Raw genomic sequence first — 57671 nt, 5'->3', positions numbered from 1 at the left:
GCGGCGGTGGCCATTGCCATCATCATCAATCTCTATCGCAGCCACCATTCCATTGATGTGGAAGATGCAACCGAAATGAAATATTAACCCTATAACCAGCCTTATGCTTCTATTAGCCCTCATCCCACTGCTGCCACTGGCCTGTTTTGTGGTACTGGGACTCTTCGGAAAAAAATATTTCAGCCAAAGCGCGGGCTGGCTGGGCACCCTTGTGCTGGCCACTTCCGCCATCCTGTCCCTTTATACCGCATTCAATTATTTCAGCGACAGCGGAAAAGATAACGGTGTGTACCAGGCCATCGTACCGGTGCAACTCAACTGGCTTCCCTTTACCTCCGACCTCTCCATCAACCTGGGCATACTGCTCGACCCCATCTCGGTAATGATGCTGGTGGTGGTGACAGTTGTATCGCTGATGGTGCATATTTTCAGCCTGGGTTATATGAAAGGAGAAGAACGGTTCGCCACTTACTATGCCTTTCTCTCCCTGTTTACTTTCTCCATGCTGGGACTGGTACTTTCTTCCAACATCTTCCAGATATATATCTTCTGGGAACTGGTGGGTGTTTCCTCCTTCCTGCTGATCGGATTTTATTTCAACAAAGCCACCGCGGTGGCAGCTTCCAAAAAAGCGTTTATAGTTACCCGTTTCGCCGATTTCGGATTCCTGATCGGCATACTGGTGCTGTCCTATTACAGCAATACACTGGATTTTAAAACCCTTATTGAAAGACTGTCCGACCCTGCTTCCGCACAGTCGCAGGCCATCGGTGCCGCTTCCTTCCTCGGCGCTTCCGCGCTTACCTGGGCACTGGCCCTGGTTTTTATGGGGGGTGCCGGCAAATCAGCCATGTTCCCATTGCATATCTGGCTGCCCGATGCCATGGAAGGTCCCACCCCCGTATCCGCCCTCATCCATGCAGCTACCATGGTGGTGGCCGGCGTGTACCTGGTGGCCCGGTTATTCCCTGTTTTTTCCACCAATGAATCTGCGTTGATGCTTATCCGTTATATAGGCATCTTCTCCGCGTTTTTCGCCGCCATCATTGCCTGTACCCAAACAGATATCAAACGCGTACTGGCCTATTCCACCATGAGCCAAATCGGTTACATGATGTTCGCCCTGGGACTCATTCCCGCCACCGATGGCCATGCTGCCGGTTTTACTGCCTCCATGTTCCATCTCTTTACCCACGCATTCTTCAAGTCACTGCTCTTCCTGGGTGCAGGCGCCATCATACACTATATTCATTCCAATGAAATGCGCGATATGGGCGGACTGAGAAAACTGATGCCCGTAACGCATATCAGCTTTCTGATCGCCTGCCTGGCTATTGCGGGAATCTGGCCTTTTGCCGGTTTCTTCAGCAAGGAAGAAATCCTGCACGCCGCCTACCAGTCGGACAAACCCATATATTTTATCGCATTAATCACCGGCGGCATCACCGCCTTCTACATGTTCAGGCTCTATTTCAATATTTTCTGGGGTCATGAGCAGAAACATAGCCACGCTCACGGGGAAGGGCCACTGTCCATGAAACTGCCCTTGATACTGCTCGCCATACTGTCATTGGTGGCAGGGTTTATTCCCTTCTCACACTATGTGACCGCTGATGGCAGGCCGGTTGAAAGCCACCTGGACCTTTTGTTTTCTATTGCGCCTTTATTGATTGCGGTGACCGGTATCCTCCTGGCGGGATGGCTCTACAAAAAAGCGAACGACAAGCCGGCAAGGCTGGCAGCCACTCTGGGCGGACTCTACCAGTCAGCATATAAAAAGTTTTATATCGATGAGATCTATCTCTTCCTCACCAAAAATATCCTGTTCAACCTGGTTGGCCGCCCTGCTGCCTGGTTCGATCGCCATATAGTGGATGGCACCATGAACTGGCTGGCATCCACTACGGGTAAGCTTTCTGTGAGAATAAAAGGATTGCAGTCCGGACAGGTGCAGAGTTACGCGCTCTACTTTTTTGGCGGGATCGCCGCACTGGGAGTGATATTCATTTACCTGTGGAAATAAACTGATTAACATGAACCTTCACCTGCTTATATTATTACCGCTCCTCACAGCCACCGCCATCCTGTTCACCAGGAACCTGAAACAGGCGAGGACCATTTCACTGGCGGGCTCCATCCTGCAACTGGTGCTTGCTTTTGTTTTACTGGCAGCCTACTGGCAGGAGAGGGCCACGGGTAATACAGCGCCTATGCTGTTCGAATCCAGTTACGCCTGGTTCCCTGCGCTGCATATCAATTACCATATAGGGGTGGATGGCATCTCCATCGCCATGATCCTGCTCACCGCTTTTGTGGTGGTAGCGGGGGTGCTGGTATCCTGGAACGTGGAAAAGATGAGCCGCGAATTCTTTTTTCTCCTGGCCTTCCTCGCACTGGGCGCATATGGTTTCTTTTTATCCCTCGATATCTTCACCATGTTCTTCTTCCTTGAAATATCGGTGATACCGAAATTCCTGCTGATCGGCATCTGGGGCAGCGGCAAGAAGGAATACAGCGCCATGAAACTGGCACTGATGCTCATGGGCGGTTCGGCCCTGGTTTTTGTCGGACTTGCGGGGCTCTATTTCAATACTTCGGTTAATGGCGGCAGTTATACTTTCGACCTGATGCAGATCGCGCAACTGAACATTCCCGTCGAAGTGCAGAAATTATTCTTCCCATTTGCCTTCCTCGGTTTCGGCATCTTTACCGCTCTCTTTCCCTTCCATACCTGGGTGCCCGACGGACACGCTTCCGCGCCTACGGCCGCTTCCATGTTCCTGGCAGGTATCTCCATGAAACTTGGCGGATACGGCGCACTTCGCGTAGCAACCTTCCTGATGCCCGATGGCGCAGCCGCCTGGTCATGGGTCATCATCCTGCTGGCAACCATCGCCATCATCTACGGAGCCTTCGCCACCATGATGCAAACCGATCTTAAATACATCAACGCCTATTCTTCGGTTAGCCATGTGGGTTTTGTTCTGCTGGGCATCGGCATGCTTACCCACACCGCCATCGTTGGTGCTGTTTTGCAGATGGTGTCACACGGACTGATGACGGCCCTTTTCTTTGCCGCCATCGGCATGATCTACGGAAGGACCCATACCCGGGAAGTGGCACAACTGGGCGGCTTGCTCAAAGTCATGCCTTTTATCTCCACGGTATTTGTGATTGCCGGTCTGAGCTCACTCGGACTTCCGGGTTTCAGCGGATTCGTAGCCGAGATGACCGTATTCATGGGATCCTGGCAGAACCCCGATCCATGGTACCGGCTTGCTACCATTCTGGCCATCGCTTCCATCGTGGTGACAGCAGTATATATTTTGCGGGCAACAGGTAAAGCCATTATGGGGCCAGCCATGCATTCCGACCACCAGCTGGGTGACGCCGCCTGGAACGAGAAACTGGCTGCCGCCCTGCTGATCATCGGAATCCTGGCCATCGGTATCGCACCCTTCTGGCTGAACGATCTGGTGCAACCGGGGGTAACATTGATCATGTCAAAATTCCAACCCTAAACCGACTAAGATGAACGATCTATTTATCATATTGAAACAAGAGCTGGTCTTAACGGTCATCATCTTCCTGTTGCTAACCCTGAAGATCGGGAAGGAGCGCAGCAATATGGCATGGCTAAACCTGGTGAATGTCCTGCTGGCCATCAATTTCCTGGGTGGATTTTTCTTCCCGCAAACAGGGGTGCTGTTCAGCGGCATGTACCATACCAGCGATCTTATCATCCTGGAAAAAAACATCCTCAACCTCGGTACACTGATCATTTCAATGCAGTCATACAACTGGTTGAAAGACCATAAACATGTAGTGGAATTTTATATACTCCTGCTCTCAACCCTGTTGGGAATGTTCTTTATGATTTCGGCAGGTAACCTACTCATGCTCTACCTGGGACTGGAGCTTTCTACCATTCCACTGGCGGCCATCGCCAATTTTGACCTCGAAAAAAGAAAGTCATCCGAAGCTGCCATGAAGCTGATCATCTCGTCTGCCTTTTCTTCCGGCATGTTGCTGTTTGGTATTTCCCTGGTTTACGGCACCACAGGCGCCATCAGTTTTGAAGGGATTGCCGCCGCTGTGAACGGACAACCACTGCAGATATTTGCGTTCATCCTGTTGCTGGCGGGATTTGGCTTCAAGATTTCCGCCGTGCCCTTTCACCTCTGGACAGCCGATGTGTACGAAGGCGCGCCAGTGGCTGTTACTTCCTATCTCTCCGTAATTTCCAAAGGGGCCATATTGTTTGTACTGGTACCGGTTCTTTATACCGTTTTCAAGCCGCTGGCCGGCAACTGGTACAATATGCTTTTCCTTTTGTCAGTTGTGACCATTATAATCGGTAACCTCTTCGCCATAAGGCAGGATAATTTCAAACGATTCCTGGCCTTCTCTTCCATTGCGCAGGTTGGCTTTATTCTGGTAGGCATCACCGGTAGTTCCCAGGCGGGTAGCAGTTCCGTGGTGTATTTCGTGCTGATCTATATATTCAGCAACCTGGCCGCATTTGGCGTTGTCTCTTTTGTGAGCGCCACAACGGGTCGCGAAAGGATCAGTGATTACAGGGGCTTTCACAAGACCAACCCGGTGCTGGCCTGGGTGCTGGCCATTGGTTTGTTTTCACTTGCAGGCGTTCCGCCTACAGCAGGGTTCTTTGGTAAATTCTTCCTGCTGCTGGCAGGTGCCGGAAAGGGTAATTATGTGCTGGTTACCATCGCTGCCCTGAATATGATCATCTCCCTGTATTATTACCTGCGGATCGTGAAAGCCATTTTCATGGATGCCAATGAACAGCCTATCGAACCTTTAACTGTACCTGCATTCCCGAAACTGGCCCTGTATATCTGTATAGCGGGAATTGTCTTCACCGGTTTCGTTACCTATGTGCATGAATATATTCAGTCACTGGGCACGGCCTTCTAAAAACCATCAAAATGGCGATCAATAAAAATCACGAGTTTGAAGATCTGGATGGTATAAAATGTGCCATTGTAGAGCGCAATGCTTCCAAAGAAAGACTTGATTTCCTGAAGCCGCTGCTGGAATTCAATAAGTATACCGTGGTGGCTGTGCCAACTCCTGTAAAAGCTGCGCCGGCTGCGGCTCAGCCGGCACCAGCTACTGCTGCGGTCCAGCCAGCCCCGGCCGCACCAGCCGCACCAGCTGCTACGGCGGGTACTGCACCTGAGGCTGCAGCAATTGCTGAAACCGGTACTGCCCCGGCATCTGTCCCGCAGGAAACCACAGCTCCCCCGCCACCACCACCGCCTGCCACTTTTACCATCGGCGTTACTAACGTAATGTTCAATCCCACCAATGCCATCTTTGGCCGCTTACTGAAAACGCCCGATGGCCATGTGGTGACACTTTCTTACTGGCAACAGAAGGAGACAATCTCTGATGATGAGATTCCCTATTTCGCTAAAACACCTTGCATAGATTAAGGCTGCAGGAGCCGGACTAACTGAACCGCGATTAACCCCTCTCTATAAAAAAGCGGCTGCCTTGTGAAGGTAGCCGCTTTGCATTTGAACAAGTGCTTTGCGTATGACCCACTCCGTTAGAGCGCAGTCAGGGTATGCAACCTGTCCCACTTTTCTTTCTTGGCCTCTTCTGCCTGGACCAGGAAGGCTTCCGCTACAACAGGATCCTTCGCGCGGATCACCTGGAAGCGGTTCTCGTGGTACATGAATTCAGACAGCGGCAGGGAAGGATCTTTTGAATCCAGCACAAACCTTTGTCCCCTTGGCTTGGAAGGATTGTAGTGGAAGAGAGGCCAGTAGCCAGACTTCACTGCAAATTCCTGTTCGTCTGCTCCGTGTCCCATGTCGATGCCATGTGCAATACAATGCGCATAGGCAATGATCAGTGACGGGCCGGGGAAGGCTTCCGCTTCAAGAATGGTTCGGATGGTATGCGTATCGTTGGCGCCCATGGCTATTTGTGCCACATAGGCTGTACCGTGTGCTATGGCCTGAAGGGCAAGGTCTTTCTTGCCGGTCATTTTACCGTTCACCGCAAATTTTGCGCTGGCGCCAATAGGGGTTGACTTCGATTTCTGTCCGCCGGTATTAGAATACACTTCCGTATCCATCACGAGGATGTTTACGTTTTCGCCGGTTGACAGCACATGGTCCAGTCCACCATAACCGATATCATAAGCCCAACCATCGCCACCAATGATCCACATGGATTTCTGGGAAAGAAAATCGGCCAGGTGGTAAAGGTTTTTGGAAGCGAAGCTGTTCTTGTTGTTGAGGATATCTTTCAGGTCTTTGATCATCTGCAATTTCTCCTTGATCTCGGCTTCTGTTACCTCCGGCGCGTTGACCAGTCCCTCCACCAGGTCATCACCCAGTTCGGCCCTCATCTGGTGCAGCAGTGATACCGCGTTGTCGCGTTTGCGGTCGTTGGCCAGTTTGATACCGAGTCCGAATTCAGCGTTGTCTTCGAACAGTGAGTTGGCCCATGCAGGTCCGCGTCCTTCTTTTGTTTTTGTCCAGGGTGTGGTAGGCAGGTTGCCGCCAAAAATGGAAGAACATCCTGTTGCGTTGGCAACGATCATCCTTTCGCCGAACAACTGGGTCAACAATTTCAGGTAGGGTGTTTCACCGCAACCTGCACAGGCACCGGAAAACTCAAACAATGGCTGGAAGAACTGGGATCCCTTTACCGTATTCCGGTTCACCCTTTCGCGGGGCAGTTCTGGAATACTGAGGAAATATTCCCAGTTTTCTTTTTCCGCTTCCTGGATATTATGCTTGTCGTAGAGGTTTACCGCCTTATGTTCCGGGTCGGTCTTGCTGCTAACCGGACAAACAGATACACAAAGATTACAACCGGTACAGTCTTCCGTAGAAACCTGCAGGGTATAGGCTTCGGTAGCTTTGTCCCATTCCTTTCCGATGGGGTCCATGTGCTTGAAAGCGGATGGTGCTGATTGCAGCAGATCCTTGTCGTAAATTTTGGCGCGGATGGCAGCGTGCGGACAGATCATCACACACTTGTTGCACTGTGTACATAGGGAAGTGTCCCAGACAGGAACGGCTTCGGCAATATTCCGTTTTTCCCACTGGGTGGTGCCGGATGGGAAAGTGCCATCCACAGGGAAGGCGCTGACCGGCAGTTCATCACCATTGCCGGCAATGATCTTTCCCAGTACATCCTTCACGAAATCAGGCGCCTGGTCGGGCAGCAGGCCCTCCAGCGGTACGTTCCCGAGAGCGAAATGCGAATAGTCAATTTCATACAGGTTCTGCAGGGTCATATCCACCGCGTCGTAATTCTTTTGCACCACTGCTTCGCCCTTTTTCCAGTAGGTTTCATAAATGGCTTCCTTGATCTTGGCGATGGCTTCTTCACGTGGCAGTATGTTGCTGATGGCAAAGAAACAGGTTTGCAGCACCGTGTTGATGCGGGAACCCATTCCGGCTTCCTTCGCCACCGCGTGTGCGTTGATGGCGTATAATTTCAGTTCCTTGTGAACGATTTCTTCCTGGATCTTGCGGGGTAGTTTCTCCCAGAGTTCATCCTTTGAATAGGGCGCGTTCAGAAGGAAAGTAGCTCCTTTCTCGGCATCTTTCAGCACGTCGTAGCGGGTCAGGTAATTGAAATGGTGACAGGCAATGAAGTTGGCTGAATTGATCAGGTAGGTTGATTGTATCGGGTTCTTGCCAAAGCGCAGGTGCGATACCGTTAGTGAGCCAGATTTCTTGGAGTCATACACGAAATAGCCCTGTATATAGTTGTCTGTTTTTGTACCGATGATCTTGATGGAGTTCTTGTTGGCACTCACGGTACCGTCGGCACCCAGTCCGAAAAACAGTCCGCGGAACAGGTGTTGGCTGTCCAGCGAAAAATGCGGATCGTAGTCGAGGCTCAGGTGGGTGACATCGTCTTCAATACCCACGGTGAAATGCTTCTTGGGTTCGGTTTTTTCCAGCTCTTTAAAAATGGACAGCACCATGGCGGGAGTGAACTCCTTGGAGGACAGTCCGTAACGGCCGCCAATCACCCGGGGATGGAATGCTGATTCGGTTGCGTTCAGTGCGTTCACCACATCCATGTACAGCGGTTCTCCGATACCGTTAGGTTCCTTGCTGCGGTCCAGCACGGCGATTTGTTTTACGCTGCGCGGGATGGCATCCATAAAGTCGGCAATGGAGAAGGGCCTGAACAGTCTTATAACCAGTACACCGGTTTTTTCTCCCTGCTTATTCAGGTAGTCAACCGTTTCCTTAACGGTGCCGGCACCGGATCCCATGATGATGATCAGTTTCTCGGCGGCTTCATGTCCATAGTATTCAAAGAGGTGATAACGGCGACCCGTAAGCGCGAACAGGAGGTCCATCTTTTCTTTCACGATGGCCGGAACCTGGTCGTGATAGGTATTCGCAGCCTCGCGGTTCTGGAAATAGACATCGGGGTTCTGGGCGGTGCCGCGGATGAACGGGTTATCGGGAGAGAGGGCACGCTGGCGGTGGGCATTCACTGCATCGATATCGATCATGGCCTGGATGCTGTCGTCGGGAATGATCTCCAGTTCGCCCAGTTCATGGGAGGTGCGGAAACCATCAAAAATATTCATGAAGGGCACCCGGGCGTTCAGGGTGGCTGATTGTGCCAGCAGGGCCATGTCCATCACTTCCTGCGGGGTATTGCCAAACAGCATGGCAAAGCCAACGGATCGAACGGCCATCACATCACTGTGGTCACCAAATATGGACAGGGCGTGGGTGGCCACCGTACGGGCGGCAATATGGAATACGGCAGGGGTCAGTTCTCCCGCGATCTTGTACATATTCGGGATCATGAGCAATAAACCCTGGGAGGCGGTGAAAGTGGTGGCGAGGGTTCCGCCCTGCAAAGCTCCGTGAACGGCACCCGCGGCGCCGGCTTCACTCTGCATTTCCACAACTTTGGGCACCTGGCCGTAAATGTTTTTCATGTCCTTTGCGCTCCATTCGTCGGCCCACTCACCCATGGTGGAAGAGGGCGTGATGGGGTAAATGGCACAGACCTCATTGGTCTTGTAGGCAATATAAGCGGCGGCCTCATTGCCATCCATGATGGCGAGTCCCTTTTTCTTATTAAGCTGTTCCGTAACCGGAAGGGGTGCAGCAGTTGATTGCATAGCTTTCTGATTTGAAGGTGAAAGCTAGATAGAATCGGAAGCCTATTCCATGACTTCCATCAACCGGTGGGCAGATTTTAAACGGGTAAAATACGGGGTAAAGTCAGGTTGATTTTCCGGCCTGTTTTCACCGCCTCGTAAATGGCATCGATGAGCACCATGTCCTTCAGCCCCTCTTCCCCATCTACCGGTACCACAGGCTTCCTCCCTTCCAGGATGATGCCGGCCATTTCATCCATCTGGGTGGTCTGGTGGGTGATATGCGGGTGGGATAGTTCTCCCCGGTGGGTGCGGCCTTTGATGGGGCCATAACCCGTGGAGGGCATCATCTCCGCAAAGCCCTTGTCGCCGTTGAGGAAAAACCGGTCGAGGTAATTCATGGCATAGGTCGAGAGGCAGGAGGCTACGGCGCCACTGGGAAATCCAAACTGGAACTGGATGGTCTCGTCAATACCCGGTTTAAACTTTTGGGGATCGGTTTTGGTTTCCTGGGCTGTGACCCAGAGGGGTTCTTCGCCCAGCATATAGCGGGCTCCATTCACCGAATATATGCCGATGTCCATCATGGCGCCGCCCCCGGAGAGGGCCGGATTCATGCGCCACTGGTTGGGGTTGCCGATGATAAAGCCTGATAGTCCCTGGAAAAACAGGGGTTTGCCGAATGCGCCTTCCTTTCTCATCCGGATGATATCGAGGGTGTTCGCTTCAAAGTGCATGCGATAGCCGACCAGCAGTTTAACGCCCGCCTTTTTGCAGGCATCCACCATTTCCAGGGCCTCTTTTGCGTTGATGGCCATCGGCTTTTCACAGATCACATGTTTGCCGGCTGCCGCCACCCGCAGGGTTTGGGGATGGTGCAGGGCATTGGGGGTAATAATATAGACCGCATCGATATCGGGGTTGTTTTTAATGGCGTCGAAATTCTCATAGTTGTAGCAGTTCCTGTCGGGCACATTGTATTTGGCCTGCCAGGTTTTGAGTTTGGAGGGGGTGCCGCTGATGAGCCCGGTGATCTTTGCCTTTTTGCAGGACTGCATGGCTTCGGCCACCCGGCTGGCATAACTGCCGAGTCCCATGATGGCCACCCGCAAATAGGTGTCTGACATCTTCCCGGTGGAGAATTCGGACAATGGCTGCAACTCCCTGGCAGGGATGTCAGACATCTTAGGGGTCAACTCAGAAAGCATGGGCATGGCCAGGAAGGGGGCAGATAATTTTGTCAGGAAATCACGGCGGGATGACATAAGAGCTGATTTTGGCTTGAAAAGATTGATTCTGATCCTTAAGTTAATACTTTGTCCGCTATCAGTCATCTGTCCGGTATCTGTCCGGTAACGGATAGCCGTAGTAAGTCAATTGTCCGTTTTTTGTCCCCCTTCCTAATTTGCAACAAGGGCAGGCGCTATCTATCTTTCCGCTTCCGGCGGGTTGGAAAAAAACTGCTCACCGGAAATATATTACTGGTACGTCTGACGCCCTCCTGTTCCCAGGAGGGCTTTTTGTATCCGGGTTCCGTTCAAGCCTCATTTCCGGCTGTTGAACGGTGTTGCGCTGATTTTCCGGATCTCAGCCAGCGTCCTCTCCAGGTCAGGAGCTTTCCATGCCTTTGTCTTTTCTTCAAATGCTGCCCCTGCGGCGATCAGGGCCGGTTCGGAAAACCTTGTGCCCACCAGGATGATGGCCTGGGGTTCACCCCGCTCACTGTAGCCTGCGGGAATGGTCAGGGCCGGATAGCCTGCCGGTGCATAGGTCTGGTTTACATCTGATACCAATACATCTATATTATAGCGGCTCAGGAGGGAGTCGATTCCGTTGCGTCCTTTTTCTATATTCCTTTTCTTCATCTCTTCGAAAGCCTCTTTGGTGAGCTTCGTATGCTGGGATCCTTCCAGCAACCCCTGGCCAAACGGCGCTCTGTTTTTCAGGTCCTCCTTATTATGTGCGATGATGGCTTCCAGGGATGGGAAGGGGGCTCTTGTGCCCAGGCTGCTTAGGAATTGGTTCAGGTCCTGTTTAAAGCCGAATTGTAAGGCCTGGCCGATATCGGTGAGGCGGGCGGGTATCTCTTTATTGGGAACCATCACCACTTCCATGCCGGCCGCACGGAAAGCCTCTATGGCTTTTAACTGGATTTTCCGGTTGGTCTCCAGGTTATTTTGAAAACCGGCTTTGTTTGGAGTGGATCCCTGGTAATTGGCCAGCAGTGCGGCTATATCTGCTTCTTCCAGTAACGGAACACCGATGCGGATATTTTTCCAGGCTGCAGAATCCAGGTATTTCGTATAGTCAAGCGCGTGAGCGGATTTCCCGGCAGCAGTGGCGGTGTCCCTGGGATCTGTACCTGTCATACCGCTGAGCAAAGCCGCTACATCGGCTACGGTTTTCCCAAATGGCCCGGGTACGTCCTGGTATTCCAGCAGGGGGATGATGCCACTCCTGCTGAGCAGTCCCATACTGGGTTTCAGTCCCACCACCGAGTTGATCCTGGCCGGCATGATAATAGATCCCTGGGTTTCTGATCCCACACTGATGGTGACCAGGTCGGCAGCCACGGCAACCGCCGAGCCGCTGCTGGAGCCCCAGGTGTCAAAGGGGCCGTAGGGATTGCGGGTTTGCCCTCCCCTTACGCTGAATCCGCTGGGCATACAGGGGTCCATGTAATTGGCCCATTCTGACATATTGGCCTTGCCCATGATGATGGCTCCGGACTTCCTTAGTTGTGCTACCAGGAAGGCGTCCTCCGATGGTTTCCAGCTTTGCAGGGCCCAGGTGCCCGCGGAGCTGTGCAGCTTATCTGCCGTGGCAATATTATCTTTCAGCAGAACCGGTATACCGTGAAGCGGTCCGGCTGACTTCTTCCTGCGTCTTTGCTTATCCTTTGCCCTGGCGATTTTCAGGAGGTCGGGGTTTATTTCCAGCACACTGTTCAGCAACCCGATATCATAGCGCCTGATCCTGTCAAGGTAATACAACACCAGTTCAACAGAACTGAGCTTACCATCCTGCAGTGCTGATTGTATTGCAGTTACAGATTTTCCTTTTACCAGTCCTTCCAGTTCCTGCAGGCGGGGCTGGATCTTTGCCAGGGCGGAAGTGAAGGCTGCCAGGTCGCGCCGGTCCTTATTGTTGTAATCGGGTTCCTGCCGGGGATAGGGAAGTTGGCGACCCGGACAGGTAATGGCCGGTTTGGCGATGGTATCAGTTTGTGCAAAGCTTTGGCTGAGGGCAAAAAGAAGGGCAGTGGTAAAAGCTAGGGTAAATCTGGAGGTTCTCATATCCTGTGAATTTAAAGGATATGGGTTAAAATATCCACATGGTTTGCCAGCAAATCTGTGGTAATAGCTACAGAAGGGAGTTCTTACCAGGTGAACCCTGCGTGGCTCGAACCAGCAACCCTCTGGTTATACGCCCATGCCAGCCCTTATCTGGAAAAACTAAGCTGGTTTTGATATTCTCAGGTCTCAAATCCTGATTGGAAGCTCATACACCCTCTTCCCCGTCGCCGCATAAATTGCATTCGCCAAAGCCGGAGTAAACGGTGGAACAGGAGGCTCTCCCACACCGGTTGGTTTATCATTTCTTTCCATGATATGCACATAAATCTCTTTCGGGGATTCTGGCATTCGGATCAACTGATACCCATCAAAATTGGTTTGCTCAACAATGCCATTTTTTACTGTGATGGCACTCTTCAAAGCAAGGCTCGCCGAGAACTGCGCACCGCCTTCAAACTGGGATTTAACCCGATCGGTATTTACAGCCAAACCGCAATCTACTGCGTAATGTACCTTGTTGATGGTGATTTTCCTGGCGGCATCCACCTGCACTTCCACCACACAGGCTACATATGTAAGAAAACTTTTGTGTGCTGCAAAGCCCATTCCTTGTCCTTTCGGCAACTTTTTTCCCCAGCCGGATTCTTTTCGTACTCTTTCAATCACTGCTTTCATCCGTCCTGTATTCCAGGGGTAATTTGTGATGTCCTCTCCATAGTTGGGATAGCTGCCTCCATTCACCATCTCTTCTGCGAACGTTATATTGCGATCATCTCCCAATAATTCGAGCGCCTGTTCAATCGGATCTTTTCCTCTTGCTTCAGCTACTTCATCCATCATGGTGCAAATCGCGAATGCCTGTGGAATATTGCGAACCGAACGCAGCCAGCCAATCCGCAGATGTGCCTTGGCATCATGTGTTTCAATTTTTATCGCAGGTACATTGTAGGGATAATCACTTGCGCCCAGCATCAGTTCTCCATCATCGGGTTGCAATGCGGCAGCATTTTCTGTTGCGCCAATAGAGGGGTTGGCAATATGATGATTCCATCCGCTTAACTGGTTGTTGGCATCAATGGTAGCCACCAGGTGCTGCACACTCATCGCGTGATAATAATCGTGCTGGATATCATCTTCCCTGGTCCACTGCACTTTGACAGGATAGCCCGATTCCTTCGCCAGCCAGGCTGCTTCAAGAATAAAATCCGGTTTGGACTTGCGACCGAATGCACCACCCAACAAGGTGATATTGACTTTCACTTTATCTGCACCTAATCCGATATAATTTGCCACGGCATCTCTTGCTCCCTGTGGGTTTTGGGTGGGTGCCCAGATTTCACAGGTGCCATCCTTCACTACTGCCAATGCACAGGGTGGTTCCAGGGTCGCATGGGCAAGGTAAGGTGCTACATAAGTATGTTCAATTACTTTTTTGGCGCCTGCCCTGGCGGCATTGAAATCGCCCCGGTTTCTGCGCAGGGTTCCTTCTTTGGTTATTTCCTTTTTTAACGCCTCAATCTGTTCATCAGAATTATAGGTGGCATTAGGACCGAGATCCCATTCCACTTCCAGTGCATCTCTTCCTTTGATCGCAGCCCAGGTATTCTCTGCAATAACTGCCACGCCACTAATGGGCTTGGATAGTGTAGCAGGCAGACCGGCTCCTTTGATCGTGATTACTTGTAGCACACCGGGAATCGCTTTTGCTTTGGTGTCGTTGACGGATTTCACAGTGCCCCCTGTAACAGGACAATGTTTGATCACCGCGATCTTCATGCCTTCCAGTCGGGCATCACTGCCGAAACCAGCTTTACCGGTTACGATATCATGCAGGTCAATGATGGGCGTGCCCTTTCCAATTAAGGTGAATTGATTGTCTTCTTTGAGTTTAACGGTTTCTGCTTTGGGTATAGTCAGGCTTGCAGCAGCTCCGGCAAATTCTCCAAATCCGGCTTTCTTATCGGAGCCTTTGTGGATGACCTGTCCATTTTCGGTATCAAGTTCTTCAATTGGTAGTCCCCATGCTTTGGCCGCTGCCTGTAACAACATCGCCTTTGCAATAGCGCCGGCTTCCCGCATGGGTTTATAAAACATCCGGATGGAAAAGGAGCCATCGGTATTCTGATTGCCGTATTTTTTTTCATCCCCTTCTGCCTGGATGATTTTCACTTTGCTCCAGTCGGCTCCCAGTTCATCGGCCACCACCAGTGGGAGAGAAGTTCGAATTCCCTGTCCCATTTCAGAGCGATGCGCCACAATCGTTACTTCACCGGTATCACTGATGCTTAGGTAGGCAGTGGTAGAGAGGGTACCTGTTTTCTTTCCGCTTGAATCGCAGGACCAGAAACTGACCCCAAGTATTAATCCACCGGAAAGAATACTTCCCAGTTTTAAAAAATCCCTGCGGGAGGCGTTGAAGATGGCTGATTCTACCTGCTCAATATTATTTGTATAGAAAGGAGCGGTCTTTTTCATGATCGGGAGATTTGAATTAAGGAAGAACTGGTTTTCCGGAGGCAGCCAACTGGATGGCAGCTTTGATGCGGTTGTAGGTTCCACATCTGCAAAGGTTTCCCTGCATGGCCTGATCAATCTCCTGATCGGTTGGATTGGGCTTTTGTTTCAGCAGCGCAACAGCGGTCATGATTTGCCCGGTTTGACAATAACCGCATTGCGGCACTACCAGTTTTTCCCAGGCCTGCTGAACAGGATGATTGCCTTCTTCCGACAATCCTTCTATGGTGGTAACTGATCCGGTTCCAACTGCTGATATTGGATAACTACAGGAGCGAACCGGGTTTCCATTTACATGAACAGTGCAGGCGCCGCAGAGGGCTTTGCCGCAGCCGAATTTGGTACCGGGAAGGTTCAGGAGATCTCTTAGTACCCAAAGCAACGGCATGTCTTCCATTGCCTCTACAGAGTGGGTTTTTCCATTTACCTGGATGGTATAGGTTGCCATGATAATAGTTTTTTAGGCGGCCAGAAGCTACGATAAATTTAGGTAAAATTCAAAGTCCTGTTTTTTCACACAACCTTGGGTTTATACTAAGTATATTAAATTGAGGTATATTGAAATGATCTGAATTCTGGTGCAAATGAAAAAGCCACTCACAGCAAAATAACTGTAAGTGGCTGATTTTCAAGTGGGCCCTGCCGGGCTCGAACCAGCGACCCTCTGATTATGAGTCAGATGCTCTAACCGACTGAGCTAAGGGCCCTCCCACATTCGGGGAAACCGGCCTGGAGGCCGGGGGATCGCAAAAATATAAAAAGCAACGCTAACCTGCGCATCCTTAAAAAAATAATCACACTAAAGTCCATTATCGTACTTTTAGCTTCAATTGTTGTTTGAACCCGGATCTCAGCGCACATGATTGCTCCAGCCAGAATACAATTCCTGAAAGAACGTATAGCACGTTACGATGACCAGACGGCCTACAGGGAATTGTATGTAGCGTTTTATCCCTCCCTCTTCCAGTTTGCCAACGGATTCATCAAATCAAGACAATCGGCCGAAGAGATCGTATCCGATGTGTTTATTACCATCTGGGAAAAGCGCAACCGCCTGGAACATGTCAGCAACCTTAAATTATACCTCTTCACCTCCACCCGCAACGCGTCCCTCAATTACCTGGACCGTAACAATAAGGTTTTGACGACCGACCTCAGCGAATTGCCTGTGGAAATGGGAAGCCTGAACTACGACCCCGAAAAAATGATGATTACGGCCGAAATGAAAAGGATGATCCACGATGCCGTACAAAAACTGCCTTCCCGCTGTAAACTGATTTTTAAACTGGTAAAGGAAGACGAACTCAAGTACCGCGAAGTGGCAGAACTGCTCAAACTCTCAGTAAAAACAGTGGAAGCCCAGATGACCATCGCGCTGAAAAGAATCGGGGAAGTGGTCCGTTTCGACATCAATAAGACTGTTTCCGCCTCCGGAAGCAGCAAAAAATAATTTTTTTTAAACTTCTTTAGGGGTGTGTTAACATTTTATGTGTCTTATGGAGTCTATACCTTTTTTATATGACTCAAGACAGGCTGTGGGAATTATTGGCGAAGAAGTTGGCGGGCGAGGCCTCTGTGCATGAGTTGGAGGAATTGCAGGATCTGTTGCGCAAAGAGCCGGACATGCATTATCCGATGCAAACCATCACCGACCTGTGGTTTCATCAATCCAATCAAACCGAAGACGCCCTGGGGGCTTTCGACAGGCACCTGGCCCGCATGAAAGACAGGGGCATCCAGATAGAATCAACCGCATCGCAGACCGAAACCGGCCATTCTGACACCGGAACCCGCAGGAAAGGCCGGATAGCATTAGTAACCCTGCTGCTGACCGCAGTAATCGGCGGTGCCACTTTTTTCTTTGTGAAAAAGGATGCAATCGTTCCGCCACCAACCCAAACCATGGCATCCGTCAACAGCGAAGTGTCCACCCGCAACGGATCCCGGTCGAAACTGATGCTGCCCGATGGTACCCAGGTTTGGCTGAACGCAGGCAGCAAGATTACTTATGGTAAAGATTTTGGTAACGCCCTCCGGGAAGTGACCCTTGTGGGTGAAGCTTATTTTGACGTGGTGAAAAATGTAGAAAAACCTTTCCTGATCCATGCAAGAAACGTAGACATCAAAGTGCTGGGAACAGCTTTCAACGTAAAATCCTACCCCACCGATAAAACCACAGAGACCAGCCTCATCAGGGGCAGCGTGGAAGTAAGTATTAAAAACCGCCCCAACGAAAAGATTATCCTGAAACCCAAGGAAAAACTGGTGGTGGCCGTAGAAGAGGCAGGGATCGGGGCCCGGATCAAAAAAGCGGTAATGGCCCAGCGGCCCGTGCCGAAAGTAGTGCTGGACCGGATCAGCTACGAGCCGGTGGACAGTACGGTGATCGAAACTTCCTGGGTGGAAAACAAACTGATTTTCAGGGATGAGTCCTTTGGAGAACTCGCCCGGAAAATGGAAAGATGGTATGGTGTACAGTTCAGGTTTGAAGAGAATGCAACGGAAATAGAACAGATGAGGCTGACAGGCACTTTTGACGGAGAAACCCTGCAGCAGGCCCTGAGAGCCCTGAGGATCACCGGTTATTTCAATTACCGGATCGACAAAAACGAAGTAATCATTTCAAAATAAACTAAAACCAACAACGACTGCTTATGACCCTCGACAGCACCTAATGAAAACGGGAAATGCGCTAACATTTCCCGCCGGATTAATCAGGTAGTTATCAACCCGTGCAAAAGTTGATGAACAGTTTCTTAACCCTAATTGCTCAAAATATGAAAAAAACTTCACATGGAGGTGCTATGTTGCGCCGTCCATTCCTGCTAAAGTTTGCCAGAATCATGAAATTGACTGCCCTCTTTATGCTGGTCTGTGGTCTGCAGGTGTCTGCAGGTGTCTTTTCCCAAACCAAGGTCAGCCTAAGACTGGAAGGAGTAAACATTAAAAAAGCTCTTTCCACAATTGAGAAGAAGTCCAGTTACCGTTTTTTATACAACCAGGCCCTGTTCTCCGAAAACGCAAAAGTTGAAGTGAACGTAAAAGAGGAGGAAGTATTGACCGTACTGGACAGGTTATTAGAAAACTCGGCACTGACCTATGAAGTGCTGGACAACTATCTCGTGGTGATCAAATTCCGCGGGGTGGACTTCCAGCAGCAGCAGGTAACAGGCCGTATTACCAATGCCGCAGGAGAACCCCTGCCCGGTGCTTCCGTTAAGATAAAGGGAGCTTCCGGCGGAACTTCTGCCGATGCCGATGGTAAATTCGCCATCACCGTTCCGGAAAATGCCACCCTGGTAATTTCCAGCATCGGTTACGAAGACCAGGAAGTATCTGTTGCCGGTAAAACCATCCTGAGTGTGGTGCTGAAAGAATCAACCAAAGTGCAGGATGAAGTGGTGGTGATCGGTTATGGTGTGGCTGCCAAGCGCGACCTGACTGGTACTATTACAAAAATTGCCGGTAAGGAAATTTCCGACAAGCCAAACTCAAACCCGGTTGCTTCCCTCCAGGGAAAAGTTGCCGGTTTAAGTATTGTGAACTCCGGTACCCCGGGTGCCGAACCGGATATTCGTATTCGCGGTACCGTTAGTATCGGTGCGGTAAAACCACTTTATGTGGTAGATGGTATCTTCAATGATAACATCGATTACCTGAACCCGAATGATATCGAATCCATCGAGATCCTGAAGGACCCTTCTTCACTGGCCATCTTTGGTATCCGTGGTGCATCCGGTGTTATTGCCGTTACCACCAAGAAAGCCAAAGCCGGACAGGTGCTGATCAATTTCAACAGCAGCTTCGGTACCAAGAAGCTGGTAGATAAAATTGATATGGTGGATGCCGCAGGTTTTAAAATGCTGTTCGATGAAGAGCAGGCGAACCTGGGTATTACCGGAAGTGATCTGTTCAATTATGCCCCCTGGACCGGTAATACCGACTGGGTGGATATTATGACCCGCACGGCCACTTTCAATAACAATAACCTGAGCATTACCGGTAGTACCGACAAGAACAGGTTCTACATGGGCCTTGGTTATATCGTGGATGAAGGCGTGGTGAAGCATGAGAAGCTGGAGAAGATTCTGCTGAACATCAGTGACGAATACAAGGTTAATAAGAATATCAAGCTCGGCTTTACCTTTAACGGTATCCGCCAGAAACTGCCTTTCAGCCAGGCCAACGGTCTGTTGTTTGATGCCCGCAGGGTGCTCCCGATTACAGATCCTTTTGATGAGGCCAGTGGTTATTACTCCCAGCTGGCTATCCAGTCTGCGCAGATCTCCAATCCGCTGATGAACCTTGAGAGTAAGTGGAATAAGGAAAACCGCATCGAATACCGCTCCGTAGGTAGTGTTTATTTTGACCTGAACTTCCTGAAAAACTTCAACTGGCGTACTACCTTGTATGCTGATATATCTCACCAGGACGGAAGGACATACAATCCGATTCTCTCCATCTTTAACCCAACCCTGCCTGCCGGGGAGCAGGTTTTTGTTGATCCCAATAACCGGATCACTTCCGTTAGCCAGAACACCCAGAGCTGGAAAAAATTCCAGCAGGACCATATCCTGACCTTCAAGAAAACCTTTGGTGACCATGGTCTTACTGCCATCGGAGGTTTCACTACCTATTTCAACACCTATAACGGCCTCTTTGCTTCAGCAAGGCAGAAAGATCCGGGTAATGCTATCCCCGATGACAAGCGCTTCTGGTATATCGACAACGGATTTGTTGACCAGACCACCCGCCGTTCTTCTTCCGGCCAGTGGGAGAAAGCAACCGCCTCCATGTTGTTCCGCGCCCTCTATAATTTCCAGGGCAAGTATATGCTGAACGCTTCTTTCCGTCGCGACGGTTCCTCCCAGATTTCTCCCGATAACCGCTGGAAAAATTTCTATTCAGTAGGTGCGGCATGGGAAATGACCAAGGAGAACTTCATGATGAACCAGAACATCTTCGACTTCCTGAAGTTGAAAGCTTCCTGGGGGCTGTTGGGTGTGCAGAACACCTATGGCTATGATTATCCATTCTATCCTGGTCTGCAAACAGGAAATACTGCAGTCTTCGGAAGCAATATCATCCCAGCCTATTCACAGGCCTATGTTCCCAACAGGAACCTGACATGGGAAGTGGTGGATGCCATGGACTTCGGTTTCGAATTCTATGCATTCAAGAACAAACTTCGCGTGGAAGCGGCCTACTATTCCAAGAAAACCCGCGATGTAATGACACTGATCAAGGTTGGCGCCGGTGCAGGTGACCGCCTGGATAACGTGGGTAAGGTGCGTAACAGTGGTATTGAACTGGCTGCCGGATGGAACCAGAAGATTGCCAGGGATCTCAACATCTCCATCAACGGTAACTTCACAACCTACAGCAATAAAGTGTTGTTCCTGGGTAATGACCGCATTCCACCAAGTGAAGAGCGTCCGAATGTTACCGAAGCAGGTTTCCCCATCGGTTATTTCTATGGGTATGTAGTAGAAGGGCTTTACCAGTCTTATGCTGACAAACTGGCTTCTCCCGCTGTACAGGGTTATGAATATGGTCCTGGAGATTTCAAATACAAAGACCTGAACGGAGATGGTATAATCAATACAGAAGACCGCCAGAAGATAGGAAATCCAACCCCTGATTTCAGCTATGGTGCTACCGTATCACTGAATTATAAGGGCTTTGATTTTGGCGTGGACATCAATGGTGTGTATGGTAACGAAATCTACCGCTACTGGGGTAGTTCCGAATTGCCATTCACAAAGTTCAACTACCCGGCTTTCAAATTGAACCGCTGGCATGGTGAAGGTACTTCCAACTGGGATCCGATCCTTGGCGATAGCCATACCATCAACCGCCTGCCTTCTACTTATGGAATTGAAGACGGCAGTTATATCAGGATCAGAAACGTACAGATCGGTTATAATTTCAATAGTGACCTGATCCGTAAGGCCTACCTGAAGAACCTCAGGATCTATGCCAACGTGCAGAACCTGAAGACCTTCAAGAACAACTCCGGCTATACCCCTGAGTTTGGTGGTTCTGCTACTTCATTTGGTATCGACAATGGTAATGGTCCGCTTCCGATGGTGATCACCGGTGGCATTAACCTGACTTTTTAATTAAAAATATTTACAGCTATGAATACAATTAAGCGTGCTTTGAGGGCTGTATTGATTGGCCTGCCAGTCTTGATGATGTTCGCAGGTTGTTCCAAATTCCTCGACAGAAAACCGCTCACAGCAACTTTGGATGATTTACAACAAGGTGGTGTGGAAGGCCAGATATATGGTTTGTATGGTGCTATACGTAATGGTGATGTGGCCGGACAGGCATTTGGGGGCATTCCCTGGCTGGGCATGAACAACTTCCGTTCCGACGATTCCGAAAAGGGAAGTAGTCCTTCCGACGGCGCCGACTGGGGAGTGATCTTCGACCAGTTCCAGTATGCCAAGGACCACTGGGCACCAACTATTTACTGGGATCAGCACTATGTGTTGATCGGACAGGCAAACACTGCATTGCAACTGGCCGATTCACTGGGACTGACTGACCCCGCTTCACTGGTGAATATTGGTGAAGCCAGAATGTTCCGCGCCTTTGCCTATTTTGACCTGGTGCGTGCTTTCGGTGAAGTACCCAAGATCGATTTCCGCATCTATAATCCTTCCGATTCCAAGATTGCGAAATCCTCTGTGGCCGATATCTACACACTGATCGATTCTGACCTGGATTTTGCCAGGGCTAACCTGCCTGCAGAATGGCCGGGCCAGTATATTGGCCGTCTTACAAAGGGCGCTGCACTGGCCTTATCTGCCAAAACCCAGTTGTACCGGAAGAATTGGGCCGGAGCTTTGTCGCTGGCTGAACAGGTGATCAATTCCAAGCAGTATGATCTGCTGTCAAGCTACCAGAAACTATTCACCACAGCGGGTGAAAACAGCATTGAATCCATCTGGGAAATCCAGGCATCAATCGGTGCCAATAATACGGATAACTACTCTGCTCCATATGCCGTTCACCAGGGTGTAAGGGGAACAGCTGACTGGGATCTTGGCTGGGGATGGAATACACCCACACAGGCGCTGGTAGATGCTTATGAAGCAGGTGATCCCCGTAAAGATGCTTCCATTCTTTTTTCCGGCCAGGATGATGGTCTGTATGGCAAGAAAGTTCCTGATTACCCAACCATTCCCCGCAAATACTGGAATAAGAAAGTTTATCCGGAACCAACCGTGCAGATTTTAACGGGTAACCGCCAGGCTGGCTGGTTGAATCAACCCATTCTTCGTTATGCCGATGTATTGCTGATGGCAGCAGAAGCTGCCAATGAAATTGGCGGCGCTGAGAATATTACCAAAGCATTGACCTACCTCAACAAGGTGCGTGCCCGTGCCCGTGGTAACAATGCTTCCGTACTTCCGGATGTTGCTTATGTGAGCAAAGACCAGCTGAGGACAGCCATCCAGCATGAAAGAAGGGTGGAACTGGCGCTTGAGGGCGATCGTTTCTATGACCTGGTTCGCTGGGGTCTCGCAGAGTCAGTACTCGGATCCTCCGGTTATCAGCCCAAGCACCAGTATTATCCGATTCCGCAATCTGCCATTGACTTCGCCGGCGGTGTGCTCAAACAGAACCCCAACTATTGATTGTGAATCATAATCATCATCAAAAAAGTAAACAATGAAATTCAACATAAATGCAGGAATGGCGATTAAGGCCTTCACCGTTGCGGGTGTCGTAATGGCGATGGCATCTTGCCAGAAAATGGATACCCCCGGTTTAGGCGAATACCCGGCTGATGCCAACCCTCCCGGTGGTCCGCTGAAGTTTTACGCCGCTTTTGACGGTACTACAACCAATCCCCTGATGAATGCAGTGGATAGTATCCGCGCCAATTTTGCCTCAGATAATCCATTGACCTCCGTAGATGGGGTAAGTGGAAAAGCTGTGAAAGGTGAAAGTAAAAAATTCATCAAGTATGCCAAACCAAACGATTGGGGACGCACAGCCAAAAGCTTTACCATTGCTTTTTGGTATAAGAGGGATGGCCAGACAAAAAACAATAAAGGAGGTAACGGACCCGAATACCCGATCAGCTTTAAATCAAGCAATGGTCACTGGTCAGGTGCTAATCTGTTCGTGATCATAGAGGGCAATAATGAAGCCTGTGCGGTTAAGGTGATGATCGCTGATAAGACCAATGCGGACAACTGGTTTACCTGGGAAAACAGCAACACTATTCCCGGCATGCTGGATAACAAATGGCATCATGTGGCGCTGACCTACAGTGAAACCACCAGTGAAATGACCCTTTACCTCGATGGTGTGGCAAACACCAATGTGAGGAAATGGGGAACGCATGGTCCAATCAATATCGATGAGTCCAAGATTTCTGAAATGAGGATCGGTGCTGGTCCCGGAACCAATTACGATTCCGATGATTGGCTGTCTTCTTCATGGAAAGGCGAACTGGACCAATTCAGGATGTATGCTGTCGCTTTGCCGGTTGCCGATATTCAGGCGCTGGTGAGCGGAAAGAAATAACCTGATTAGCTGGTTTTATAATAATTACACTGCTATAGCAGAAGAAGGGCTGATCAATTTAATTGTATCAGCCCTTCTTACTTACCGGCCCCGAATATTTTGCACATGGTTATTCTCTTATTAAGACGATTGCTTAACACTGCTGCAGCCCTTGCAGCCGGCAGCCTGTTGCTGTCGTGCAATGACAACAACACATTGTTCAGCAAACTTTCCCCTTCCAAAACCAATATTGAGTTTGTAAATAAACTGGAAGACAAACCCGGACTAAGCATTCTCTATTATCTCTATTTCTATAACGGCGGCGGTGTGGCCACAGGCGATATCAACAACGATGGCCTTGCTGATATTTATTTCACCGCCAATACAAAAGGCAACAATAAACTCTACCTCAATAAGGGCGACTTTGAATTTGAAGATATAACCGAACAGGCTGGTGTAGCGGGAAACGCCGACTGGAGTTCGGGTGTTACCATGGCCGATGTGAATGGTGATGGCTTTCTGGATATTTATGTTTGTGCTGTCGCCAGATCTTTTGGCCTGAATGGAACCAACCAGCTGTTTATCAATAACGGCAACAATAGCTTTACCGAAAGCGCTGCAGCTTATGGCCTTGATTTTTCAGGCCTCTCCGCACAGGCGGCCTTTTTTGATTTTGACCGGGATGGTGATCTGGACTGCTACCTGCTCAATCAATCCAAACAACCTCATGCCAATATACAGGACACCAGCGGAAGGCGGGTGCCGGATGCCCTCACGGGTGACCGCTTTTACCGGAATGAGCTCAACACAGGCGAAAAAAAATTTACTGATATCTCCGCCGCTGCAGGTATTTACCAAAGCAAGCTGGGCTACGGACTTGGCATCGCTGTGGCTGACCTTAACAATGACGGCTGGGATGATATTTACATTGGAAATGATTTCCATGAAAATGATTACTACTATGTAAACAATGGCAACGGCAGTTTTACTGAATCCGGCGCCGCGCATTTCAGGCATTATAGCCGGTTCAGTATGGGCAATGATATAGCGGATTTCGACAACGACGGACAGCCTGATGTGGTGACCGTGGACATGCTTCCCTCTGATGAAAAAATTCTTAAAACCTACGGAAGCGATGAGAACCCCGACAGCTACAAAGTGAAGCTGGAGATGAACGGATACCAGAACCAGTATTCGCGTAACAGCCTGCATCGCAACAATGGCAATGGCAGCAGTTTCAGCGATATCGCCCTGATGGCAGGAGTGCCTGCAACCGACTGGAGTTGGAGCCCGCTGCTGGCTGATTTCGACAACGATGGCAATAAAGATCTTTTTGTTTCCAGTGGAATTGTAAAACGTCCGGTTGACCTGGATTACATACGGTTTGTTTCAGATATGGAGAGGAAAAAGAACATCAATAATACCAATGCCTATGACGAGGAGGTGATCAAAGCGATGCCCGATGGCAGCGGACATCCATATCTGTTCAGGGGCAATGGGCATATGCATTTCACGGATGTCAGCATGGAATGGGGTACCGGAGACAGAAAGGGATATTATAACGGCGCAGCTTATGCGGATTTTGACAACGACGGGGATATCGACCTGGTGGTGAATGCCATCAATGAAGAAGCCCTTTTATTAAGGAACAATACCGGGGGCAAAAACTCACTAACGGTTACCCTCAAAGGTGATAAACCCAATGCATTCGGCGTCGGAACAAAAGTATATAGCTGGCAAAAGGGGAAAATGCAGTACCAGCAGGCGATGCCTACAAGGGGCTTCCAATCGGCAAGCGATACCAGGCTTGTCTTTGGATTGGATTCGGCCTCTGCGCCAGACAGTCTCCTGGTGGTATGGCCCGACCAACGTTACCAGGTCCTGAAAAATATCCAATCCGGCAAACCGCTCCTGCTGGAACAATCCGCTGCAAAAGGAACTTTTTTGTACAAGGATTTCTTTCACCAGACCACACCTCCATTTGAGGTTGTCAACCTGTCAGCCAGCTATACACACATCGAGAACCCCTTCTTCGATAACAATGTCCAGTACCTGATTCCACATGGACAATCCACCCGCGGACCCAAACTGGCTGTGGCTGATGTGAATGGCGATGGGCTCGATGACATCTATGCCTGTGGGGCCATTGGACAAACCGGTACTTTACTGGTACAGTCAGCAAGCGGTCAATTCACCACCACGATAAGTGACGGCCTCCATACCGCCAGGGATTCTGAAGGAGTGGATGCGCTCTTTTTTGATGCCGATAAGGATGGTGACCAGGACCTGTATGTCGTGAGCGGAGGCAATGAATTTGAAAATGGAAACCCACTTCTGGCGGATCATTTTTATCGCAACAGCGGCAAAGGTGTTTTCCTTGAAGACAGTGCAGCCATTCCTTCTCTTCGCTTTAATAAATCCTGCATTACATCTGCCGATATTGATAAGGACGGCGATACCGACCTGTTCATTGGCGGATTGGCAGATGCCAGGCAGTTCGGTATGGCGCAGGCTTCCTATTTGTTGCTAAACGATGGCAAGGGCAAATTCAGCATCGCCGGAGAGGAGATCATTCAGCTCAAAAACATAGGCATGGTTACTGCTGCATCCTTTGCTGATCTGAATAAGGATGGTGAGCCAGACCTGGTGGTAAACGGCGAATGGATGCCGGTAAAAGTATTCCATAATAAAGCCGGCAAATTTACTTCACATGACCTTGATCAGTCAACAGGGCTCTGGCAGTCTGTATATGCGGCAGACCTGAATGGCGACGGATTTACGGATATCCTTGCCGGTAACTGGGGGCATAACTCCAAACTGTGGTCAGGCAAAAAGAGCCCTTTAAAGTTATATGTAAAGGACTTCGATAAAAACGGTACGGTGGAACAGGTGTTAGCTTATAATATCGACGGAAAGGAGTATCCTTTCCTGGCTAAGGATGAACTGGAAAGGGCCCTTCCGGTGTTGAAAAAAGCTTATCTCACGTATGGTGAAGTAGCAGGTAAGACGGTGGATTATATTTTCTATGACCTGTTCAGGGAATACCTGGAACTGAAAGCCGAAACACTTTCTTCCTCTGCGTTTATCAACGATGGCAAGGGAGGATTCACCCGCACCGATCTTCCGGATGCCCTGCAGACAGCACCATTGATGGCTTTCACTTCCATCCGGGATGGTAAAGGCACTGGTTTTATGGCCGGAGGAAACTTTTATAATGTAATACCTTATGAAGGGCGATACGATGCCATGGTGCCAACAACCTTCTCCTTCGCATCTGATAAGTCAACAATAGTTAGCGGGGCCGCCCTGCCTTTAGTTTCAGGGGAAATCAGGGATTTTAAATGGCTCAGGAAGGCCGGCGGTGGCGAGTTGCTGGTAATAGCCCGTAATAACGATTCACTCATTTTTTTAAAGCAAAATAATTAGACCAATATGCTCCAAAAGTTAAAGATCAGCACGGTATTGATAGGCATCAGCAGTATTTTATCCTGTCAGTCAGGTTGCTCCAAAAATTCAAGTCCGGATGCCGGCGGAACCAATCCCACAGTGCCGGCTACCGAAATTGCTTCCTGGATAACAAGGGGTGATAAAACGGCATTGTTGTATAAACAACCCAATATTTCATTTGGTACCGCTTCCGAAGGCTCCGTCATTAATGTGGACAGCGCCACCAGGTTCCAGACGGTGGATGGATTCGGTTATACACTAACTGGCGGCAGCGCCATGCTCATCAATCAGTTGCCACAGGCGGCAAAAACCGCATTGCTCCAGGAACTCTTTGGAAAGAAGGATGACGCTATCGGGATTAGCTACCTGAGGCTCAGCATTGCAGCATCTGACCTGAGCGAGGAAGTGTTCAGTTATAATGATTTACAGCCGGGACAAACAGATACTGCACTCAGTCATTTCAGCCTGTCAAAGGATACGGTGCACCTGCTTCCTGTTCTGAAAATGATTCTGGCAATCAATCCGGATATCAAATTGATGGGTTCTCCCTGGAGCCCCCCGGTGTGGATGAAAGACAATGGTAAATCTGTTGGAGGCAGCCTCTTACCCCAATACTATGCTTCCTATTCGAAGTACTTCGTAAAATATATCCAGGCAATGAAAGCACAGGGTATTACTATCGATGCGATCACTCCGCAAAACGAACCGCTTCATCCGGGAAATAATCCGAGTTTGCTGATGCTTCCTGAACAGCAGGGAGATTTTATAAAAAATCATCTCGGCCCGGCATTCAGGGCTGCAGGAATCACCACCAAAATAATTGTGTACGACCATAATTGTGACCGCCCTGATTATCCTATCACTGTGTTGAATGATGCGGGTGCAAAACAATTCATTGATGGCTCCGCATTTCATTTGTATGCGGGCGAAGTAAATGCCCTGACAACTGTTCATAATGCGCACCCCGACCGGAATATTTATTTCACCGAACAGTGGACTGGCGCCAAGGGTAGTTTTGATGGCGACCTGAAATGGCATGTAAAAAATGTGATTATCGGAACCATGCGGAACTGGAGCAGGATTGCCCTTGAGTGGAATCTTGCCAATGATGCAAACTACAATCCGCATACTCCCGGTGGTTGTACTGAATGTAAGGGCGCGCTCACTATTGTTGATGGCGGCGTCGTTAAGAACGTGGCCTATTATATTATTGCGCATGCATCCAAATTCGTAACAGCCGGATCAGTTCGCATCGGCAGCGATATTAAAGGAAACCTGCACAGCGTGGCTTTTCAGACACCAGATGGTAAAAAAGTGCTGATTGTTTTGAACGACGGTGTTGCCAATGAAAAATTTACTATCAGTTACAAGGGAAAGAATGCTGTAACAACCCTTGCTGCCGGTGCCGTAGCCACTTATACCTGGTAACGCTGACCCATACATCAAGATTTAAACTTCCAACATGAAATATATACCCATCCTGATTGCTGCCTCCCTATTCGCCGGATGCCAGCAACCCACCGATAAAAAAACAGATTCCACCGTTTCAACCGATACCCCGGCCATACCGGCTTTCAGTCCCGCGGGTAAATCGGTGTATACCTACACCACCGCTGACAAGACGGATTTTCGCTTAGCCCTTACCGATACCCTTACCTTTTCTGAAATGGGCCAGCCTAAGGAAACGCAGATCTGTGTATTCGTGGATCCGAAAAGAACCTACCAGACTTTTATGGGTATCGGTGGCGCCATCACCGACGCATCTGCTGAAACCCTTGCCAAACTTCCGGCCGATAAGCAGGAAGAATTACTGAAAGCCTATTTTGATAAGGAAAAGGGGATCGGGTATTCTTTGCTGCGTACCAATATCATGAGCTGCGATTTCAGCAGCGGCAGCTATTCCTATGTGCAGGAGGGCGATAAGGAATTGAAATCCTTCTCTGTGGAACATGATAAACAGTATCGAATCCCCATGATCAAAAGGGCGATTACCGCCGCCGGTGGAACGATTCCTTTGTACGCAAGCCCATGGAGCCCGCCGGCCTTTATGAAAGACAATAAAAATGTGCTTCAGGGTGGAAAATTGCTCCCCGAATTTTATGATGCCTGGGCTAAGTTTTATGTGAAGTTTATCCAGGCTTATGAAGCAGAGGGCATCCCGGTATGGGGTATTTCCATCCAGAACGAACCCATGGCCACCCAACGTTGGGAAAGCTGTATTTACTCTGCGGAAGAAGAAGCGAATTTCCTGAAAAAACATCTTGGTCCAACCATGCATGCATCCGGTATGAAAGATAAGAAGATCATCATGTGGGATCATAACCGCGACCTGATCTACCAGCGTGCCCAAACTTATTTCAACGATCCGGAAGTGGCGAGGTATGCCTGGGGTATTGGATTTCACTGGTATGAAAGCTGGAGCGGCGGCGACAATACCTTTGACAACGTTGCTATGGTGCACGAAGCCTTCCCCGATGAAAACATCATGTTTACTGAAGGCTGCCAGGAAAAATTTGAAGCTTCCAGGTATTACGAATGGAAATGGGCCGAACGCTATGGCCGCAATATGATCATGGACTTTAATGACGGCGCTGTAGGCTGGACCGACTGGAATATTCTGCTCGACGAAAACGGCGGTCCCAATCACGTAGAGAATTTCTGCTTTGCGCCTATGCACGGCGATACCAAAAAAGGTGAGCTGATCTATACCAATGCCTACTATTATATCGGCCACTTTTCCAAATTCATCCGCCCGGGTGCCAAAAGGATTATCAGCAGTCCCAGCCGCTCCCAGTTGCTCAGCACCTCCTTTGTAAACGAGGATGGTTCTATTGTAGTAGTGGTAATGAACCAGTCAGAACTGAATACTCCTTTTTACCTCTGGATTGATGGAAAGGCTGCCGAAACCGTTGCCCAACCACATTCCATCAATACTTATGTGATCAAGTAAACACAAGGCCATGAAACTGATTGCTTACAAGGTAGTTTGTTACAGCGCCATCGTCTTTTTTATGGCCTGCGGGAAATCGGGCTCAGATCCGGCACCAGCGCCTGTGGTGCCCAAACAGGTTAGTGTAAAAACAATCCTGCTCAACACTGATCCGATGGATGATCTTGAATATGGTGTGACTACAAAACCTTCGATCACCATCCGGTTCAGCGAGCCGGTAAAACCTGCTACTGTTGCTGCGGCAGTCACGCTGACCAGCGCTTCAGGTGGCTCTGCACCGGTGTTTACTACGAGTTTACAAAACCAGGATTCTGTTTTGGTGGTGCAAACAACCTCCGACCTGTCCGCACTCAACCAATATGTATTCAGTATTGGCAATGAACTGAAGTCAGCCTCCGGTGGCAATTTTATCTCTACCGTCAATAAACGGTTCATAACCCGGATCGATTCTTCGTCAAAGTTTCCAGCGATCAGTGACGATGAACTGCTTACCCTGGTGCAGCGTCAGACCTTTAAATATTTCTGGGATTTCGGTCACCCCGTCAGCGGTCTGGTCAGGGAACGAAATAATTCAGGCGATGTGGTAACATCCGGCGGATCAGGTTTTGGTGTAATGGCACTGGTTACTGCCGTTGAAAGAAATTTCATTACGCGTGCACAAGGTCTGGAGCGGCTGAAAACTATGGTAACATTCCTGAAGGAAAAGGCGCAAAAATTTCATGGTGCCTTCCCTCACTGGCTCAATGGGGCCACAGGAGCCGCGGTCGCTTTCAGCCAGAAAGACAACGGCGCCGACCTGGTGGAAACATCCTTCCTGGTAATGGGGCTGATTACTGCCCGCCAGTATTTTGATGATGCCGGCGCGGAGGAAACAACATTGCGAAATGATATCAATACCATTTGTAACGGGGTCGAATGGAACTGGTTCCGGAAGAACAATGAGGAAGTACTTTACTGGCACTGGAGTTCCACTTATAACTGGGATATGAACATGCCGATCCGCGGCTGGAATGAGTGCCTTATTACCTATGTACTGGCAGCTTCTTCTGCCACGAATGCTGTTCCTGCTTCTGTTTATACACAGGGATGGGCCTCTGCGGGTGGAAATGGATTTACTAACGGAAATACCTATCTGGGAGTAAAACTACCGCTGGGACCGGCTTACGGCGGACCATTATTCTTTTCACATTATTCTTTCATGGGTATCAATCCCACCGGACTCACGGATACATATACCAACTACATGACCCAGAATACGGCGCATGCGCAGATCAATTACAATTACTGCGTGGCCAATCCAAAGGGACAATATGGATACAGTGACATGATATGGGGACTAACAGCTAGCGATATCCCAGGTGGATACACTGCCAGTTCGCCCACAAATGATGTGGGGGTAATTGCACCCACCGCAGCGCTGGCATCCTTCCCCTATACCCCCGACCAGTCTATGAAAGCACTGAAATTCTTTTATTATATTCTTGGTGATAAACTTTGGAAAGACTATGGATTCGTAGATGCATTCTCCTTAAAAGAGCTCTGGTTTGCGGATTCGTACATAGCCATTGACCAGGGACCCATAATCGTGATGATTGAGAATTACCGTACAGGCTTGTTGTGGGATATGTTTACCAGTGCGCCCGAAGTAAAAGCTGGTATGAAGAAACTGGGATTCACTGCACCGTATCTATAAAAATTTAAAACATGTCAGACACCCTCGTAAACATGTCAGACACCCTGGATTATAAGCGGGGAATCAGTTCCGGTAAATTACCAAAACGGACTGCATTTACCGGTTCACCTGGTAAAACATGCTGTTTGCTCGGCCTGGCCCTGCTGGTAGGCGTCGCTTTTAACGTTGATAGCTATGCGCAGAAAAGGAAACCCGCACCTGCTGCCTCTGTGGAGTTCAACGCAGCTGCACGTCCGAAAAACCTGGATGACTCTGCTTTGCTGGACCTTGTCCAGAAACAGACATTCCGTTATTTCTGGGATTTTGCACACCCGGTATCCGGACTGTCGCGTGAGCGCAGCAACAATGCTTATAGCTATGGTCCCGAAGTGGTAACCACCGGAGGAACGGGTTTTGGTATTATGGCAGTGATTGTTGCCACCGAAAGGAAATGGATCTCCCGCGATTCCGCCGCCAGGTTTATGCTGAAGATGGTGCGCTTCCTGCATAAATCAGATTCCTATCATGGTGTATTCCCGCACTGGCTTAATGGCGCCACCGGAAAAACAATTCCCTTCAGCCGGAAAGATGATGGCGCCGACCTGGTGGAAACATCCTTTCTCTTCCAGGGGCTGCTGACCGCCAGGCAGTATTTCAATGGGGATAATGCCACCGAAAGGGATCTCCGCAATATCATTAGCTGGTTGTGGAACGATATCGAATGGGATTGGTTTACCAACAACCAGGAAGTACTTTACTGGCACTGGAGTCCCAATAACGGCTGGGCCATGAATTTCCCGGTGCGGGGATTCAATGAATGCCTGATCATGTATGTACTGGCAGCCTCCGGCGAACGGTATCCCGTTTCCGCCAATGTGTACCACCGGGGCTGGGCGCAGAGCAATTTCTTTAAAAACGGAAAGGAATTTTATGGCATTAAGTTGCCACTGGGATTTGATTATGGCGGACCACTTTTCTTCTCGCATTATTCTTTCCTGGGACTGGACCCGCGAGGCCTTGAGGACCAGTATGCCGATTATTGGGAGCAGAACAGGAACCATACCCTGATCAACCGCGAACATTGTGTAAGGAACCCGAATAATTTCAAAGGATATGGTGCATCGAACTGGGGATTAACTGCCAGTGATACCTACCATGGTTACGATGCCCACTCTCCGTCAAATGACAATGGCACCATTACGCCAACAGCAGCGCTTTCTGCTTTTCCCTACACACCTGAATATTCCATGCAGGCCCTGAAACATTTTTATAATGAGCTGGGTGATAAGATCTGGACTGAGTATGGGTTTGTGGATGCCTTTAACGAAACGCAGAACTGGTACGCAAAAAGCCACCTTGCCATTGACCAGGGCCCCATCATTGTGATGATTGAAAACTATCGTACCGGCCTGCTTTGGAAATTATTTATGTCCGCCCCCGAAGTACAGAAAGGATTAAAAAAACTTGGATTTAAAAGTCCGCATATTAGCGGGGATTGATGTGCTGAACCAGGGACGATGGCCCATTGTAAAATTTTACCCGTCGGGTGGCACCCGACGGGTAAATCAAAAAACGAATAATCATGCCAGGAGATCCGAAAAAGCAGGTTTCAACCCACAGCTACGATGCCATCGTGATTGGGAGCGGTATCAGCGGCGGCTGGGCAGCCAAGGAATTGTGTGAAAAGGGACTGAAAACCCTGGTGCTGGAACGTGGCCGAAATATTGAACACATCAAAGATTATCCGGGCTATAATAAACACCCCTGGGAACTGAAGCACGGGGGGTATATACCGCAGTCAGTATTGAAAGAAAACCCGCTTATCAGCAAAGCGGCAGGTTATGCCGAAGACACGGAACATTTTTTCATCCGCGACAAAGACCATCCCTATATCCAGGAGAAACCATTTGACTGGATCAGGGGATACCAGGTTGGTGGGAAATCACTCACCTGGGGCCGGAGCTGCCAGCGGTGGAGCGACTTCGAGTTTACTGCTCCCGGCCAGTTCGGCTTCGCCGTAGACTGGCCAATCCGCTATGCCGATATCGCCCCATGGTACAGCCATACTGAAAAATTTACCGGCATCTGCGGAAATAAAGACGGCGTTCCTTCCATGCCCGACGGAGAATTCCTGCCGGCCTATGAACTCAATTGCGTAGAGCAGCACATGAAGGATGTGTTCTGGAAGGAATACAAACGATACCTGATCTCCGGCCGTTGGGCACATCTTACCGAACCCACGGACATTCACCGCGAACAGGGCAGGGGGCAATGCCAGAACCGCAACCTCTGCATGCGCGGATGCCCGTTTGGCGGCTATTTCAGCTCGGTTACGTCCACCCTTCCCTGGGCGGCTAAAACCGGAAATCTCACCATCCGCCCCCATTCAGTTGTTCACTCTATTATATATGACGAAAAAAATCAACGTGCTGCCGGTGTGCGCGTAATCGATACCGTTAGTAAGGAAGCAACGGAGTATTTCGCCCGGATAATTTTCCTGAATGCCTCAGCCCTGAACACCAACCTTATTCTGCTGAACTCCACCAGCGATCGCTTTCCCGACGGACTTGGGAACGACAGCGGTGTGCTTGGCAAATACATCTGTTTTCACAATTACCGGGGTAGTATGAACGGAGCTATCGACGGGTTTACCGACAAATATTTCAAAGTGCGTAAACCGGCCGAATGTGTTATTCCGAATTTCCGCAACCTGGGCAAACAGGATACGGACTTCCTTGGCGGTTACACCATTTTCACCGGCGCTTACCGTGAAAGATTCAATGCCGATGGGGCTCCTGGCCTTATTGGAGCAGAACTTAAAGAATCCATGAGTGAGCCGGGCGGCTGGCGTATGTATATGTACATGCAGGGAGAAACCATCCCGAAAGAAACCAACCGCGTATACCTGAGTCCCACGGAAAAAGACCAGTGGGGTATCCCGCTGCTGGTTACCGATGTTGGCTATGACGACAATGATGACAGGATGGTAAAGGATTTCCTGGAACAGGGTAAGGCAATGATGGAAAAAGCCGGTGGAAGAGATATTATTACCAATGACACCAAACAGCCGCCGGGACTGGATATCCACGAGATGGGCGGAGTGCGTATGGGCCATGATCCCAAAACTTCCATGCTGAACAAGTGGAACCAGTTGCATGCCTGCAAAAATGTTTTTGTAACGGATGGTGCCTGTATGACCAGTACAGGAAACCAGAGTCCCTCTATTTTATACATGGCTTTCACCGCAAGGGCCGCCAATCATGCAGTGGAAGAATTGAAAAAAGGAAACCTGTAATCATGAAAAAATTCCTCTCACCCGATTGCAAAATATGGTATGAGCCGGGTATGGCTTTTGTCAGGATATTAACCGGACTTTTTATGGTTTATCATGGCTGGGAAATATTCAACGACCAGAAAATGCAGGACTATGCCAAATGGCTGACGGACCTGCATTTCCCGTATGCAGCCACTATGGCCTTTGTGGGCAAGGCAGCCGAATTACTGTCTGGTTTTTTGCTTACACTGGGCCTGTTTACCCGGCTTGCTGTCATCCCCCTCGCCTGCACCATGCTGGTAATTACATTTGGGATGGGGAAGGGAAAAATATTCTATGAAGACCAGCACCCATTTCTATTTGTGCTGATCAGCCTGGTATTCTTTTTTGCAGGACCCGGAAAATATAGCCTGGATCATATTTTATTTGGGAGAAATAAATAAAATTAGCCCATGAGCACTCAACATTTATTGAAGTATTTACATCCTGCCATCCCACTATTTCTCCGCATGATATTAATAGGCAGCGCAATGATGCTGGCTTTTTCCCTACAGTCCCAGCAAAAATCCTACTGCAATCCGATAAACCTCGATTATGGTTATACGCCGATCCCCAATTTCAGTGAGTGGGGCCGCCATCGCGCCACTGCCGATCCGGTTATCGTTACCTATAAGGGAGATTATTATCTTTTCTCTACCAATCAGTGGGGTTATTGGTGGAGCAGCGATATGCTGAACTGGAATTTTGTGTCCCGAAAATTCCTGAAACCCTGGCACAATGTATACGATGAATTATGTGCACCTGCAGCAGTTGTAATTGGTGATACCATGCTGGTCTTCGGCTCCACCTACTCGCGCAATTTCCCGTTGTGGATGAGCACCAATCCGAAAGGGAATGAATGGAAAGAAGCCCTTGACTCCCTCGACATCGGCGGCTGGGATCCTGCCTTCTTTGCCGATGACGACGGTCGTTTTTATATGTACAACGGAAGCAGCAACCGTTATCCTTTATACGGTGTGGAATTGAACCGCAAAACCTTTCAGCCTGTTGGCACACGTAAGGAAATGTATTTCCTTGAGGACTGGCGCTATGGCTGGCAGCGCTTTGGAGAATACATGGACAATACCTTTCTGGATCCCTTTATTGAAGGCGCCTGGATGACCAAATACAATGGAAAATATTATCTCCAGTATGGTGCTCCCGGAACAGAGATGAGCGGTTATGCAGATGGGGTAGTAGTGGGCGATTCTCCCCTGGGGCCTTTCACGCCGCAATCGGATCCGTTAAGTATGAAACTGGGAGGATTTGCAAGAGGTGCTGGACACGGGGCTACTTACCAGGATCCCTGGAAAAACTGGTGGCACATATCCACCATGGGCATCAGTGTAAAAAATACTTTCGAAAGGCGCAATGGCATCTGGCCGGCAGGTTTTGACAGGGATGGCATAATGTATTGTAATACTGCATTTGGCGATTATCCGCATTATCTTCCTGATGCTGAGGCCAATCATCTCGAAAGCCGCTTTACCGGCTGGATGTTGCTCAACTATAAAAAGCCCGTACAGGTTTCATCTGTTCTCGGCGCTTATTCTGCCAACCATGCGGTGGATGAATCGATCAAAACCTACTGGAGCGCCGCATCGGCCAGCAAAGGCGAATGGATCCAGACCGACCTTGGTGAATTGTCAACGGTTTATGCAGTGCAAATCAATTATGCCGACCAGGATGCCGAATTCCTGGGTAAGCAAACTGCGATTTATCACCAGTATAAACTCCACTACTCAGCTGACGGAAAAAAATGGCAGGTACTGACCGACAAAAGCACCAACAGGAAAGACGTTCCGCATGATTATGTGGAACTGGCCGCACCGGTAAAAGCCAGATTTATCAAACTCGAGAATATTCATATGCCAACCGGGAAATTTGCGGTCTCAGGCCTAAGGGTGTTCGGGAAGGGGAATGGCAATGCTCCGGAACCGGTTAAAACATTTATGGTATTGAGAACGGAGAAGGACAAACGAAGTGCTTATATCAAGTGGAAGCCGGTTGATAATGCCTATGCCTACAACATTTATTATGGAACAGCGCCGGATAAGCTTTACAATTGCATAATGGTGCATGATGCAAATGAATATTATTTCAAGGGGATGGATGCTATGAAGGTCTACTATTATACCATTGAAGCCATAAATGAAAACGGGGTGTCACCCCGGTTCAGGATCATTAAATCAGAATAATTTGGAAACGATCAAAACCGGAACCATGTCCGCCAGTAATAAAGCCAAATGGATAAAAAGATTAACCATTATTATAGTATTGTTCCTGGTACTGCTGGTCATCCTGATCGCGGGATCTGATGCAAATGCACAAACCCGGCCGCCATTTTATAACGATATACAGTCATTTAAAAAACTCGACAGTATTGCCCCCGCTCCTTCGGGAAAGATTCTCTTCATAGGCAGTTCTTCCTTTACCTACTGGAAAGATGTGGCAGATTATTTCCCGGGATATACCATCATTAACCGTGGTTTCGGCGGTTCCACACTTGAAGACCTGCTTCGATATCAGGCTGATATCATTTATCCCTATAAACCCAGACAGATCGTTATTTATTGCGGTGAAAACGACGTGGCCTCCAGTGACAGCATTCGTGTTGAAACTGTTGTGAACAGGTTCAAACAGCTATTTTCGGATATCCGCCGCCGTTTGCCAAAAACTAGGATACTGTTTGTGTCTATGAAGCCAAGCCCCAGTCGCTGGCATATGCAGGACAGGATGGTGGCTGCCAACAATGCCATCAGGCAATTCCTGTTAACAGAAAAAAGAACGGGTTACGTTGACATATATGCGCCGATGTTGAAACCCGACGGCCGCCCTTATCCGGAGCTGTTCCTTTCTGACAGCCTTCATATGACGCCAAAGGGTTACGCTGTCTGGAAGGAGAAAATCGGCCCTTACCTGATACGCCAATAAATTCAATACTAAACTGAATAAATACGCTCTATCACAAAATTAATTTCCAGATCATGATACGAATCAGCAAACTCACCAAACCATTGCTCGCAACGGCCTTCCTGTTTGCCGGAACAATTGCCTTTAATACTGTATCGGCGCAAAGCAGCAGCCAGGCGAAAATGAAAACTTTTATCGATGGGCTCATGGCAAAGATGACCCTCGAGGAGAAAATCGGACAGTTAAACCTGGTGGTAGGTGGCGAAGCTACTACCGGGTCTGTGGTCAGCACAGGTGTGGAAGACAAGATAAAGAAAGGCCAGGTGGGGGGCATTTTCAGCGTTACCTCGCCGCAGCGGATCCGAAAGGTCCAGGAACTGGCAGTGAAGAACTCCCGGTTGAAAATTCCCATCATCTTTGGACTGGATGTAATTCATGGTTACCGGACCATTTTCCCTATCCCCCTTGGACTGGCAGCATCCTGGGACATGGGCCTCATTCAACAATCTGCACGTGTTGCCGCACAGGAAGCCAGCGCAGACGGACTGAACTGGACTTTCTCCCCAATGGTTGATATCTCGCGGGATCCGCGCTGGGGGCGCATTGCTGAAAGTTCCGGGGAAGATCCCTTCCTGGGTTCGGCCATCGCCAGAGCCATGGTGAAAGGTTACCAGGGTGATAACCTGGCCGCCAACAATACGCTTATGGCCTGTGTAAAACATTTCGCCCTCTATGGTGCACCAGAGGCCGGCCGCGATTATCTCTCCGTGGATATGAGCCATATTAAAATGTACAACGACTATTTTCCTCCGTACAAGGCGGCGGTTGATGCCGGTGTAGGTTCCGTTATGAGTTCTTTCAATGATGTCGACGGCATTCCTGCTTCTGCCAACAAATGGCTGTTGACCGATGTACTTCGCAAACAGTGGGGCTTTAAGGGATTGGTGGTGTCGGATTATACTTCCGTCAACGAAATGATCGATCATGGACTGGGTGACCTGAAAGCTGTTTCGGCACTTTCCCTGAAAGCCGGTATGGATATGGATATGGTGGGTGAAGGATTCCTGACTACGCTGAAGGCATCCCTGAAGGAAGGCAAAATTACCCAGGCCGAGATCGACCGCGCCTGCCGGAACGTTTTGGAAGCCAAATACAAACTTGGACTTTTTGAAGATCCTTTCCGCTATTGCGATGACAACCGCGCGCAAACGGAAATCTTCAGTGATACCCACCGTAAAATCGCCCGCGAAACCGCCGCCCGTTCCTTCGTGCTGCTGAAAAACCAGGGTGTGCTACCGCTGCAGCGCAAGGGCACCATTGCACTGGTTGGACCACTGGCCGACGCAAAGGAAAATATGGTGGGAACCTGGGCCGTATCTGCGGATGTGTCCAAAGCAACCAGCCTGTTGGCCGGACTGAAAGCTGTTGCCGGCAGTAATGTAAACATTGTCTATGCCAAAGGCGCCAATGTTGCAGACTCCCTGCTCGAGGCCCGCACCAGTATTTTTGGGAAACCCTGGCAGCGCGATAACCGCCATCCCGACACCCTCATTGCAGAAGCGCTCCGTGCAGCAGCCAATGCCGATGTAATTGTGGCTGCCGTGGGTGAACTGGCAGAATTTACAGGTGAGGCCTCCAGCCGTACAGATATCACCCTGCCGCAAAGCCAGCGAAAACTGTTACATGCGCTGAACGCTACCGGCAAGCCGGTGGTTGCGGTGCTCTTTACCGGTCGCCCGCTGGCCATTCCGGAAGAAGACAAACATCTTCCGGCCATCCTGAATGTTTGGTTCGGTGGCTCCGAAGCAGGTTATGCCATAGGCGATGTTCTCTTCGGCGATGTAAACCCTTCCGGAAAACTGCCGGCCACCTTCCCCCGTAATGTTGGCCAGGTGCCCATTTATTACAGCTATAAGAATTCCGGCCGGCCCCAGGGAACGGATGAATTCCAGAAATTCCGCTCAGGATACCTCGATGAACGCAACTCGCCGCTCTATCCTTTTGGGTATGGACTCAGTTATACCAGTTTTGGCTACAGCGACATCACACTCAGCAGCAAAAAACTGAAAGGTGCGCAGAAATTGACCGCAACTATAACAGTGACCAATACCGGAAAATATGCCGGAGAGGAAGTGGTGCAGCTCTACCTGCGGGATCTTGTGGCCAGCAATACCAGGCCGCTGAAAGAGTTGAAGGGATTCCAGAAGATCAGTCTGAAACCCGGTGAATCAAAGCAGGTGAGCTTCACCGTTACCACCGATGACCTGAAGTTTTACGATCACAACCTGAAGCATATCTGGGAAGCCGGCGAATTCACCCTTTTTATGGGCGGTAACTCCCGTGACACAAAATCCATTAACTTTTGGTGGGATAAATAATACCCAATTGCCTTTTTCACCCGTCGGGTGCCACCCGTCGGGTGAAAACAAAAAACGATTGACATGAACCATTTCAGGCTTTTTTCGGTAGTGCCCCTGGCCCTTTTCGTTTTTATCTGCTCTTTCTCCCGGCACGGAAGTGATGATAAAAAGTGGATAGAATTGTTTAATGGCAAGAACATCAAAAACTGGATCGTCAAGATCAACCACCATGAAGTGGGTGTCAATTTTGGTAACACTTTCAGGGTGGAAGATGGTATCATCAAAGTGCGCTATGACCAGTACGGGGATTTCAACGACCAGTTCGGTCATCTTTATTTCAAACGTCCGTTTTCCTATTATCACCTGCTGGTAGAATACCGGTTCACCGGAAAGTTCCATCCTTCCGCACCAGGTTATACCCTGCGTAACAGCGGTGTGATGCTGCATTCGCAGGATCCGCGTACCATGTACAAAGACCAGGACTGGCCCATTTCAGTGGAAATGCAGTTTCTTGGCGGATTGGGTGACGGCAAGCCCCGCCCTACCGGCAATATGTGCTCCCCAGGCACCGATGTGGTATACGAAGGCAAAATCGATCCACGGCATTGCATCGACTCAAAATCAAAAACCTATGAGGGCGATCAATGGGTGACTGCCGAAGCCATCGTACTGGGCGACTCACTGATCAAACACATCATCAACGGAGATACGGTTCTCCAGTACACGAAGCCGCAGATCGGGGGTGGGGTAGTGAATAATTACGATCCCAAAATCAAAATAGATGGCAAACTCCTGAACAAGGGATTCATAGCGCTGCAATCGGAAGGACAGGAAATCGATTTCCGCCGGGTGGCCATCAGGGTTTTGAAGCGGTATTAGGTGGGGAATGGCGTTTCCGGGAATGGCGTTTCCGGGAAAGGCGTTTCCGGGAATGGCGTCTGACGTTTAGGATTAATGAATTCGACTAACTCAAACGTCAGACGCCTCCGAACCTAAACGCCTCCGAACCTAACCGTCAGACACCTAAATCCAGCACGGTTTTGCCCGGCTCAAGGTGTATGGCCTGCAGCCCCGCAGCCAGCGCACCTTCAATATTAACCAGCGTATCGTCTATGAAAAGCGTTCGGGAAGCCTCAATCCCCGCATCCTGCACCAAAGCGAGATAAGATTCCACATAAGGCTTCCGCCTGCCCAGAATATGGGAATAATAAGCGGTCTCAAAATGGGCGTCAAAAGAAATACCCGGATAATTGACCGCAAAATTTGCCTGGAATGAATCGTAGTGTATGGCGTTGGTATTGCTGTAAAGAAAAACCCGGTATTTGTCGGGCAAATTCCTTAACCATTCAACCCGTTCCGCCGGGAAATCCAGCAGCATCGCATTCCACGCCTCGAAAATAGCTTCATCAGAGGCATTCAGTCCGGTTTCCCGGCGGAAATGCGCAAGGAATTCAGCCGGACTTACTTTCCCGGTTTCGAGGTCTTCAAAAAGCGGATTGGCTTTGAACTGGGAGAAATGCAGGTGAAAATTCTCCAGCCCGAGTGCGGAAAAAGCAGCTTCTGTTTTAGGATAACTCAGGTTCAGGAGTACCCCTCCAAGGTCAAGTATGATGTTTTCGATGGGTTGCATGAAACAAAGATAAACCAGGGAAACATTGTGGATGTGAAATCCGGTTATAACATGTCAGACACCACATGTCAGACACCTGTTTGACCTATTTGACTTCCTCAAAATCCAGGTAATCACTTTTCCGGACAGGGCGTTCGGAAGGATTTCCGTTAACAGTTGCAGAGGAATTGTTAAAGCCCTGGCTGCCGGTACCGGATTGAGCGCCGGCACCTTGTTGTGCCCGCATGCGGCTTTCCATCTCTTCCTGGGCAGCCCTGAACTGGCGGCGTACCTGGCTGGTGGCCCGGCTTACAGGAATAACAAATCCGAAAATAAAACGATAAGCGATGTACGCCAATAACAGTAGTAATACAGTTTTTAACATAGCCGCACAAAGGTACATCCAATCAGGATGATCTTTTTGTTAATCTTGCCGCTACCATACATTTGGAAAGTATACTACTATTACCTTACATTTGCAGCGGAAAAAGAAGCAACAGAAGGGAACGGAAGCGTTCCCTTCTTCCATTTTGACACCGCGGCAGGCCCCGTAAAGCCTGTCCCGGGGAACAACAGACCTAAGAATATTGACAAACGAAACTCAGATAGAAGCAGTAAGCAGGTTCATGCAGGAATTGCTGGAAGGCGACAAGGATTGCTTTTTGGTTGAGGTGAAAGTGAAGCCCACCAACAATTTCAAGATTTTCCTGGATGCCGACAGCGGTATCTCGATTGCCCGTTGCGTAAGTTTCAACCGTGCCCTGTATAAGAAAATTGAAGAAGCCGGCTGGTTTCCTGAGGGCGATTTCTCGCTGGAAGTGTCCTCACCGGGACTCGACGAACCACTGAAAATGTGGCGCCAGTACAGGAAGAATATCGGAAGAAATGTAGAAGTAACCCTGCAGGATACAACGAAAATTGCCGGTAAACTGCTGGAAGTGACGGAAGATGGCATCGTGGTGGAAGAAACAAAAGGGAAGAACAAGAAAAAGGAGGTGATTGCTCACTCTCTCTTATTCGAAAATATAAAACAAACAAAAATTCAGGTAGTATTCTAAATAACACTACTATGGCAAGTATCAATTTGATTGAAGCATTCCAGGATTTTAAAGAGGCAGAGAATATTGATCGCCCTACCATGATGAAAGTGGTGGAAGATGTATTCAAGACCCTGCTGAGGAAAAAGTACGGCAGCGACGATAATTTCGACGTGATCGTGAACGCCGAGAAGGGTGACCTTGAAATCTTCCGCAGAAGGACAATCGTAGAAGACGGTGCAGTGGAAGATCCCCTGGCTGAGATCGCTTACAGCGACGCAGTTAAGATCGAACCCGACTATGAAGTAGGCGAGGAGTTGTACGAAACGGTGGAGATTCTCGACTTCGGCCGCAGGGCAATCCTGGCAGCCAAGCAGACTCTTGCCAGCCGTATCAGCGACCTGAAAAAGAATGTACTGGTTAAAAAGTACGGCGACCGTGTGGGTGATATCATCAGCGCGGAAGTTTACCAGGTATGGAAAAAGGAAATCCTGCTGCTGGATGAGGAAGGAAACGAACTGATTCTTCCCAAAAGCGAGCAGATTCCGCAGGATTATTTCAAAAAAGGTGAAACCATCCGCGCTGTGGTAAAGAAGGTCGAACTGAAAAATAATTCACCTGTTATTATTTTATCACGCACCAGTCCGTCTTTCTTAGCTAAATTGCTGGAAATTGAGGTGCCGGAAATCTTTGATGGCCTCATCGTAATCAAGAAGATCGTCCGCGAGCCAGGCGAAAGGGCCAAGGTTGCAGTGGAATCCTACGATGACCGCATCGACCCGGTAGGCGCCTGTGTGGGAATGAAAGGAAGTCGCATCCATGGCATCGTTCGCGAACTCAAGAACGAGAACATAGACGTGATCAACTACACCAATAATATCCAGCTCCTGATTCAGCGTGCCCTGACGCCCGCAAAGATCACCAGCATGGAGCTGGACAACGAAAAGCACCATGTAAACGTCTTCCTTAAACCGGACCAGGTATCCCTGGCTATCGGCCGTAAGGGCGTAAATATCAAACTGGCACAGGAACTGACAGGCCTGACCATCGATGTTTTCCGGGATAACGAAGGCGAACCGGAAGAATACGATATCGACCTCGACGAATTCAGCGACGAGATCGAAACCTGGATAATTGATGAGCTGAAACGCATTGGTTGCGACACCGCACGCAGCGTTTTGGACCTTACAGTTGACGAATTAGAGAGAAGAACTGATCTCGAACGCGAAACCATTGAAGACGTGAAGCGCATCGTTCAGGAAGAGTTCGAAAAAGAATAACCGGGTTCACACAGAAAAACAAAATAAGGTCTGCGTGGGGCAGACGCAATAAGTACGAATGGCAGAAATAACAACACCCAGATTGATGGCTGCGGCCAAGGAGTTCAATATCGGTAAGGACACCCTTGTTGAATTCCTGGCGAGCAAAGGTTTTGATCGCGAGGATCTGAAACCTACCGCCAAACTCACCGAGGAGATGTATAATGCTCTCCAGCGTGAGTTTCAGAGCGATAAGGTTGCGAAGATCAAGAGCGACCAGATTGACCTGCCCAAGGGCAGTGTGCAGGAAAAAAAGAAGAAGGAAGAGGAGGAGATGGTTTTCCGCAAGGAAGTGAAGAAAACAGAAGCCGCTAAGGAAGAAAAGCCTGCAGTGGAAGCAATTGTCCCCGAGCAACCAGCGCCAGCGCCGGCACCCGCACCTGAGCCGGCACCTGTTCCGGAACCGGTAATGCCGGTGGCAGAACTTAAGGCCGAGCCGGAAAAAGAAATGCCGACACCTGCCCCAGCCCCTGCGCCCGCACCTGAGGCCGAAAAACCGAAGGAAACCGCACCGGAAGCACCAGTAGCACCAGTAGCGCCGGAAGTTGTGAAAGCTGAGTCTGCCGGAATAGAAGGTCCCAGAATCATCGATAAAATCGATCTTTCTGCCATCGATTCTTCTACCCGTCCGAAAAAGACAGTCAAAAAAGCTGTTGAAGCACCGGCCCCCGCAGCTGCAAAGCCTGCCAGGCAGGTCGAAAAACCTGCAACCCCACCTGCCCCTGTTACTGAAAAGGAAGAACCGGCTCCCGGAAAGGAGATTGCCCCCGCTCCACAGGCAGAGGTACCATCCACCGAAGAACCGGAAGCACCTCCCATGATCGAAAATATCCAGGCACAAAGACTGACTGGACCGAAGATTCTGGGAAAAATTCAGTTGCCGGTTGACAGCGATACCCGCCCTAAACCAGGCGCGGCAGCTGGTTCCAACGACGAAAAACGCAAGCGTAAAAGAATTCCGATCGATAAAAAAGGTGAGAACATCACCCGCCAGCAGGCCAGCGGTCATGGCGCAGGCCAGGGTCAGCAGGGACAATTCCGTGGACCAGGCCAGGGCGGTCAGCAAGGCGGCAACCGCTTCCAGCGTCCCGCCGGACAACAGGGTGGCGCCGGTCGTGGCCCGCAACGTGGCGGTCATGGTACAGGCCCACGCAGCCAGCCCCGCGAAGTAAAAGAGATCGACCAGAAAGAAATACAGGAAAAAATCCGCCAGACCCAGGCCAAAATGGCCGGTGGTGGTCCGAAAGGCGGTCGCTCCATGAAAACCCGCCGTCTTCGCGAGAAGCGCCAGGGCATGACGGAGATGGAAGGCAGCGAAGCACAGGATATGACATTGCAGGTGACCGAGTTCATCAGCGTAAGCGAACTCGCCAGCCTGATGGATGTCAGCTATGCCGAAGTGATCGGAAAATGTATGGGACTGGGTATGATGGTGTCTATCAACCAACGCCTCGACGCCGAAGTGATCGAACTGGTGGCCGGCGAATTTGGTTACCATGTTGAATTCATCGGTGTAGACGATGCCGACGCAATGGAAGAGGAGGAAGAAGAAGACGCACCGGAATTCCTGAAGCCCCGTTCACCCATTGTTACCATCATGGGTCACGTGGACCACGGTAAAACATCCTTGCTCGACTATATCCGTTCTGCCAACGTGGTAGGCGGTGAGGCAGGTGGTATCACCCAGCACATTGGTGCCTATACGGTGGACCTTCCAAGCGGTAAAAAGATTGCATTCCTCGATACCCCCGGCCACGAAGCCTTTACGGCCATGCGTGCCCGCGGTGCCAAGGTTACAGATATTGCGGTGATCGTAATCGCCGCAGATGACGCTGTGATGCCGCAAACCAAGGAAGCCATCTCCCACGCACAGGCAGCCAACGTTCCGATGATCTTCGCCATCAACAAGATCGATAAGGACGGCGCCAACCCGCAAAAGATATACGAACAGCTGGCCGGCATGAACATCCTGGTGGAAGAATGGGGCGGTAAGTTCCAGAGCCAGGAACTGAGTGCCAAAAAAGGCCTTAATGTAGACCTGCTGCTCGACAAGATCCTGCTCGAAGCGGAAATGCTGGAACTGAAAGCAAACCCAGACCGCGAAGCCAACGGTACCATTATTGAAGCCACCCTCGACAAGGGTCGTGGTTATGTAGCCACCGTGCTGGTGCAGAACGGCACCCTGAAACAAGGCGATATCGTGGTATCGGGCCAGTATTATGGCAGGGTAAAAGCCATGTTCAACGAACGAAACAAAAAAATGGAAACCGCTCCGCCTTCCACGCCGGTTCTGATCCTCGGATTGAACGGTGCGCCGCAGGCGGGTGAAACCTTCAGGGTTTATGAAGATGAATCCGAAGCGAAGGAAGTAGCTTCCCGCAGGGCACAGATCCTGCGCGAACAGGGTATCCGTACGAAGAAACATATTACCCTCGATGAAATCGGTCGCCGTCTGGCACTGGGTAACTTCAAGCAGCTGAACCTTATCATCAAAGGTGATGTGGACGGTTCCGTGGAAGCCCTCAGCGATTCATTGATTAAGCAAAGTACCGAAGAGATCGCAGTCAGCGTGGTGCACAAGGCCGTAGGTGCCATCACCGAAAGTGATGTGCTGCTGGCAACCGCCTCCGATGCCATTGTCATTGGCTTTAACGTCCGGGCTTCCTCACAGGCAGCAAGGCTTGCCGACAACGAAGGTGTTCAGATCAAGACCTACTCCATCATCTATAACGCGATCGAAGAAATCAGGAGCGCGATGGAAGGTATGCTTGAACCCAAGGTGCAGGAGAAAGAAGTGGCAACCGTTGAAGTGCGTGAAGTGTACAAATTTGACAAGGCAACCGTTGCCGGATGTTTTGTTACTGAAGGAAAACTCAAGCGCGACAGCAAGATCCGCCTCTTCCGCGACGGGGTACTCATCTACCCGCGTACAGAAGGTGCATTTGCCGAACTTGGCAGCCTGAAGCGATACAAGGACGATGTGAAGGAAGTGAACAACAACTACGAGTGCGGTCTTACATTGAAAAACTTCAGCGATATCCAGGTGGGTGATACCATCGTGGCCATCGAAGAAGAAGAAGTAAAACGTACGCTCTAAGCCGGCTGGGGCTCCAGCCCCGAAGGCATATCTTTTTGTTAAATCATACACCGTTTAAAACAGGAGCCAGTCTCCTGTTTTAATTTGGCGGTAGCGAGTATTAGAATATGAAGCAAATTTTTCTCCTTTTCAGCACAGTGCTGGCAGCTTATACCCTGCAGGCCCAGACCCGCAAGGTTGTAGCCGACAAAATCATTGGTGTGGTTGGCGACAAGATTATTCTCCATTCAGACATACGTAACTCGATCATGGATGCCCAGCGCCAGGGTCAGACCATGCCGGAGAATCCTGAATGTTTCGTAATGGCACAGGCCCTGGCCCAGAAAGCCCTGGTACTGCAGGCAGAAAAAGATTCCCTCGCAGTGAGCGAGGAAGAGATCGAAGCCATGCTCGACAACCAGATCAGGCAATTCATTGGCATGTATGGTACCAAAGATGCCCTGGAGCAGATCGCGGGACGTACCGTTTACCAGATCAAGGAAGATTTCCGCCAGTCGTTCCGGGAACGTAAACAGGCAGAATTGATGCGAAATAAGATCGTATCAAATATCAAAATCACCCCTACTGAAGTAAAAGAATACTACGACAAAATACCAGTTGACAGCCTGAATTTCTGGGAAAGTGAACTGGAGGTTGGTGAAATAGTGATGTATCCCAAAGCCAGCCGCGACCTCGAACTGTATGCCATTGAAGAACTGAACGACTTCAAAAAGCAGGTGGAGAATGGCAAGCAGAAATTCGAGACCCTGGCCAGCCTGTATACCGACGATCCCGGCAGCAAAAATACCGGAGGCATGTACCAGGTTAACCGGACTGAAAGACAGATGGACCCTACTTTTATTGCCAACGCTTTCCGCCTGCGCGAAGGTCAGATATCACCCGTTTTCAAATCCCGTTTCGGGTATCATATCATCCAGATGGTGAACAGGGCGGGAGATGATGCAACTGTTCGGCATATTTTGAAAATCCCAACCATCACCGAAACTGAAATAAACGCAGTGATAGCAAAAATGGACTCGGTCCGCAGCAGGCTGGTGGCTGGTGATTTTGATTTCGGCGCGGCAGTAGCCAAATACAGCGAGGCGGAAGATTCCAAATTCACCGGCGGCATGCGCCAGTGCGGGTCTGGTACAACTTTTTGCGCCATCGATCAGTTCGATAAGGAATTGGTTCTTTCCCTGAAAGACCTGAAGGCAGGCGACTATTCAAAGCCCCTGGCTTATACCGATGAACGTGGGAAAAAGGCCGTGCGAATCATTTACCTGAAAACCCGTACTGAACCGCACCGCGAAAACCTGAAAGATGACTACAACAGGGTGGCCGAAAGGGCCATTGAAGAAAAGAAGGCTGAAGCCATTGAAAAATGGTTCCAGGCCAAGATCCCTACTTTCCACCTGGTAATCGACAAGCAATTTGCCACTTGCCCCCAACTGGGCGAATGGATGCAGAATATTACGAAGAACCAGTGAGTCAAATTCTTATGAAATCAGCAGCAGGCTTGCCTTCGGGCAGGCCTTTTTAATGTAATTTTAGGTATGATCGCCACGCGCCAGACCGCCACTATGATGAGCCAGAATATTCCTTACCGGTTTTATTCCGATGAGGCATCGATGGTTTATAATTGCTGCCAGTTGTTGCAGCAGGCTGCCGGCCGGGACCTGAAGGGAGTGAAAACAAACCTCGATGATCTTTTGCATCTTGACAACAACGCCAGCCAGTCGCTTCGCTTTGCTACCAACTCACGCCAGCCGGTTTCAATCCGTGCCTCCGTCAGGATGGGAGGGGATAACCTGCTCCCCGTTTACTGGACGGTAGTTCCGGAGCCCGGCGGGTACCAATGGTATGGCATGCCCGTTGCCAACCGTGACCGCATTGAAGGCCGCCTGAATGAACTGGAACAGATTGTGGCCTCTTTCCATGACATCGTTTTTGAACTGGATAAGGATGGTATATTCCGGAATTTCTGGGTAAAAGACCCTTCGGTTTTATTCGTTCCTCCCTCCGTTTTCCTGGGTAAGCCAATGCATGCTTTACTGGAGGAACATTATATGCCAACTGCTGCGAATTTACTGCCCGCCTATGAGGAATCTGTCCGGTACAGGAAAACGGTTGATGTAGAGTACCGGCTCCCCGGCCTGGATGGACTGTTTAATTGCCGCTACAAACCAATCCTGAACCCCGATGCTGAAATGGTTGGGATGCTGGTAATCGTTACTGATATCACCCAGCAAAGGGACCTGGAAACCAACCTGCGCCTGAGTGAGGAGAGGTATCGGGACCTGTTCGAGAATGCCAATGACATCATTTATATTATTGATGAGAACAGCAGGGTTACCTCCATGAACAGGATGGCGGAAAAACTATTGGAATACAAAGAATCGGAAATGGTGGGGCAGTCATCTCACAGGTTTTTCGCCCCTGAAAAACTTGCCATGGCTGTTCATCTCGGCGAAAAGAAAAAGGCCGGTGTGGTGTTGTCTACCGTTTATGAATCAGAATTCATTTCCTGTTCAGGCAAGCGGATTCCTGTTGAGATCAGCTCCCGCCCCATTCTTAAAGGGGGGCAGGTTACCGGAATTCATGTGACCGCCAGGGATATCGGCCAGCAGAAACAGTCCGAACAGGAGTTGGCCAAAAGCGAAGCAAAATTCCGCTTCCTGTCGGAATATGCCCGCGATATGATCTGTCTGCACCGACCTAACGGCGACTATATTTATGTTTCTCCCGCTGTGAAGCAGTTGCTGGGCTATGATCCGGAAGACCTGACGGATAAGTCCCCTTATGATTTTTTTCATCCCGATGATGCATCCACAACCATTAAGGAGGCACACGATAATAATTTAAAGGGGGAGGAAGAGCCTTCGGTCCAGTTTCGGTTCAGGCGAAAAGATGGCACTTATATCTGGCTGGAGTCCGTTTCCAAACCAATAGTGGAAGATGGTGAGGTAATCTATATCCAGACGAATACGCGGGATATCAACGACCGTAAACTGGCAGAGCAGCAACTGGTAGAAAGAGACAGGCTTTCTTCCGCCCTGGCACAGATATCCAGGATATTGCTGGTTGGTAACACTTTGGAAGAGGGCTTGCAGCAATGTCTTCCATTGCTAGGGTCTGCCTCACTTGCTGAATGTATTTTCGTCCTGAAATTCACAGGCAAGGGGCCGCAGTTGTTCCATATCTGGTGCGAATCGAACCCCTGTTCTGTAATGGAAAAAAAGCATCTTTTTTCCGGGGTGGGTCTCCTCCTGCCTGCTGCAGATCAATGCAGGTCCGGTAACACAAGCGAATACCAGCTGGCCACGGAAACCAATCCGGCCATCAGGGCCTGGATGGAGGAAATGGGCTATAAATCCTTGCTGATTTCTCCTGTAGTAACCAGTGACGGATGCTGGGGCGCGATTGGTTGCGGTCAGAAAAAATCATCACGTACATATAGCAAAACAGTAGATGAAACCCTTACCACTTTCGCTTCTTCGGTCAGCAGTGTAATTGAAAAGAATCTGCGTGTAACCCAGTTGCGTGATAGCGAAGAAAAATTCAGGGCACTTTTCCGCAATTCGCTGGATATTGTATTTGTGCTGGAGCCCGGAGGCAGGTTAACCTATGCCACTCCAAGCCTGCAGAAAATCCTGGGGTATGAGGAGGTGGAATTGATGCAGGAACCTTGCAGAAATATCGTTCATCCGGAAGAACGAAAGATATTTGACCTGGCGCTGAAAAAACTCGCATCCGATCACCAGCACGACCTGCAACTTCCATTGCGGATACTGCACCAGAATGGTAACTGGCTCTGGATGGAAATGAAAGCTCAGAGCAAACTGAGCAACCCGAATATCAATGGTATCATCCTGAGTTTAAGGGATATCAGCGAATATGTGGAGATTGAAAAGACCCTGAAGCAATATTCCGACAAGATCACCAGCATGCTTCACAGCATTACAGATGGATTTATTTCCCTTGACCGGAATTTTCAAATAACGATGTTCAATGCAGTTGCACAGAACCTGCTGGAGGATAACATGCAACTGGTGGTTGGTGGCAATGCATGGGATTTACTGCCTGATGCCAGGGATTCGGTCAGCTTTATCAGCCTGAATAAGGCGGTTAATGAAAACAGGACGATCAGGTATGAACAATATGTAAGCTCACTGAACAGGTGGTTTGATGTAAGCGCCTTCCCCTATGATGACGGACTGTTTATCTATTTCAAGGATGTATCGGCCAGAAAACAGCAGGACCGATTATTGCAGCTGGAGAAAGAAGTACTGGAAATGCACACCGGATCGGAAGCATCGCTCCGTGAAATTGCAGATCTTTTATTGGAGGGACTTGAAAAGATCAGCGGAAAGTTCAATTGCGCCGTATTCCTGGTAAAGAACAACCTGCGGGATACCGTATTACTATCTGCACCTGATTTGAGTGAGGTGTTGAATGAATTTGTGGAAACAACACCACTGGACCCCGCCATGACATCTTATGGTCGGGCAATTATGTTACGCCAGCAGGTCATTATCCCCGACATCAGCAGCAGCTACCTGAAGAATGAGGTCAGGCAGAAGGCAGCATCCATTGGAATTAATGCAGCATGGTCGATTCCTATTATCAGTTCAACCAACGAGGTGCTGGGCACTTTCAATGTATATTACAAAGCCGCACGCACACCCACTGAGGAAGAATTCAGCATGATCAGCAGGGCTACCCATATCCTGACCATGATCATCGAAAACAAACAGGCAGCGGAAAAACTCCGGATCAGCAATGAACGGTATATCCTTGCCACCAGGGCGGCCAATGAAGCCATCTGGGATTGGGATGCAGAGGAGGAAGTCTCCTTCTGGGGCGAAGGCTTCAATACATTATTCGGTTATCCATCCGGGTTATATCCTGGTACTTCCCAGAATTGGGAATCCAAGATCCATCCTGAGGACCGTGACCGCGTTCTTGGCAATATCAACAAAGTTCTTGAAGGCAGGGACAATGGCCTGTTCATGGAAGAATACCGTTTTAAAAAGGCCGACGGGACATACGCCCTGGTAATCGACAAGGCTTACTGCCTTTACAATGAACAGGGAAAAGTGATCAGGATGATTGGTTCCTGTGAAGACATTACCGAAAGAAAAATGCTGGAAGAAAAACTGATCCAGCAGGAAATCAACAAACAAAAACAGATTGCAAGGGCTGTGGTGGATGTGCAGGAAAATGAAAGGGAGGAAATCGGAAAGGAATTGCATGACAATGTTAACCAGCTGCTGTCCACCGCCAAACTGTTCCTGGAAGTAGCCCAGAATGATGCTAAAATGCGGCAGGACATGATCCGTCGCAGTTCGGATACGATTATGAATGCCATTAATGAGATCAGGAAGATCAGTCGTTCCCTGATGCCTGCCAGTGTCAGCGACCTGGGACTGATTTCCTCCGTAAAGGACCTGGTACAAAATATCACCATCGCAAAACAGCTGGTGGTGGATTTTCGTTATGATCCAAAACTGGAAAAACTTCTTGGCCCCAAGCAGAAACTGATGTTGTTCAGGATCATCCAGGAACAGGTAAATAATGTGTTGAAACATGCGCATGCGAGCAGCCTTGGGATCATCATATCACACCATCCGGATTCCACTCGGCTGGAAATTGCAGATAATGGCATTGGTTTTGACCTCAATCAGGCGAAAATGAAGGATGGCCTTGGTTTGTCGAATATTATGAGCAGAGCGGCTATCTTTAATGCCGAGGTAAAAGTGAACACCGCTCCTGGTAAAGGTTGCCAGTTGATTATTGATTTGCCGAATACCCTAAATAAAGAAGACGAGAAATGAAAAAAGTATCCATTCTCATAGTGGATGATCACAAACTGATCCGTGAAACCTGGAGTTTTATTCTGGCCAGTGATCCGCGTTTTGAAGTAATTGCCGATTGCGGAGAGCCGGAACTGGCCATTGAACTGGCGGCCATCCATAAACCCAATGTTGTATTAATGGATATCAATATGGCTCCGATGAGCGGATTTGATGCCACGGAAAGAATTCGCCAGGTGAGTCCCGATACCCGGGTAATCGGTGTGTCCATGCATTCGCAACCAGCTTATGCCCGCAAGATGCTGCAGGTTGGGGCGCATGGTTATGTAACAAAGAACAGCAGCCGGGAAGAGATGGTCAGGGCCATTATGGAAGTAGAAAAGGGGAACAAGTATATCTGTGATGAAATCCGGAATATCATCTCTGAGCAGATGACCGATACCGCCACCCAGGCACCTGATATCCAGAACCTTACCGACCGCGAGATCCAGATCATCCATTTCATTAAAAGTGGCCATTCTTCCAAAGAGATCGCCTCTGAACTGGAAATTTCCCTGAAGACCGTGGAGGTCCACCGTCACAATATCCTCAAGAAATTAAAACTTAAGAATACAGCGGCCCTTGTGAATTTCATCAATTCCAACCCGAGTTTGTATTAACGCGTCTGACGCGCGTCAGACGCGAAACCATGTTCGCCGATAAAGCAATAGCATTTTTCAGGGATTTACGGCCTCCGCAACACCTGCCGCCGGGGGTGGAGGCCTTGTATCCCCACCGGCAACCGGCCGTGCAGATGGCTATCAGCACATTCTTTCGGAAATATTACAATGACAGCCAGCCAAGGATTATGCTAATCGGTATCAACCCCGGCCGCTTTGGGGCAGGTATTACCGGCATCAATTTTACCGCGCCCAGGCAACTGTCAGAAAACTGCGGGATTGACCATCCCTTTGGCAATACGTCCGAACTGTCGGCCGAATTCATTTATACCATGATCAACGCCTTTGGCGGTGCGGAAGCCTTTTTTGAGAAATTTTACATCGGTTCCGTGAGCCCGATAGGATTCACCCAAAACGGAAAGAACCTGAACTATTACGATGACCCGAAACTGGCGGAAGCCATCCGCCCCTTTGCCCTCAAATGCCTGCGCCGGCAGATTTCATTCGGAATCAACCGCCGTGTGGCCATCTGTATCGGCGGCGATAAAAACCACCGCTTCCTCAGGAACCTAAATGAGGAGTATGACCTTTTTGATGAACTGCTGGTAGTTCCCCATCCGCGGTTCATCATGCAATACCGCCGTTCACAACTGTCTTTCTACGTTCAGGAATATTTAGAGGCCCTGCAATATTGTATAAAAGAATAATGTATTAGATTTACGTCCTCTAATTCTCTTTTTTATGATTTTCTAAGCCGTCGGCCCCCCGCCGACAACATGCCCAAAAGACTGTCGATTTTGTCGGTACATGGTTGCCTCTGGCAAAATGCCCACTGAAGCCGGATTCCGGCATCTTATTATTCTTAACTGTTGAATTTTTTATATGCGTAATGAATCTTCAATTACCCTGCGTGTCGGGTATGTATATAATTTGGTGAAATCAGCCCTGCGCGGTGATGTACAGGATTATACCAGTGGCAGCATCCGGCGGGCGGTATTCCTGCTCGCCATTCCCATGATCCTGGAAATGGGCATGGAAAGTGTTTTCGCGGTGGTGGACCTTTATTTTGTGGGCCAGTTACCTGATAGCCGGCACAATATCCAGACGGTGGGACTTACCGAATCGGTACTGTCTTTGGTCTATGCCCTTGCAATAGGAATCAGTATGGCTGCTACCGCCATGGTGGCAAGGCGGATTGGTGAGAAAGATGAAAAAGCCGCCGGACATGCCGCCATGCAATCACTCTGGCTGGCATTGGCCATCACCCTGGTGGTGAGTCTTTCCGGGATCTTCCTTGCACCGGATATCCTTCGCTGGATGGGCGCCGAACCAGAAACCGTGGCCCTGGGTACTCCCTATACCCGCCTGATGATGGGCGGAAGTGTAGTAATCATGCTGCTATTCCTGATCAACGGTATTTTCAGAGGTGCGGGTGATGCCAGCATGGCGATGAGAAGCCTCTGGATAGCCAATATTGCCAATATTATTCTTTGCCCGATGCTGATCCTCGGCTGGGGGCCTTTTCCTGCGTTGGGATTGTTTGGTGCCGCCCTCGCTACCACAATCGGAAGGGGGATTGGCGTTCTTTACCAACTGTACCACCTGTTTAGCGGTAAGTCGCAGGTGAAAATAGCTTTGTCAGACTGGCGTCCCGACTGGCCCATCATCCGGTCTCTGGTAAATGTTGCCACCCCGGGAACGGCACAGTTTATCATTGGCTCAGGCAGCTGGATATTTCTGGCAAAACTGGTTGCTGAAACCGGACAGTCTGCAGCGTCTGCCGGATACCAGACCGCCATCAGAATCCTGATATTTTTCCTGTTACCAGCATGGGGAATGGCCAATGCCGCAGCAACCCTGGTGGGCCAGAACCTGGGGGCAAAACAACCTGAAAGAGCAGCCAGTTCAGTTTTGGTTACTGCCCGTTACAATGCTGTTTTTATGGTGATCGTGATGTTGTTTTTCCTTGCCGGAGCAGATTGGGTGGTGGGTTTTTTCAGCCACGAACCAGACGTAAAAAGGATCGGCGTCCTGGCACTCAGGATTATGAGCGCAGGCTATATTTTTTATGGTATCGGCATGGTAATGGCCAATGCTTTTAATGGTGCAGGTGATACTAAAACGCCTACCTGGATCAACCTGTTCGGGTTCTGGTTTTTCCAGATCCCGCTGGCCTACCTCCTTGCCAAAACCTATGGGTTGGGACCGCTGGGAGTGTTCATTGCCATTCCTGTTGCGGAAACCGCCATCACCATTGCCGCCTGGCTAATGTTCAGACGGGGAAAGTGGAAAGAAACGAAAATATGATCAGCGAAATGAAAAAAACCTAACTTTCTATCCTTCATAATATGGCCTATCTCGATAATAACAAACTCAGGCAGGTTTTCTTCCTGCTGATTATATTTCTGCTGGGTTTCCTGCTGTTCACAGAACTGAAAGCCTTTCTGCCGGCAACCCTGGGCGCATTTACCCTTTATATCCTGATGGACCGCTGGATGCGGATGCTTGTACTCAGGCGCTGGCCGCCCGCACTGGCGGCCAGCCTGCTGATGGTTCTCTCTTTTATTGTTATTGTTATACCTATCGGCGGAGTGATCAAATTACTGGTGGGACGACTGAGTATTTCAGAACAGCAAATTAACACGGCGATACAGGCGATACAGCATTTTGTGGAAGGACTGGAAACAAGAACCGGGTTTGTGATCCTGAGCGATAAAAACCTGTCCCAGCTGGGTGAAATGGCAGCAAAGGAATTGCCCGGCATTCTTGGGGCAACGTTTAATTCCCTTACCACCATTGTGGTGATGTACTTCATTTTGTATTTCATGCTGGCAGAGGGGAAAAAGATGGAAGCAGCCCTGATGGAGTGGCTGCCAATGGGTCGCAAACACCGAAACGATTTACAGAAAGAAGTAAATACCCTGGTCATTTCCAATGCAGTCGGAATTCCGCTGATTGCCATTGTGCAGGGTGTAGTCGGCCTTGCAGGTTACCTGGCCCTGGGTGTTCAGGAACCAATGCTCTGGTTTGCTATCACCTGTATTGCAGCCATGTTGCCGGTGGTTGGAATTACAGTTGCCTATATTCCCCTGGCCCTGATATTTTTTGCCGGTGGTGAGAACTGGAAAGGAATTGCCCTGCTTATTTATGGGTTTCTGGTAATGGGTACGGTTGATAATGTTTTCAGGTTTGTATTGCAGAAAAAGCTGGGCGATGTACATCCACTTATTACAGTTTTCGGGGTTATCATCGGCCTTCAATTATTTGGATTCATCGGCCTGGTCTTCGGCCCCTTGCTGATTTCAGTTTTTATCCTCCTCATCAGGATTTATAAACTGGAGTTCCTGACAGAAACGGAAACGGAAACGGAACAAAGCCCTGTACCGCCAGGCATTCCTGAACCGGCGTCTGATAAAACCAGTGGTGAATGATAATAGATCTGAATTTGCGGAAAACTACGCATACTAGGAAAGTTCAAACCCCCGTTATTACTATCCTATCAAATTAAAACCAGTATTACATAACAATAGATGATGTAAAGATTTTAAGTTGGACTCTTATCATTAGGCTGGTTTGGACACCCCTGAAACAAAGCTCAATCCCGTAGATTGGGCTTTTTCTTTTCCGCGAATCCCCATACCTACACCACCCAAACAGCAATGAACATGGATACCACACCTGTTGCAAATCCCCATACCAGTTCCGAATTGCTATGCGCCCCCGTCATCAGCCTGGCAGTACCAACGAGTCCGGCTATGAGGATGGAGACAGCCAGGGGAACAATCATTGGAATCAGGCTGGTCCAGGCCATGTAAACAAAAAACGATACCAGTACTCCCATGGCAATGGCGTGGAGGCTGATCTTGATAAAATTATTGGCAGTGAGGGCGATGATACTGGTAATGAAAACGGCACAAAGCATCTTCACCAGTTCCGGCGGATTGTCGGGCCTGTTCTTGCTTACATAGAAGATCCAGAAATAAAAAACCATGGAAGCCACGATCGGTATGATCCGCTCTTTTTGTGTTTTCAATTGG

At 49.4% G+C, this 57671-nt stretch carries 38 protein-coding genes and 1 tRNA gene (2 of these 39 cut by a window edge); 30 read left to right on the top strand and 9 right to left on the bottom strand.

Annotated elements, in window-relative coordinates; translation table 11 throughout:
• The 5 genes in view from nuoK to BC349_RS09860 are tightly spaced (at most 16 nt apart) and all read left to right on the top strand, a layout consistent with a single transcriptional unit that may run on beyond the window.
• A protein-coding gene (nuoK, locus tag BC349_RS09880; RefSeq protein ID WP_187256566.1) for an NADH-quinone oxidoreductase subunit NuoK crosses the window boundary here: on the top strand, positions 1–87 show its final stretch. Its footprint begins 228 nt before the window's first position; 87 of the gene's 315 nt are visible here — the last part of the coding sequence; its start codon lies beyond the left edge, outside the window; its stop codon occupies positions 85–87.
• 16 nt (positions 88–103) lie between these two features.
• Complete coding sequence (gene nuoL, locus BC349_RS09875; protein ID WP_187256565.1) at positions 104–2023, top strand: NADH-quinone oxidoreductase subunit L; 1920 nt, start codon at positions 104–106, stop codon at positions 2021–2023.
• 10 nt (positions 2024–2033) lie between these two features.
• Positions 2034–3521: a complex I subunit 4 family protein gene (locus BC349_RS09870; protein WP_187256564.1), complete on the top strand. Its 1488-nt coding sequence runs from the start codon at positions 2034–2036 to the stop codon at positions 3519–3521.
• 10 nt (positions 3522–3531) lie between these two features.
• Positions 3532–4938 carry an NADH-quinone oxidoreductase subunit N gene (locus BC349_RS09865; protein WP_187256563.1) on the top strand — a complete coding sequence of 469 codons (1407 nt, stop codon included), beginning with the start codon at positions 3532–3534 and terminating at the stop codon, positions 4936–4938.
• A gap of 11 nt (positions 4939–4949) precedes the next feature.
• Positions 4950–5459 carry a hypothetical protein gene (locus tag BC349_RS09860; RefSeq protein WP_187256562.1) on the top strand — a complete coding sequence of 170 codons (510 nt, stop codon included), beginning with the start codon at positions 4950–4952 and terminating at the stop codon, positions 5457–5459.
• 116 nt (positions 5460–5575) lie between these two features.
• Here BC349_RS09860 and nifJ read toward each other — a convergent pair whose 3' ends face one another.
• The 6 genes from nifJ to BC349_RS09830 form a co-directional block, all read right to left on the bottom strand.
• The gene (nifJ, locus tag BC349_RS09855; RefSeq protein WP_187256561.1) at positions 5576–9148 is read right to left on the bottom strand and encodes a pyruvate:ferredoxin (flavodoxin) oxidoreductase; all 3573 of its coding nucleotides are present in this window, start codon (positions 9146–9148) and stop codon (positions 5576–5578) included.
• A 77-nt stretch (positions 9149–9225) separates the two neighbouring features.
• Positions 9226–10392, bottom strand: coding sequence for a Gfo/Idh/MocA family protein (locus BC349_RS09850; RefSeq protein ID WP_187256560.1), 1167 nt, complete (start codon positions 10390–10392; stop codon positions 9226–9228).
• Positions 10393–10671: 279 nt separating this feature from the next.
• Positions 10672–12423: an amidase family protein gene (locus tag BC349_RS09845; RefSeq protein ID WP_187256559.1), complete on the bottom strand. Its 1752-nt coding sequence runs from the start codon at positions 12421–12423 to the stop codon at positions 10672–10674.
• A gap of 186 nt (positions 12424–12609) precedes the next feature.
• Positions 12610–14898, bottom strand: coding sequence for a xanthine dehydrogenase family protein molybdopterin-binding subunit (locus BC349_RS09840; protein WP_187256558.1), 2289 nt, complete (start codon positions 14896–14898; stop codon positions 12610–12612).
• 16 nt (positions 14899–14914) lie between these two features.
• Positions 14915–15385, bottom strand: a complete 471-nt coding sequence (locus tag BC349_RS09835) for a (2Fe-2S)-binding protein (RefSeq protein WP_187256557.1) — start codon at positions 15383–15385, stop codon at positions 14915–14917.
• A 185-nt stretch (positions 15386–15570) separates the two neighbouring features.
• Positions 15571–15644 (bottom strand) — tRNA-Ile (locus tag BC349_RS09830).
• 152 nt (positions 15645–15796) lie between these two features.
• On the opposite strand from BC349_RS09830, the gene BC349_RS09825 reads away from it, so the two are divergent.
• From BC349_RS09825 to BC349_RS09750, 16 genes are all read left to right on the top strand, one after another.
• Positions 15797–16387, top strand: a complete 591-nt coding sequence (locus tag BC349_RS09825; RefSeq protein ID WP_187256556.1) for an RNA polymerase sigma-70 factor — start codon at positions 15797–15799, stop codon at positions 16385–16387.
• Positions 16388–16455: 68 nt separating this feature from the next.
• The gene (locus BC349_RS09820) at positions 16456–17568 is read left to right on the top strand and encodes a FecR family protein (RefSeq protein WP_187256555.1); all 1113 of its coding nucleotides are present in this window, start codon (positions 16456–16458) and stop codon (positions 17566–17568) included.
• Between the two features lie 146 nt (positions 17569–17714).
• Complete coding sequence (locus BC349_RS09815) at positions 17715–21059, top strand: SusC/RagA family TonB-linked outer membrane protein (RefSeq protein WP_187256554.1); 3345 nt, start codon at positions 17715–17717, stop codon at positions 21057–21059.
• 18 nt (positions 21060–21077) lie between these two features.
• Positions 21078–22586: a RagB/SusD family nutrient uptake outer membrane protein gene (locus BC349_RS09810; protein ID WP_187256553.1), complete on the top strand. Its 1509-nt coding sequence runs from the start codon at positions 21078–21080 to the stop codon at positions 22584–22586.
• A 34-nt stretch (positions 22587–22620) separates the two neighbouring features.
• Complete coding sequence (locus BC349_RS09805) at positions 22621–23484, top strand: LamG domain-containing protein (protein WP_187256552.1); 864 nt, start codon at positions 22621–22623, stop codon at positions 23482–23484.
• Between the two features lie 105 nt (positions 23485–23589).
• Positions 23590–26889, top strand: coding sequence for a VCBS repeat-containing protein (locus BC349_RS09800; RefSeq protein WP_187256551.1), 3300 nt, complete (start codon positions 23590–23592; stop codon positions 26887–26889).
• A gap of 6 nt (positions 26890–26895) precedes the next feature.
• Complete coding sequence (locus BC349_RS09795) at positions 26896–28338, top strand: glycoside hydrolase family 30 protein (protein ID WP_187256550.1); 1443 nt, start codon at positions 26896–26898, stop codon at positions 28336–28338.
• Between the two features lie 34 nt (positions 28339–28372).
• Complete coding sequence (locus BC349_RS09790) at positions 28373–29860, top strand: glycoside hydrolase family 30 protein (protein WP_187256549.1); 1488 nt, start codon at positions 28373–28375, stop codon at positions 29858–29860.
• Positions 29861–29870: 10 nt separating this feature from the next.
• A complete protein-coding gene (locus BC349_RS09785) occupies positions 29871–31553 on the top strand; it encodes a glucoamylase family protein (RefSeq protein ID WP_187256548.1) in 1683 nt (560 codons plus the stop codon).
• An 11-nt stretch (positions 31554–31564) separates the two neighbouring features.
• Entirely contained in the window at positions 31565–33031 is a 1467-nt protein-coding gene (locus BC349_RS09780; protein WP_246456884.1) for a glucoamylase family protein, read from the top strand.
• 83 nt (positions 33032–33114) lie between these two features.
• Positions 33115–34827 (top strand): GMC oxidoreductase, encoded by a 1713-nt coding sequence (locus BC349_RS09775; RefSeq protein ID WP_187256547.1) that lies wholly within the window; start codon positions 33115–33117, stop codon positions 34825–34827.
• 2 nt (positions 34828–34829) lie between these two features.
• On the top strand, positions 34830–35249 hold the full coding sequence (locus tag BC349_RS09770) for a DoxX family protein (RefSeq protein WP_187256546.1): 420 nt from the start codon (positions 34830–34832) through the stop codon (positions 35247–35249).
• A gap of 9 nt (positions 35250–35258) precedes the next feature.
• Complete coding sequence (locus BC349_RS09765) at positions 35259–37043, top strand: family 43 glycosylhydrolase (protein ID WP_222840131.1); 1785 nt, start codon at positions 35259–35261, stop codon at positions 37041–37043.
• 1 nt (position 37044) lies between these two features.
• The gene (locus BC349_RS09760; RefSeq protein ID WP_246456883.1) at positions 37045–37779 is read left to right on the top strand and encodes a GDSL-type esterase/lipase family protein; all 735 of its coding nucleotides are present in this window, start codon (positions 37045–37047) and stop codon (positions 37777–37779) included.
• A 53-nt stretch (positions 37780–37832) separates the two neighbouring features.
• The gene (gene bglX / locus BC349_RS09755; protein WP_187256545.1) at positions 37833–40136 is read left to right on the top strand and encodes a beta-glucosidase BglX; all 2304 of its coding nucleotides are present in this window, start codon (positions 37833–37835) and stop codon (positions 40134–40136) included.
• Positions 40137–40199: 63 nt separating this feature from the next.
• Positions 40200–40997 carry a 3-keto-disaccharide hydrolase gene (locus BC349_RS09750; RefSeq protein WP_187256544.1) on the top strand — a complete coding sequence of 266 codons (798 nt, stop codon included), beginning with the start codon at positions 40200–40202 and terminating at the stop codon, positions 40995–40997.
• A gap of 136 nt (positions 40998–41133) precedes the next feature.
• Here BC349_RS09750 and BC349_RS09745 read toward each other — a convergent pair whose 3' ends face one another.
• Both BC349_RS09745 and BC349_RS09740 read right to left on the bottom strand, forming a co-directional pair.
• Positions 41134–41748, bottom strand: coding sequence for an HAD family hydrolase (locus BC349_RS09745; RefSeq protein WP_187256543.1), 615 nt, complete (start codon positions 41746–41748; stop codon positions 41134–41136).
• Between the two features lie 85 nt (positions 41749–41833).
• Positions 41834–42112 (bottom strand): hypothetical protein, encoded by a 279-nt coding sequence (locus BC349_RS09740; protein WP_187256542.1) that lies wholly within the window; start codon positions 42110–42112, stop codon positions 41834–41836.
• 202 nt (positions 42113–42314) lie between these two features.
• Here BC349_RS09740 and BC349_RS09735 point away from each other — a divergent pair, with 202 nt between their 5' ends.
• From BC349_RS09735 to BC349_RS09695, 9 genes are all read left to right on the top strand, one after another.
• Entirely contained in the window at positions 42315–42785 is a 471-nt protein-coding gene (locus tag BC349_RS09735) for an LSm family protein (RefSeq protein ID WP_246456882.1), read from the top strand.
• An 11-nt stretch (positions 42786–42796) separates the two neighbouring features.
• Entirely contained in the window at positions 42797–44044 is a 1248-nt protein-coding gene (gene nusA / locus BC349_RS09730; protein ID WP_187256541.1) for a transcription termination factor NusA, read from the top strand.
• A 58-nt stretch (positions 44045–44102) separates the two neighbouring features.
• On the top strand, positions 44103–47180 hold the full coding sequence (gene infB / locus BC349_RS09725) for a translation initiation factor IF-2 (protein WP_187256540.1): 3078 nt from the start codon (positions 44103–44105) through the stop codon (positions 47178–47180).
• Between the two features lie 107 nt (positions 47181–47287).
• The gene (locus tag BC349_RS09720) at positions 47288–48649 is read left to right on the top strand and encodes a peptidylprolyl isomerase (RefSeq protein WP_187256539.1); all 1362 of its coding nucleotides are present in this window, start codon (positions 47288–47290) and stop codon (positions 48647–48649) included.
• 66 nt (positions 48650–48715) lie between these two features.
• Entirely contained in the window at positions 48716–52996 is a 4281-nt protein-coding gene (locus BC349_RS09715; protein ID WP_187256538.1) for a PAS domain S-box protein, read from the top strand.
• Positions 52993–53634, top strand: coding sequence for a response regulator (locus BC349_RS09710; RefSeq protein ID WP_187256537.1), 642 nt, complete (start codon positions 52993–52995; stop codon positions 53632–53634). The genes BC349_RS09715 and BC349_RS09710 overlap by 4 nt, the downstream gene beginning before the upstream one ends.
• Before the next feature lie 29 nt (positions 53635–53663).
• Complete coding sequence (locus BC349_RS09705) at positions 53664–54341, top strand: uracil-DNA glycosylase family protein (protein WP_187256536.1); 678 nt, start codon at positions 53664–53666, stop codon at positions 54339–54341.
• A gap of 175 nt (positions 54342–54516) precedes the next feature.
• Positions 54517–55941 carry an MATE family efflux transporter gene (locus BC349_RS09700; protein ID WP_187256535.1) on the top strand — a complete coding sequence of 475 codons (1425 nt, stop codon included), beginning with the start codon at positions 54517–54519 and terminating at the stop codon, positions 55939–55941.
• A gap of 41 nt (positions 55942–55982) precedes the next feature.
• Positions 55983–57065, top strand: a complete 1083-nt coding sequence (locus tag BC349_RS09695; protein ID WP_187256534.1) for an AI-2E family transporter — start codon at positions 55983–55985, stop codon at positions 57063–57065.
• A gap of 209 nt (positions 57066–57274) precedes the next feature.
• On the opposite strand, the gene BC349_RS09690 is transcribed toward BC349_RS09695, so the two are convergent.
• A protein-coding gene (locus BC349_RS09690) for a hypothetical protein (protein WP_187256533.1) crosses the window boundary here: on the bottom strand, positions 57275–57671 show its 3' portion. The gene runs 305 nt beyond the window's last position; the window shows 397 of its 702 coding nt (coding positions 306–702); its start codon lies beyond the right edge, outside the window; it ends in the stop codon at positions 57275–57277.

It is taken from the genome of Flavihumibacter stibioxidans (genome assembly GCF_014332695.1).
Taxonomy (GTDB): domain Bacteria; phylum Bacteroidota; class Bacteroidia; order Chitinophagales; family Chitinophagaceae; genus Flavihumibacter; species Flavihumibacter stibioxidans.
The sequence above is the reverse complement of the archived record's forward strand: the minus strand, read 5'-3'. Positions and strand labels throughout refer to the sequence as shown.

Bases quoted from the DNA above. Each gene is read 5' to 3' on its own strand.
- nuoL (WP_187256565.1), top strand. From the start codon at position 104: ATGCTTCTATTAGCCCTCATCCCACTGCTGCCACTGGCCTGTTTTGTG.
- BC349_RS09870 (WP_187256564.1), top strand. From the start codon at position 2,034: ATGAACCTTCACCTGCTTATATTATTACCGCTCCTCACAGCCACCGCC.
- BC349_RS09865 (WP_187256563.1), top strand. From the start codon at position 3,532: ATGAACGATCTATTTATCATATTGAAACAAGAGCTGGTCTTAACGGTC.
- BC349_RS09860 (WP_187256562.1), top strand. From the start codon at position 4,950: ATGGCGATCAATAAAAATCACGAGTTTGAAGATCTGGATGGTATAAAA.
- nifJ (WP_187256561.1), bottom strand. From the start codon at position 9,148: ATGCAATCAACTGCTGCACCCCTTCCGGTTACGGAACAGCTTAATAAG.
- BC349_RS09850 (WP_187256560.1), bottom strand. From the start codon at position 10,392: ATGTCATCCCGCCGTGATTTCCTGACAAAATTATCTGCCCCCTTCCTG.
- BC349_RS09845 (WP_187256559.1), bottom strand. From the start codon at position 12,423: ATGAGAACCTCCAGATTTACCCTAGCTTTTACCACTGCCCTTCTTTTT.
- BC349_RS09840 (WP_187256558.1), bottom strand. From the start codon at position 14,898: ATGAAAAAGACCGCTCCTTTCTATACAAATAATATTGAGCAGGTAGAA.
- BC349_RS09835 (WP_187256557.1), bottom strand. From the start codon at position 15,385: ATGGCAACCTATACCATCCAGGTAAATGGAAAAACCCACTCTGTAGAG.
- BC349_RS09825 (WP_187256556.1), top strand. From the start codon at position 15,797: ATGATTGCTCCAGCCAGAATACAATTCCTGAAAGAACGTATAGCACGT.
- BC349_RS09820 (WP_187256555.1), top strand. From the start codon at position 16,456: ATGACTCAAGACAGGCTGTGGGAATTATTGGCGAAGAAGTTGGCGGGC.
- BC349_RS09815 (WP_187256554.1), top strand. From the start codon at position 17,715: ATGAAAAAAACTTCACATGGAGGTGCTATGTTGCGCCGTCCATTCCTG.
- BC349_RS09810 (WP_187256553.1), top strand. From the start codon at position 21,078: ATGAATACAATTAAGCGTGCTTTGAGGGCTGTATTGATTGGCCTGCCA.
- BC349_RS09805 (WP_187256552.1), top strand. From the start codon at position 22,621: ATGAAATTCAACATAAATGCAGGAATGGCGATTAAGGCCTTCACCGTT.
- BC349_RS09800 (WP_187256551.1), top strand. From the start codon at position 23,590: ATGGTTATTCTCTTATTAAGACGATTGCTTAACACTGCTGCAGCCCTT.
- BC349_RS09795 (WP_187256550.1), top strand. From the start codon at position 26,896: ATGCTCCAAAAGTTAAAGATCAGCACGGTATTGATAGGCATCAGCAGT.
- BC349_RS09790 (WP_187256549.1), top strand. From the start codon at position 28,373: ATGAAATATATACCCATCCTGATTGCTGCCTCCCTATTCGCCGGATGC.
- BC349_RS09785 (WP_187256548.1), top strand. From the start codon at position 29,871: ATGAAACTGATTGCTTACAAGGTAGTTTGTTACAGCGCCATCGTCTTT.
- BC349_RS09780 (WP_246456884.1), top strand. From the start codon at position 31,565: ATGTCAGACACCCTCGTAAACATGTCAGACACCCTGGATTATAAGCGG.
- BC349_RS09775 (WP_187256547.1), top strand. From the start codon at position 33,115: ATGCCAGGAGATCCGAAAAAGCAGGTTTCAACCCACAGCTACGATGCC.
- BC349_RS09770 (WP_187256546.1), top strand. From the start codon at position 34,830: ATGAAAAAATTCCTCTCACCCGATTGCAAAATATGGTATGAGCCGGGT.
- BC349_RS09765 (WP_222840131.1), top strand. From the start codon at position 35,259: ATGAGCACTCAACATTTATTGAAGTATTTACATCCTGCCATCCCACTA.
- bglX (WP_187256545.1), top strand. From the start codon at position 37,833: ATGATACGAATCAGCAAACTCACCAAACCATTGCTCGCAACGGCCTTC.
- BC349_RS09750 (WP_187256544.1), top strand. From the start codon at position 40,200: ATGAACCATTTCAGGCTTTTTTCGGTAGTGCCCCTGGCCCTTTTCGTT.
- BC349_RS09745 (WP_187256543.1), bottom strand. From the start codon at position 41,748: ATGCAACCCATCGAAAACATCATACTTGACCTTGGAGGGGTACTCCTG.
- BC349_RS09740 (WP_187256542.1), bottom strand. From the start codon at position 42,112: ATGTTAAAAACTGTATTACTACTGTTATTGGCGTACATCGCTTATCGT.
- nusA (WP_187256541.1), top strand. From the start codon at position 42,797: ATGGCAAGTATCAATTTGATTGAAGCATTCCAGGATTTTAAAGAGGCA.
- infB (WP_187256540.1), top strand. From the start codon at position 44,103: ATGGCAGAAATAACAACACCCAGATTGATGGCTGCGGCCAAGGAGTTC.
- BC349_RS09720 (WP_187256539.1), top strand. From the start codon at position 47,288: ATGAAGCAAATTTTTCTCCTTTTCAGCACAGTGCTGGCAGCTTATACC.
- BC349_RS09715 (WP_187256538.1), top strand. From the start codon at position 48,716: ATGATCGCCACGCGCCAGACCGCCACTATGATGAGCCAGAATATTCCT.
- BC349_RS09710 (WP_187256537.1), top strand. From the start codon at position 52,993: ATGAAAAAAGTATCCATTCTCATAGTGGATGATCACAAACTGATCCGT.
- BC349_RS09705 (WP_187256536.1), top strand. From the start codon at position 53,664: ATGTTCGCCGATAAAGCAATAGCATTTTTCAGGGATTTACGGCCTCCG.
- BC349_RS09700 (WP_187256535.1), top strand. From the start codon at position 54,517: ATGCGTAATGAATCTTCAATTACCCTGCGTGTCGGGTATGTATATAAT.
- BC349_RS09695 (WP_187256534.1), top strand. From the start codon at position 55,983: ATGGCCTATCTCGATAATAACAAACTCAGGCAGGTTTTCTTCCTGCTG.